The sequence below is a fragment of the Paenibacillus silagei genome, from assembly GCF_017874735.1.
In the GTDB taxonomy this organism is placed as follows: Bacteria; Bacillota; Bacilli; order Paenibacillales; family Paenibacillaceae; genus Paenibacillus_AQ; species Paenibacillus_AQ silagei.
Genome location: NZ_JAGGLV010000019.1, coordinates 57672 through 115342, shown reverse-complemented (window position 1 = coordinate 115342; position 57671 = coordinate 57672). Strand labels below are relative to the sequence as shown.

General features: G+C 55.1%; 47 protein-coding genes, 1 tRNA gene and 1 riboswitch (2 of these 49 cut by a window edge). Of the genes, 30 read left to right on the top strand and 18 right to left on the bottom strand.

From position 1 onward, the window contains the following. Positions 1-1282: the 3' portion of a heavy metal translocating P-type ATPase gene (locus J2Z70_RS24035; protein ID WP_209877371.1), read on the top strand. Its footprint begins 1046 nt before the window's first position; the window shows 1282 of its 2328 coding nt (coding positions 1047-2328); its start codon lies off the left edge, out of view; the stop codon is at positions 1280-1282. A gap of 217 nt (positions 1283-1499) precedes the next feature. Beyond that, positions 1500-3494, top strand: a complete 1995-nt coding sequence (locus J2Z70_RS24030) for a methyl-accepting chemotaxis protein (RefSeq protein WP_209877369.1) — start codon at positions 1500-1502, stop codon at positions 3492-3494. Positions 3495-3585: 91 nt separating this feature from the next. On the opposite strand, the gene J2Z70_RS24025 is transcribed toward J2Z70_RS24030, so the two are convergent. The 3 genes from J2Z70_RS24025 to J2Z70_RS24015 all read right to left on the bottom strand — a co-directional run bounded on the left by J2Z70_RS24025 (position 3586) and on the right by J2Z70_RS24015 (position 5788). Next, positions 3586-4548, bottom strand: coding sequence for an L-lactate dehydrogenase (locus J2Z70_RS24025; RefSeq protein ID WP_036732776.1), 963 nt, complete (start codon positions 4546-4548; stop codon positions 3586-3588). A 271-nt stretch (positions 4549-4819) separates the two neighbouring features. Next, a complete protein-coding gene (locus J2Z70_RS24020) occupies positions 4820-5326 on the bottom strand; it encodes a CcdC family protein (RefSeq protein ID WP_036732774.1) in 507 nt (168 codons plus the stop codon). A 201-nt stretch (positions 5327-5527) separates the two neighbouring features. Further along, a complete protein-coding gene (locus J2Z70_RS24015; protein ID WP_036732764.1) occupies positions 5528-5788 on the bottom strand; it encodes a GlsB/YeaQ/YmgE family stress response membrane protein in 261 nt (86 codons plus the stop codon). A gap of 257 nt (positions 5789-6045) precedes the next feature. On the opposite strand from J2Z70_RS24015, the gene J2Z70_RS24010 reads away from it, so the two are divergent. Next, positions 6046-7098: a lactonase family protein gene (locus tag J2Z70_RS24010; RefSeq protein ID WP_209877367.1), complete on the top strand. Its 1053-nt coding sequence runs from the start codon at positions 6046-6048 to the stop codon at positions 7096-7098. 116 nt (positions 7099-7214) lie between these two features. On the opposite strand, the gene J2Z70_RS24005 is transcribed toward J2Z70_RS24010, so the two are convergent. Continuing rightward, the gene (locus J2Z70_RS24005; protein ID WP_209877365.1) at positions 7215-9542 is read right to left on the bottom strand and encodes an alpha/beta hydrolase; all 2328 of its coding nucleotides are present in this window, start codon (positions 9540-9542) and stop codon (positions 7215-7217) included. A 407-nt stretch (positions 9543-9949) separates the two neighbouring features. Here J2Z70_RS24005 and J2Z70_RS24000 point away from each other — a divergent pair, with 407 nt between their 5' ends. The 4 genes from J2Z70_RS24000 (at position 9950) to J2Z70_RS23985 (ending at position 13329) form a co-directional block, all read left to right on the top strand. Further along, on the top strand, positions 9950-11071 hold the full coding sequence (locus tag J2Z70_RS24000; RefSeq protein WP_209877363.1) for a sulfate ABC transporter substrate-binding protein: 1122 nt from the start codon (positions 9950-9952) through the stop codon (positions 11069-11071). 111 nt (positions 11072-11182) lie between these two features. After that, entirely contained in the window at positions 11183-12034 is an 852-nt protein-coding gene (gene cysT, locus J2Z70_RS23995; RefSeq protein WP_209877361.1) for a sulfate ABC transporter permease subunit CysT, read from the top strand. Positions 12035-12143: 109 nt separating this feature from the next. Beyond that, the gene (gene cysW, locus J2Z70_RS23990) at positions 12144-13007 is read left to right on the top strand and encodes a sulfate ABC transporter permease subunit CysW (protein ID WP_076083413.1); all 864 of its coding nucleotides are present in this window, start codon (positions 12144-12146) and stop codon (positions 13005-13007) included. Positions 13008-13107: 100 nt separating this feature from the next. Then, positions 13108-13329: a YezD family protein gene (locus J2Z70_RS23985; protein ID WP_036732753.1), complete on the top strand. Its 222-nt coding sequence runs from the start codon at positions 13108-13110 to the stop codon at positions 13327-13329. 380 nt (positions 13330-13709) lie between these two features. On the opposite strand, the gene J2Z70_RS23980 is transcribed toward J2Z70_RS23985, so the two are convergent. Both J2Z70_RS23980 and J2Z70_RS23975 read right to left on the bottom strand, forming a co-directional pair. Next, a complete protein-coding gene (locus J2Z70_RS23980; RefSeq protein ID WP_209877359.1) occupies positions 13710-14177 on the bottom strand; it encodes a VOC family protein in 468 nt (155 codons plus the stop codon). 43 nt (positions 14178-14220) lie between these two features. Next, on the bottom strand, positions 14221-14577 hold the full coding sequence (locus tag J2Z70_RS23975; protein ID WP_342593051.1) for a hypothetical protein: 357 nt from the start codon (positions 14575-14577) through the stop codon (positions 14221-14223). A 201-nt stretch (positions 14578-14778) separates the two neighbouring features. Here J2Z70_RS23975 and J2Z70_RS23970 point away from each other — a divergent pair, with 201 nt between their 5' ends. The 3 genes from J2Z70_RS23970 to J2Z70_RS23960 all read left to right on the top strand — a co-directional run bounded on the left by J2Z70_RS23970 (position 14779) and on the right by J2Z70_RS23960 (position 18241). Further along, entirely contained in the window at positions 14779-15192 is a 414-nt protein-coding gene (locus J2Z70_RS23970; RefSeq protein ID WP_209877357.1) for a GNAT family N-acetyltransferase, read from the top strand. A gap of 60 nt (positions 15193-15252) precedes the next feature. After that, positions 15253-15885 carry an NAD(P)-dependent oxidoreductase gene (locus J2Z70_RS23965; protein WP_209877355.1) on the top strand — a complete coding sequence of 211 codons (633 nt, stop codon included), beginning with the start codon at positions 15253-15255 and terminating at the stop codon, positions 15883-15885. A 457-nt stretch (positions 15886-16342) separates the two neighbouring features. Beyond that, a complete protein-coding gene (locus J2Z70_RS23960; protein ID WP_209877352.1) occupies positions 16343-18241 on the top strand; it encodes an NAD(P)H-hydrate dehydratase in 1899 nt (632 codons plus the stop codon). A gap of 728 nt (positions 18242-18969) precedes the next feature. On the opposite strand, the gene J2Z70_RS23955 is transcribed toward J2Z70_RS23960, so the two are convergent. Further along, the gene (locus J2Z70_RS23955) at positions 18970-19425 is read right to left on the bottom strand and encodes a hypothetical protein (protein ID WP_209877350.1); all 456 of its coding nucleotides are present in this window, start codon (positions 19423-19425) and stop codon (positions 18970-18972) included. 370 nt (positions 19426-19795) lie between these two features. Here J2Z70_RS23955 and J2Z70_RS23950 point away from each other — a divergent pair, with 370 nt between their 5' ends. From J2Z70_RS23950 to sdaAA, 3 genes are all read left to right on the top strand, one after another. Then, positions 19796-20206 (top strand): GNAT family N-acetyltransferase, encoded by a 411-nt coding sequence (locus J2Z70_RS23950; RefSeq protein WP_209877349.1) that lies wholly within the window; start codon positions 19796-19798, stop codon positions 20204-20206. Between the two features lie 247 nt (positions 20207-20453). Further along, the gene (gene sdaAB / locus J2Z70_RS23945; RefSeq protein ID WP_209877348.1) at positions 20454-21146 is read left to right on the top strand and encodes an L-serine ammonia-lyase, iron-sulfur-dependent subunit beta; all 693 of its coding nucleotides are present in this window, start codon (positions 20454-20456) and stop codon (positions 21144-21146) included. Between the two features lie 20 nt (positions 21147-21166). Then, positions 21167-22045: an L-serine ammonia-lyase, iron-sulfur-dependent, subunit alpha gene (gene sdaAA, locus J2Z70_RS23940; protein WP_036732726.1), complete on the top strand. Its 879-nt coding sequence runs from the start codon at positions 21167-21169 to the stop codon at positions 22043-22045. A 37-nt stretch (positions 22046-22082) separates the two neighbouring features. On the opposite strand, the gene J2Z70_RS23935 is transcribed toward sdaAA, so the two are convergent. After that, on the bottom strand, positions 22083-22385 hold the full coding sequence (locus J2Z70_RS23935; RefSeq protein ID WP_209877347.1) for a hypothetical protein: 303 nt from the start codon (positions 22383-22385) through the stop codon (positions 22083-22085). A gap of 72 nt (positions 22386-22457) precedes the next feature. On the opposite strand from J2Z70_RS23935, the gene J2Z70_RS23930 reads away from it, so the two are divergent. Continuing rightward, positions 22458-22655: a YwbE family protein gene (locus J2Z70_RS23930; protein WP_209877346.1), complete on the top strand. Its 198-nt coding sequence runs from the start codon at positions 22458-22460 to the stop codon at positions 22653-22655. Here the strand turns inward: J2Z70_RS23930 and J2Z70_RS23925 are convergent. Continuing rightward, entirely contained in the window at positions 22642-23457 is an 816-nt protein-coding gene (locus J2Z70_RS23925) for an HNH endonuclease (protein WP_209877345.1), read from the bottom strand. The genes J2Z70_RS23930 and J2Z70_RS23925 overlap by 14 nt on opposite strands. Positions 23458-23764: 307 nt before the next feature. On the opposite strand from J2Z70_RS23925, the gene J2Z70_RS23920 reads away from it, so the two are divergent. From J2Z70_RS23920 to J2Z70_RS23865, 12 genes are all read left to right on the top strand, one after another. After that, positions 23765-24247: a hypothetical protein gene (locus J2Z70_RS23920; RefSeq protein ID WP_245368480.1), complete on the top strand. Its 483-nt coding sequence runs from the start codon at positions 23765-23767 to the stop codon at positions 24245-24247. Positions 24248-24299: 52 nt separating this feature from the next. Next, positions 24300-25313 (top strand): LacI family DNA-binding transcriptional regulator, encoded by a 1014-nt coding sequence (locus J2Z70_RS23915; RefSeq protein WP_209877344.1) that lies wholly within the window; start codon positions 24300-24302, stop codon positions 25311-25313. Between the two features lie 109 nt (positions 25314-25422). Beyond that, positions 25423-26766: a glycoside hydrolase family 30 protein gene (locus J2Z70_RS23910; protein WP_209877342.1), complete on the top strand. Its 1344-nt coding sequence runs from the start codon at positions 25423-25425 to the stop codon at positions 26764-26766. A gap of 43 nt (positions 26767-26809) precedes the next feature. After that, positions 26810-30037, top strand: coding sequence for a cellobiose phosphorylase (locus J2Z70_RS23905; protein ID WP_209877340.1), 3228 nt, complete (start codon positions 26810-26812; stop codon positions 30035-30037). Positions 30038-30723: 686 nt separating this feature from the next. Beyond that, the gene (locus tag J2Z70_RS23900) at positions 30724-31389 is read left to right on the top strand and encodes a hypothetical protein (RefSeq protein WP_209877338.1); all 666 of its coding nucleotides are present in this window, start codon (positions 30724-30726) and stop codon (positions 31387-31389) included. 197 nt (positions 31390-31586) lie between these two features. Further along, the gene (locus tag J2Z70_RS23895; RefSeq protein ID WP_425355126.1) at positions 31587-32540 is read left to right on the top strand and encodes an ABC transporter permease; all 954 of its coding nucleotides are present in this window, start codon (positions 31587-31589) and stop codon (positions 32538-32540) included. A gap of 18 nt (positions 32541-32558) precedes the next feature. Then, complete coding sequence (locus J2Z70_RS23890) at positions 32559-33449, top strand: carbohydrate ABC transporter permease (protein WP_036732706.1); 891 nt, start codon at positions 32559-32561, stop codon at positions 33447-33449. Between the two features lie 98 nt (positions 33450-33547). Further along, positions 33548-35248 (top strand): type 2 periplasmic-binding domain-containing protein, encoded by a 1701-nt coding sequence (locus J2Z70_RS23885; RefSeq protein ID WP_245368479.1) that lies wholly within the window; start codon positions 33548-33550, stop codon positions 35246-35248. A 69-nt stretch (positions 35249-35317) separates the two neighbouring features. After that, positions 35318-37216 (top strand): sensor histidine kinase, encoded by a 1899-nt coding sequence (locus J2Z70_RS23880; RefSeq protein WP_209877333.1) that lies wholly within the window; start codon positions 35318-35320, stop codon positions 37214-37216. Next, entirely contained in the window at positions 37209-38792 is a 1584-nt protein-coding gene (locus J2Z70_RS23875; RefSeq protein ID WP_209877331.1) for a response regulator, read from the top strand. The genes J2Z70_RS23880 and J2Z70_RS23875 overlap by 8 nt, the downstream gene beginning before the upstream one ends. A 202-nt stretch (positions 38793-38994) precedes the next feature. Further along, entirely contained in the window at positions 38995-39798 is an 804-nt protein-coding gene (locus tag J2Z70_RS23870) for an AAC(3) family N-acetyltransferase (RefSeq protein ID WP_209877329.1), read from the top strand. 93 nt (positions 39799-39891) lie between these two features. Beyond that, complete coding sequence (locus J2Z70_RS23865) at positions 39892-40527, top strand: histidine phosphatase family protein (protein ID WP_036732690.1); 636 nt, start codon at positions 39892-39894, stop codon at positions 40525-40527. Between the two features lie 402 nt (positions 40528-40929). On the opposite strand, the gene J2Z70_RS23860 is transcribed toward J2Z70_RS23865, so the two are convergent. The 4 genes from J2Z70_RS23860 to serS all read right to left on the bottom strand — a co-directional run bounded on the left by J2Z70_RS23860 (position 40930) and on the right by serS (position 50397). After that, on the bottom strand, positions 40930-42201 hold the full coding sequence (locus tag J2Z70_RS23860; RefSeq protein WP_209877327.1) for an MFS transporter: 1272 nt from the start codon (positions 42199-42201) through the stop codon (positions 40930-40932). A gap of 5 nt (positions 42202-42206) precedes the next feature. Beyond that, complete coding sequence (locus J2Z70_RS23855; RefSeq protein ID WP_209877325.1) at positions 42207-43112, bottom strand: ArsR/SmtB family transcription factor; 906 nt, start codon at positions 43110-43112, stop codon at positions 42207-42209. Between the two features lie 242 nt (positions 43113-43354). Further along, positions 43355-48487: an S-layer homology domain-containing protein gene (locus tag J2Z70_RS23850; protein ID WP_209877323.1), complete on the bottom strand. Its 5133-nt coding sequence runs from the start codon at positions 48485-48487 to the stop codon at positions 43355-43357. Positions 48488-49116: 629 nt separating this feature from the next. Further along, the gene (gene serS / locus J2Z70_RS23845; protein ID WP_209877320.1) at positions 49117-50397 is read right to left on the bottom strand and encodes a serine--tRNA ligase; all 1281 of its coding nucleotides are present in this window, start codon (positions 50395-50397) and stop codon (positions 49117-49119) included. Positions 50398-50804: 407 nt separating this feature from the next. Between serS and ssuE the strand changes: the two genes are divergently transcribed. After that, the gene (gene ssuE / locus J2Z70_RS23840) at positions 50805-51374 is read left to right on the top strand and encodes an NADPH-dependent FMN reductase (RefSeq protein WP_036732673.1); all 570 of its coding nucleotides are present in this window, start codon (positions 50805-50807) and stop codon (positions 51372-51374) included. Between the two features lie 92 nt (positions 51375-51466). On the opposite strand, the gene nrdG is transcribed toward ssuE, so the two are convergent. Both nrdG and J2Z70_RS23830 read right to left on the bottom strand, forming a co-directional pair. Further along, positions 51467-51994 carry an anaerobic ribonucleoside-triphosphate reductase activating protein gene (gene nrdG, locus J2Z70_RS23835; RefSeq protein ID WP_209877319.1) on the bottom strand — a complete coding sequence of 176 codons (528 nt, stop codon included), beginning with the start codon at positions 51992-51994 and terminating at the stop codon, positions 51467-51469. Next, positions 51991-53976 carry an anaerobic ribonucleoside triphosphate reductase gene (locus J2Z70_RS23830; RefSeq protein WP_209877317.1) on the bottom strand — a complete coding sequence of 662 codons (1986 nt, stop codon included), beginning with the start codon at positions 53974-53976 and terminating at the stop codon, positions 51991-51993. The genes nrdG and J2Z70_RS23830 overlap by 4 nt, the downstream gene beginning before the upstream one ends. A 309-nt stretch (positions 53977-54285) precedes the next feature. Beyond that, a riboswitch (cobalamin riboswitch) is annotated at positions 54286-54516 on the bottom strand. Positions 54517-54857: 341 nt separating this feature from the next. Between J2Z70_RS23830 and J2Z70_RS23825 the strand changes: the two genes are divergently transcribed. The 3 genes from J2Z70_RS23825 (at position 54858) to J2Z70_RS23815 (ending at position 56153) form a co-directional block, all read left to right on the top strand. Then, entirely contained in the window at positions 54858-55166 is a 309-nt protein-coding gene (locus J2Z70_RS23825) for an MTH1187 family thiamine-binding protein (protein ID WP_036732667.1), read from the top strand. 47 nt (positions 55167-55213) lie between these two features. After that, complete coding sequence (locus tag J2Z70_RS23820; RefSeq protein ID WP_209877315.1) at positions 55214-55993, top strand: sugar phosphate isomerase/epimerase family protein; 780 nt, start codon at positions 55214-55216, stop codon at positions 55991-55993. 88 nt (positions 55994-56081) lie between these two features. Then, positions 56082-56153 (top strand) — tRNA-Thr (locus J2Z70_RS23815). A gap of 220 nt (positions 56154-56373) precedes the next feature. Here J2Z70_RS23815 and J2Z70_RS23810 read toward each other — a convergent pair. From J2Z70_RS23810 to J2Z70_RS23800, 3 genes are all read right to left on the bottom strand, one after another. Then, the gene (locus J2Z70_RS23810; protein WP_209877313.1) at positions 56374-56928 is read right to left on the bottom strand and encodes a hypothetical protein; all 555 of its coding nucleotides are present in this window, start codon (positions 56926-56928) and stop codon (positions 56374-56376) included. A 15-nt stretch (positions 56929-56943) separates the two neighbouring features. Beyond that, entirely contained in the window at positions 56944-57489 is a 546-nt protein-coding gene (locus J2Z70_RS23805) for a matrixin family metalloprotease (RefSeq protein WP_209877312.1), read from the bottom strand. A gap of 138 nt (positions 57490-57627) precedes the next feature. Beyond that, on the bottom strand, positions 57628-57671 hold the end of the coding sequence (locus tag J2Z70_RS23800) for a hypothetical protein (RefSeq protein ID WP_209877310.1). It continues 313 nt past the right edge of the window; the window shows 44 of its 357 coding nt (coding positions 314-357); its start codon lies beyond the right edge, outside the window; it ends in the stop codon at positions 57628-57630.

The following is a 57671-nucleotide window of genomic DNA, read 5'->3' as shown; positions in this document are numbered from 1 at the left end:
TACCATTGAAGTGACCAAGGACTTCGGTGAATCGGCAGTCTCGCAGATTCTGGAGCTGGTCCAGAATGCTACGAATAACAAAGCAAAGACAGAGAATTTCATCACCAAATTCGCCCGTGCCTATACGCCGGTCGTAGTCATAACAGCGCTGCTGCTGGCCGTGGTTCCGCCGCTGATTCTGAGCGGAGCCACCTTCTCCGACTGGATCTACCGTGCACTGGTCTTCCTCGTTATCTCATGCCCTTGTGCGCTGGTCGTGTCGATTCCCCTCGGGTTCTTCGGCGGGATCGGTGCCGCGTCGAAGAACGGGATTCTGGTGAAGGGCAGCAACTATCTGGAAGCCTTGAATGATGTGAAGATCGTTGTGTTCGATAAGACAGGAACCTTGACCAAAGGCCAGTTCACGGTAACCGGCAATGTTCCGGCGGAAGGCTTCACAGAGCAGGAGCTGCTGCGGGTAGCGGCTTATGCGGAGAGCCACTCCGGCCATCCGATTGCGGAATCCATCCGTGCAGCCTATGGCGAAGCTATTCCGGGTGAAGCCATTACCGGCTATAACGAAATTTCCGGCCACGGCATCGCAGTTACCGTGGAGGGGAAGGCAGTGCTGGCCGGGAATGCGCGGCTGATGGAGCGTGAAGGGATTGCCAGCGTAACTCCGCAGGAGTACGGGACGATCGTTCATATTGCTGTAGATAAGCGCTACGCAGGCTATCTCGTCATTGCAGATGAAGTGAAGGACGATTCGCTTAAGGCCATTCAGGCTCTGAATGCACTGGGAATCCGCAAGACGGTTATGCTGACGGGTGACGCCGCTCCGGTAGCCGAGTCTGTCGGCAGACAGCTGGGCATTCAGGAGATTCATGCTGAGCTGCTGCCGGGAGATAAGGTCGCAGCGATTGAACAGCTGGAGCGGGAAAAGGGACCGAAGGAGAAGATCATTTTTGTCGGGGACGGGATTAATGATACTCCGGTGCTGGCCAGAGCGGATGTCGGGATTGCCATGGGCGGACTTGGCTCGGATGCGGCCATTGAAGCAGCGGATATTGTAATCATGACGGATGAGCCTTCCAAAATCGCTTCCGCCATCGGGATCGCCAAACGGACGCGGACCATTGTCTGGCAGAACATTGCTTTTGCGCTGGGAGTCAAAGCGGTCTTCCTGCTGCTGGGAGCGTTCGGAATTGCCACGATGTGGGAGGCCGTATTCTCAGATGTCGGAGTTACTGTACTCGCTGTACTGAACAGCATGCGCGCCTTACAGCCGCCGAAATCGGTATAATCGTGTAAGATGAATCGATAATGAAATAATTATGAAAAGTATAAGCCTTAATGATCCTAATTTTTGGGTCTTAAGGCTTATTTTTATTGTATGTATAATGTTTTTTGTCTATTTATGCCGATATATCAATATACATATTTACAGCATATGGAAGACCAGAATGGGTTTCTAGGGGGATTTTGCGGTGAATGAGGGAAGTGTACGGTCAAAATTGAAAATGAATGCAAAGAACGGAAAATCATTATCGCTGCAAAGCAAGTATTCGCTTGTTATTTTGGCAATTGCTATTGTACCTCTGCTCGGCGTCACGATTTTTTTCATGCAGTACTTCGGGGGTGTCACCAGAGACGATAGCGAGGAGCTCGCCCAGAATATTCTGGAGATGAACACTACACGCATCGTAGAGTGGCTGAATACGCGGACATCTGCGGTCCAGGAGCTGATTGCGCAGCATCCTGAATTCGATACCTCAAGACCGGATACTATTTTTCCTGTGGTCAAGGTACTCGAAGAGAGCGATACTCAGTCCGAAGGCTACAGCGTCATTAACAAGCAGGGCATTCTGGCCAATTCCCTTAAGCTTACGGCGGATGTGGGCCAATCGGCATATTTCCTGCAGGCCAAGGAGAGTCTTGCTCCGGCGGTAGCGGAGATGTCTTATCTGGAACAGCTCAGTAAATATATTATCCCGGTATTCGTTCCGGTCGTGGACAAGGACAAGCAGTTTGGCGGCGGTATCGCCTTCTCGGTGACACCGGACATTCTGATGGAGATGGGCAAAAACATCCACGTGGGCGATACAGGCTACGGATATGTGATCTCTGGCAAGGGTGATTATTACGCCTACTCCGAGACCGAGCGGATCGGCAAGAATATCGCGGATTACGCGAAGACCACAGAGATGAAGCAGGCCGTAGAGCATATTCTCGGCAAGGAAGCAGGCTCGGAAGTTTATAAGGGAGAGGACGGCAAGCAGGTGATTACCTATTTCCGTACCGTCCCGGGCACAGACTGGAAGCTGCTGATTACGGTTCCCAAAAGCGAGATTACCGCCAAAGTCACCTCAGCCCAGCGGATATCCACATTGTTCATTGCAATCATCATTCTGGCGGTCGTTGCCTTGGCCTTGTCTCTGACCCGTCTGATTGTGAAGCCGATTGTGGCGATCTCCGGGGTGATGAAGAAAGTAGCGGACGGCCATCTCAGCGAACGGGTGACCGTGCGCTCGGGTGATGAGATCGGCCAGATGAGCCAGAGCATTAATGATATGATCGGATCATTGTCCGGCATTGTCGGCAAAATCGATGCTACCGTGGCGCAGGTTGCTATCTCGGCAGAAAGCGTGCTGAAATACGCCAGTCAGACCTCGAATACATCGGCAGAGATTGAGACGGTCGTCCAGGAAGTCGCCCAGGGCATGGGCGAGCAGTTCAAGGGCTCGGAGCAGGCGGCCAGAGCTACGGAGGAGATGGCGATCGGGCTGCAGCGGATTGCGGAATCCTCCGTTAATGTGTCCGACCAGGCAGAGACAGTCAGCACTGAGGTCGAGAACGGATACGTGGAGATTCAATCCACACTTAAGCAGATGACTGTCATCAGCGGCGCTGCGGAGGAGACCTCGGCCCTGATAAGCAATCTGAGCGGGCAATCCGAACAAATTGGCCAGATTGTTGACGTAATCTCCGAAATCTCCAATCAGACGGGGCTGTTATCGCTCAATGCGTCGATTGAAGCGGCCAGAGCAGGCGAGCACGGGCGCGGGTTCGGCGTGGTGGCGAATGAAGTGAAAAAGCTGGCGGAGCGCACGAACAGCGCCATTGTGAATATTGTGGAGCTGATCCGTCAAATTCAGGAATCCACCAGAGCGGCCGAGGTCTCTATGGAGAAGAGCATTGCTGAGATCGGAGACGGGATGGGTAAAATGCAGAATGTAGGCACCTCCTTCGACCATATCCGCTCGTCCATCCGTGAGGTATCGGTTCAGATCCAGGACGTCTCTGCCGTCAATGAGCAGATGTCTGCCGGGACAGAGGAGATTACGGCCTCCATCTCCGATATGCTGATTATTGCCAGAGATTCTGCCGAGAGCGCCGAGATGGTGGCGGAGGCCTCCACCGAGCAGCGGAATCTGATGGGCCAGGTTGTCACCTCAGCCGAATCCCTCAACCAGCTGATGAGCGAATTGCGCAGTGAGATCGAGAAGTTTCAATAATATCAGGTAAAATCACCGCAAACACCCCTCTGCCCCACAGGTTACTGTGTGAAGCAGAGGGGTGTTTGCGGTATAGGCTGTGCTGTTAAGCTTAGTGCTGCTCCTCCAGCGTGAGGCTATCAATTCCCGCGCGGATGATATTGCAGGAGTCGGTGAATTTAGCCATCTCTGTATCGCTGAGGTTCAGCTCCAGCAATTCCTGAATACCGCTGCTGCCGATAATGGCCGGAACTCCGGCGCATACGCCGCTTTGTCCGTATTCCCCGTCCAGGATGGCGGAGACGGCGATGATTTTGTGCTCGTCGTTCAGAATGGAGCGGGTGATATAAGCGAGGGCACTGCCGATCCCGAAGTGAGTCGAGCCCTTGCGCGTAAAAATCTCCCAGCCTGCATCCTTCGTCTTGCGGGCGATATCCATAAGGTCCAGGCTGCTGAAGCGCTCGCGGTGCTGCTCCATAATCTGCAGAATCGGCTTGCCGCCGATTGTCACATGGGACCAGGCTACGAACTGCGACTCCCCGTGCTCGCCAAGGGCGTAGCCGTTAACGCTGCGCGGATCAATCGTGAACACCTCCGACAGCAGTGTTTTCAGCCGGGAAGAGTCGATGGAGGTGCCTGTGCCGATTACCCGGTGCCGCGGCAGGCCGGAGATCTGCCAGACCATATAAGTGACAATATCTACAGGGTTCGCAGCGACGACGAAGATCCCATCGAAGCCGCCCGCCATAATCTCGGTGATGATCTCCCGGGTAATTACAGCGGCGGCATCCAGTACATCCAGCCGGGTCTGCCCCGGCTTGGGATTGGCGCCTGCCGTCAGAATGACGACATCCATCCCCGCACAGTCACTGGCGGTGCCGGCATAGACCTTGGTGCGTGTTCCGGTGAAGTCCATGCAGTGCGAGAGATCAAGTGCTTGTGCCATGGCGCGGTCGTAGGTGCGGTCAATCATCATGATCTCATCGCATATGGCCTGATTCACCATGGAATAGGCAACGCTTGAGCCGACCATGCCGGAGCCGACGATTGCCACTTTTCTCGATTTACTTTTCAATTGCCCAGTCCCCACTCTCTACAAGTATGGTACTATTCTAACTGATCTCATCGCAAGTTACCTGACATCGCACCGAAAATGCCCGCTGCACCCGTCCGTTATTTGGCCATAATTCACATGAAAGGTTAGAGTATCAGGGTTCTTATGAATTATAATATGCAGCTGATGGGCATTTGGGAAGACAGAAGGAAAGGGTGTTCCCGGCAGTCCTCCCTAAGGCTGCCGGGGACACCCCCTTGTACATAATTATATAATCCATCCCGGCCTCACCCTAGACCCGGGGCTGCGGAATCTGCGGCTCGGCAGGCAGCATTCCGGTATAGTGCTTATACATGAACAGTCTCCAGTGGAGGATCATGCCGAAGGCCAGAATGAAGAATAATCCGCCGGACTGCGGAACAGAGACATACCGGTTGATGAACTCATGGAGCAGGGTGCGGACCAGCAGCAGTCCAAGCAGAATGAAGGCGAAGCTCTTGGAGCGCTGGGCATAGATCAGCCCTTCACGTTCTTCGAACCGCGTACTGCGGATTAGCGGGTAGGCAAAAATAAACCAGCCGACCAGGAAAGCCGCTACCGCCCACCACCAGGGGAAGCGCACTTCCGGTACGACGAACATGGCGAAGCCGGTGGACATGCCAAGCGGCGGAATCCATATTTTGCGGATGGTTACCGGGCGGGCGCTGGCCTTCATGCGGATAAAAATCACCATCAGCGCCATGAATACTGCTCCCAGCGTGGAGCCCACATGCAGAAGTGAGGGGTTGATGTTACCCATAATTCACGTTCCTCCTCTGTGATTTCGGTCACTATTTACTTCATTATAGCAGATAATGAACGGATTTCATTAATGATGCGCAGCCTGCCTCATGCGGGTGATCTGCCTGAAGCACACAGCAAACCCGCCAGAGTCTAACCCCGGCGGGTCTGCTTGCTAAGTATAGTACAGCAGCTTCGTTAAAGCATGCTGCCATAGAGCTTAAGAACGGCTACGTCCGCCAACCGAACGCAGAATCAGGCTTACAATAAAGATCAGAACCACAGCACCGATCAGTGAAGGGAAGACATAGTAGTCGCTGATCTTAGGTCCCCAGCTTCCCAGCAGCATGCCGCCGAGCCATGAACCGAGAATACCAGCGATAATGTTGCCGATAATTCCGCCTGGAATGTCTCTACCCATAATCAACCCGGCCAGCCAACCAATTACGCCACCAACAATCAACATCCATAGTAAACTCATTAACTCTCAGCTCCTTTTGTGTTTGTTGTCTTCGATGGTTACTATTAACCTTATGCACAGCGTTTAAACCAGTGTTAAATTTTGCCGGCACACATTTATTTAGTATTCCAGTCTGTCCAAATTTATGCTGTTTAACCCTGATAACGCAGTGGGTACATAAAGATGTTATAGTGAATTTATGGTTCACCCGCTGAGTGAGTATAGGGGTGTACAGGGTATATAAGCTTATATACTATACAAACAAAGGAGCCGCTGCCATGCACCAGCCTAATGAAGTATTATTCTATATTGGAACGTACAACAGAGAGGAGAAAGAGGCCATCCTGCTCGGTGCGCTGGATAAGGAGACCGGAGAAATGAGAGTTATGGGCGGTACCCGGGGGATCCTGAATCCTTCCTATCTGGCGGTTAATGCGGCGCAGACGGTATTATATGCAGTGAGTGAGCAGGATGAGGGTGAGGTTCATGCCTACTCCATTGATCCCGGCAGCAAAGCGCTTCATCCGCTGGGCAGCAGAGTGACCGGGGGCGGCGCGCCCTGCTATGTCTCGGTGGCTCCGAAGGGAGATTACATAGCCGTGTCTAACTATACGGGAGGGAATGTCAATGTGTTCCCGCTGAAAGAGGACGGGTCATTACAGGAGATGTCCTCCCAGGTGAAGCATGAGGGCTCGGGAATCCGCAGCGACCGTCAGGATGCCCCCCATCCCCATTCCGTGATTCCGGACAAGACGGGTGATCATGTACTGGTCTGTGATCTCGGTCTCGACCAGATCGTGTTCTATCGTGTGGAGGACGGGAAGCTGGTCACTCACCGGGAGGTAGAGCTTCCTCCAGGCTCAGGACCGCGCCATCTGGCGGTTCATCCTTCGCGGCAATGGATCTATTTGGTTAATGAACTGAACAATACGGTTACCGTGTTCGCCAATGATGAGCCTCAGGGCAATCTGAAGCTCCTGCAGAGTATCAGCAGTCTCCCGGAGCATTATACCGCCGGAAGTGATGATACGGCTGCAGATATCCATGTATCACCATGCGGACGCTACCTCTACGTATCCAACCGTGGGCATGACAGCATCGCACTGTTCCATATTGATAAGGCTACGGGTCTGCTGGAAGCGGAGGACTGGGTGACTTCCGGGGGACGGACACCGCGTAACTTCGCTCTGATCGGCGGCATGCTGCTCGCTGCTAACCAGAACAGCGGCAATATTGCCTCCTTCCGCATAGACAGTGAGACCGGACGGCTGATCCCTACCGGCAATGAGCTGGAAGTGCCGGCACCTGTCTGCCTTGTAGCCCTGGACTAACCTGGACAAGCATCTCTGTGCAGGAACAGCAAAGCCCCCTGTTAGCCGGAATAAGGCGACAGGGGGCAATTTGGGCTGTTGTTATTTTTTCTACAGATAAATAGAATGATGTCCGGTTAATTCACTCCTGTCAGCGGGTCCTCCCGCTCATAGAAGCCGATGTCATCCAGCATAATCTTGTCTTCTGTCCCTTGCAGATAAAAGGTGATGTCTGTCAGACTATCCGGATCAAGCTCGGGCTCTTCCTCAAGGAACAGCTCGAAGGGCAGCTTGTACGTCTGGTAGACGGCTTCCGAGAGGTTGCCGAATTTGCCGTCACTGATCCGCTCCTCCAGCCATGGACTAAGCGTAAACTCAGTCTGCGGCAGCGGCAGAATATCCATCACTTCGTCCAGGGGAATTCTTGCAGAGGTGTCTTTACTGTCGGTCAGCTCCACCTCTACCTCCGGGGAGAGCTCTGCCTCCGGCAGCGGCTTGGAATCTCCATCCTCGTTAGGACCGGAATTATGGTTCGCCAGGGAGAAGGTCAGTCCCTCTACGGCAGGGGATTCCGCAAGCGTCTGAGTCAGCGTGTCGCTAAGCCTAATGCTGTAAGCGGCCTCGGCATCCGTATGCTCCTGATCCGGGCTGCTGCTGCGCTCCAGCAGAATACCGTAAGAGGGCTTGTTGTTCCGTTCGCGGTCCTTCGCGGCCTCTTCGCTCCAGTGAAGCCCCGTAGTAGTAGAGACGGTCCCGCCTTGGACGGCGTCTCGGTTGCGGTCTTCATCATAGTCCGCCACCGTGATATAGGCCCCGCTCTGGAAGCGGTTATAGTAGGCGGTATCCGGCAGCCACCGGGCACCGCTGCGGTAATCGCGGAACAATTGCCGGTACTCGCTCCTCCCGTGCAGCGTGGTCTCCAGGAAGGCAGAGACATAGACCTTGGCGATTCTCCGCTGCTCCTCCCCGTCCATGATCCGGGAGCGCTTCAGGAACAGGCCGGTAGGCAGCGTCTGGTCATATAGCCCCCAGTCCGTATTGAACTGGCTGTGATTAGCGTCGGCAATATAGAGCGAACTTTTGAAGCCAGGGGTATTGCCGGTGTAGGAAGAGCGCATATATTGACGATCCCCGTAGAAATCATGTACATCGCCGTCACGGGCGCCCTGGAGTGTCAGATAGCTCACATCGGTTAGACGGGCCTGCTTGCTGTCGATCATTTTATCCGTAGGTGCCAGGGCAATGACCGAAGTAATATGGAACTGCTGAATAGCGTCCAGAACCGGATCACTGCCGAACCAGCGCGCCGCATCCGCAGCCATGGCTACGGCCTGCCCGCCGCGGCTGTGGCCAAGCAGTGCAACAGAGTCATAATCAACCTTCTGGTAAAAGGGGGTGCCGGGCTGCTCCGCGAAGCTGCCGATCTGCTGCAGATGCTTCAGAATCATCCAGGTCCGCGCCTTGAAGTCGTTGTCCGGAATACCCGACCAGGCCGAATAATTCAGGAAATTCTCATCCAGGGTGACCGCGATGAAGCCCCGGCTGGCCAGTAATTCACCAAGATAGGCATAGCCGTCCTCGGAGAAGTCCTCCATCATATGGTTGCCATGGACCATGAGCACCAGCGGATAAGGCCCGTCCCCATCCGGCATCCACACTCTGGCATTCAGCGGGAGGGAAGCGGGATCGAACCCCCAGAACAGGGTCCGCAGCACGGGCCAGGAAGAGATATATTCGGTAGCATCCACGGAAGCAGAGGCTAGCAGGACATCCTTGCCATATGCCTTGCGCTGCAGATCCTTGCCGCCGCCGTAGGTGAAGCTGTGGAACGTGTAGTCTCCCGGCTGGGCGGGATCATCCGCAGTTATGGGAAGCACCTGTCCGTCCGCCGCCAGACTCTGAAGCGAGGGTACAGGTACCGGGCTGCTTCCCGTCCCATAGCCATAGGCCAGTGCGAAGGGGGAGAGGAAGAGTGCCGCTGCCAGCAGACCACCGGTGAACATTCTCCGGGTCCGCAGCAGACCGGCCGCAAGTCCCCCTAACCCGCAGGCCAAGGCTGCGATACAGGCGACAACGGCTGCAGCTCCAAGCTCCAGATCGGAAAAATACAGGATCAGCAATATAGTCCCATAGCTGCTGAGCAAAGAGCCTGCGAACAGATGCGGACAGCGGAGTCCGGTTAGGGAGAGCAGCACAGCCAGCAGATTGCCGGCCAGCGCCATAACTAGCGTCCCCGCGCCGGCTGCCAGCATAATATCCGCTGCGCTTCCGAGTCCGGTAGGAATACCCATAATAACTATAGAAAAAGCCAGAATGCATAGCGTCCACGGGCCGCTGAGTGCAGTCCTCCATAAAGTAGTATCATACCTGTACGTCTCCAGGATACGTCTGCCCAGTTCTCTGAATACACGCCTGTGCAGCCGCGGTCCCTGCGGCGCGGGACCATACTCCAAATCCATTCCCATGATTATTTCCCCCGGTGTAAGCGGCAATAATAGAAACTGTGATGCCGTTTCTATTTATATGAATTCGCTCTATTTTCGCTCAATAAGATGTAGCAATGATATTACTTTGGGGCAACAATAACAAGTGGGTCTTACAGGAACGGGCGCCACTTCCTGCCCCGGGTCCAGCGATCGCCGTCTTTCATTCAAAGTGAAAAAAAGGTTTGACAGCGCGGGAAGCGTTCAGTATTATATCTGTATAACCTACTAAATGGGTAGGAATAATCGAATAAGTTCTTACCGTACAGACGGAGGAACGCCTGCTTCAGGCTCGCAGATACGTGTCTATAAGACCGGTTTGACTTGCCGCAAGCGGGCTTTCCTGCGTCTATTGCTTGTTACAAGACTATTATGGGGGAGTGGTTGGGATGACAAAAGGGATCAAGAAGGGGCTTCTCGCCGGGGTTGCATTGATATTGACGGCAGGGCTTACGGCTTGCGGGAACAGTAATGCAGGGAATAGTGCGGGTGCAGGAACAGCGGCCCCGGCAGCAACAGAAGCGGCTGCGAATGCATCTTCAGCACCGGAAGCCACCCAGACACAGGCCAAAGATCCGGTGGAGCTGCTGAATGTATCCTACGATCCGACGCGTGAGCTGTATGAGAACTATAACAAGGCCTTCGCCGCCTACTGGGAGAAGGAGACCGGCCAGAAGGTAACCGTTAAGCAATCGCATGGCGGATCGGGCAAGCAGAGCCGGGCTGTGCTGGATGGCCTGGAGGCGGATGTCGTTACGCTGGCGCTCGGGTATGACATTGATGCGCTTCAGGAGGCCGGCTTGATTGGCGCGGACTGGCAGAGTAAATATGAGCATAACAGCTCCCCATATACCTCCACCATCGTCTTCCTGGTCCGCAAAGGCAACCCGAAGGGCATCAAGGATTGGCCGGATCTGCTTAAGGAAGGCGTAGAGGTCATCACCCCTAACCCCAAGACCTCCGGCGGTGCCCGCTGGAACTACCTGGCTGCCTGGGGCTATGCGCTGGACCACAATAATAATGATGAAGCCAAGGCTCAGGAATTCGTGCAAAAGCTGTTCAAGAATGTACCGGTCCTGGACACCGGAGCACGCGGCTCAACCACTACCTTCGTGGAACGCGGCATCGGAGATGTGTTGATCGCCTGGGAGAATGAGGCTTATCTGTCCATCAAGGAGCTGGGTCCGGATAAATTCGAGATTGTGAATCCGTCAGAGAGTATTCTGGCTGAGCCGCCGGTTGCTGTGGTGGATAAGGTCGTCGATAAAAGAGGAACGCGTGAGGTAGCAGATGCCTATCTGAAATATCTCTACACCGAGGAAGGCCAGAAGATTGCTGCCGAGAACTATTACCGTCCGACACTGGATAGCGTAAAGGCCGAGTTCAAGGATCAATTCCCGGAGATCAAGCTGTTCACCCTGGCGGATAAATTCGGAACCTGGAAGGAGACGCAGGCGAAGCACTTCAATGACGGTGGGATTTTCGACAAAATCTACGTACCGGGCAGCTGACAGCGGAGTTCGTGAACGATGATGCAGAAGCGGCAAGACCATACTGACAGGCGGAATTCCGCCAGAGGCTGATCGGCCATATGCCGAAGGCAGGAAAGGATGAATGGGCAGATGAATGTCACGACCAAAGCTGCTGCAAGGACAGTGTCACGGCGCAAGCTGCTGCCGGGTTTCGGGATTACGATGGGATTCAGCGTGCTGTATCTGAGTCTTGTGGTCCTGCTGCCGCTGTCCGCGCTGCTCTTCAATTCAACGGGGCTGAGCTGGGCGAAATTCTGGGATGTGGCTACGGATGCCCGCGTCCTGGCCTCCTACCGTGTCAGTCTGAGTACGGCGGGCGCTGCGGCCCTGATCAATGTTTTTCTGGGACTGCTGCTGGCCTGGGTGCTGGTGCGGTATGAATTCCCCGGCAAAAGAATCTTCGATGCCCTGATCGACCTGCCGTTCGCGCTCCCTACAGCCGTGGCGGGCGTATCGCTGACCGCCCTCTATTCCCAGAACGGCTGGATCGGCTCCCTGCTGACGCCGCTGGGCTTCAAGGTTGCCTTCACGCCGCTGGGCATCACGCTGGCGCTGATGTTCATCGGCATTCCCTTTGTCGTCCGCACGGTGCAGCCGGTGCTGGAGGATCTGGACAGGGACATGGAGGAAGCCGCTGCTACGCTGGGGGCAGGCCGCGGACGCACCTTCCTGCGGATTGTCCTGCCCGAGCTGCTCCCGCCGCTGCTTACGGGCTTCGCCCTGGCGTTCGCCCGGGGTATCGGCGAGTACGGCTCTGTCGTGTTCATCTCCGGCAATATGCCGATGCGCACAGAGATCGCCCCACTGCTGATCATGTCCAAGCTGGAGCAGTTCGATTACGCCGGAGCCACCGCTGTGGCCCTGATTCTGCTGCTGCTCTCCTTCCTGATGCTGCTGGTCATCAACAGCCTTCAGCACTGGGCGCGGAGGAGCTCGCGATAAGAGAGAACGGGTATGCTTCATAAAACTTAAGCATATGCTTTCGAAGCGAGTTTTGTTAGGAGCGGATTCAAGTTGCTTATGCTAAACAAAACTTTTAGGAGGAATAAATATGGCCGGTACGGTTCCCCTGCATGTCCCCGGGCCGCGTACAGGTGCGTCATCGCCTTCTACGACGGAGTCACAAGCGGTGAAATGGGTGCTCATCTCCCTGGCGGGACTGGTCCTGCTCTGGCTGATTGCGCTGCCGCTGATTATTGTGCTGGTGGAGTCGCTGAAGCGGGGGCTGGATGTCTACTGGGCCGCATTGACCGACCCGGATGCCGCCTCGGCGCTGAAGCTGACGCTGCTGGTCGCCGCCATTACGGTTCCGCTGAATACGGTCTTTGGGGTAACGGCGGCGTGGGCGGTAACCAAGTTCCGTTTTCGCGGCAAGGGCTTTCTGGTGACGCTGATCGATCTGCCTTTTGCCGTATCACCGGTGATTGGCGGGCTGATCTTCATTCTGGTGTTCGGCTCGCATGGCTGGTTCGGCCCCTGGTTAAGCGACCATGATATCAAAATCGTCTTCGCCCTGCCGGGCATCGTGCTGGCTACGCTGTTTATCACGTTCCCGTTCGTAGCCCGTGAGCTGATTCCCCTGATGGAGGAGCAGGGCACACAGGAGGAGGAGGCTGCGATTACGCTCGGTGCGCACGGGTGGCAGATCTTCTGGCGCGTAACGCTGCCGAATATCAAGTGGGGCCTGCTCTATGGCATTATTCTCTGTAATGCACGGGCCATGGGTGAGTTCGGGGCCGTCTCGGTGGTGTCCGGGCATATTCGCGGAGAGACGAATACGTTGCCGCTGCATGTCGAAATTTTGTACAACGAATATCAGTTCTCGGCATCCTTCGCGGTGGCTTCTCTGCTGCTCCTGCTGGCACTGGTGACGATGGTTGTAAAAAGCCTGCTTGTACGCAAAAATGCTCATTGACAGCTATTGGGTGCCGTGCTAAGTTAATTCATAGTATACAAGTTGGTAATAACGGAATTTAGGTAGAGTTATTCCCTAACCGGGAAAGGGAGGCTTGCGAATGGCTAAACCACTGAAGGTGGATGAGGTATGGCTTGCGCGGATAACGGAACTGCTCGACGATATGGAATTCGGCTCCTTGCACATCGTAGTGCATGAAGGCCAAATCGTACAGATGGAGCGCACGGAGCGCAAACGTTTCGAGAACAGCACAGCAAATTCACGTGGTAGTGGAGAGACCGGAAGCCGGCGGACCGATACCCGTGCAGGGGGACGAGGATAATACAGAAAGACCTTCCATTGGGCAACCAAGGGAAGGTCTTTCTTGTGGTATAGGAAATTATGATTTTCTTCTGTTGTGAATAAGTGGCGCGCAGGCGTGTGGCCCGAATGTATGCGGAAAACAGCATACATTGTGCTCACATGCGGACGCTTGGCCCGAATGTATGCGGAAAACAGTATACATTATGCTCACATGCAGGCGTGTGGCTCAAATGTATGCGGAAAACAGCATACATTGTGCTCACATGCAGACTCGTGGCCCGAATGTATGCGGAAAACAGTATACATTATGCTCACATGCAGACGTGTGGCCCGAATGTATGCGGAAAACAGTATACATGTCGGTTTCCCTGTAGGTTCCTCTCAGCATGGCTGCTGGAACTAATCGCTGGACTTCCTGCACAGCTCCTCCCACTCCTCAAAAGACAGCTTGCTTGTGATCGTCTTCAACCCCTGAGGGACTTCGATATGACACAGCAGCTCCAGAGAGTTGCCGTCCGGATCATTGAAGTAAACCGAGGCATTGCCTTGATGGGGGCGGATAAAAGGCTCAACCGTGCTTCTGCTGCCGAAAGGAACCGGGTCAATCTGTAGGGAACGCAGCCAGGCGAGCGATTGCTTCAGGTCCTCATAAGTGACTTCGAAGGCAATATGCCTCAGGGAAGGGTGATAAGGGGTCTGAACCTCCGGCCCTTCCCATAATCCGATCCAGCTCCGCCCCTCTGTAATCCAGAAGAACGCGGTGTCCTCATCGCGCCAGGCGAATTTCAGCCCCAGCCTTTTATAGAATTCAATAGATGCTTCCAGATTAGAAACGGGTAAATGGGCTTCGTATAATCCTTTAATCATAATTAGTAAGGTACTTCTTGTTCATTGATTAATGTGCTTACTGTCAGTATCGTGGATTGCGCCGTGATCCGCTTAGCCCTTCTACGAGCAGAATAATAGCGGTAATGGCATGCATCACCCAGCCGACAAAAGGAATCAAGGCAACCACCGAGGTGACCACGCCCACTGCATTCCCGATAATCGGACCGCGCTCTCTCAGCAGAATGATTATGGCTACAGCATGCAGCAGAAAAGCGATTCCTAGCGGCGCCCAGGCATTTGCCACCACAAAGCTTCCCCCGATAATCGGCAGCGCCAGAAAAGCCTCATAAGCGAAAGTTCCCCATTTAAACAGTTTCCCTGTAGGAGACATAATTACTTCACCAACCTTCCAAAATAGTAGTGTTGCTTGTCTATCCACAGTTTACCCAAGGACACGGGGTAAGAATAACCTGCCCGTCTGCAGAGTGCAAGAGCTGTGTTTTGAGTTATTGTACGCCGGAGGAGGCGGGGCGTTTCAATTTTGAACAAATACATATATATTGGTATCAGTATAGCAGGCGGGTTATGCTTGCAGATTGCAGTAAATAGGATACTGGATAAAAGATACAGGAGGAACGATATGATAAATTCAGCACAGCCGGAGATCCGGCAGGAGCTTCCCTCGGTTGAGGATTATTTGGCGCTGCGGCAGGAAGCCGGGCTTAGTCCGATGAGCATAGAGGGGGCTTCCGCCGGACTGCCTAACTCTGCTTTTGCGGTGACGGTGTATGCGGGGGAGCTGCTGGTGGGCATGGGCAGGGTAATTGGGGACGGGGGATGTTTTTTTCAAGTGACGGATATAGCAGTGAAGCCTTCCTTCCAGGGACGGGGTCTCGGAAAAACCATCATGGGGGAAATCCGCGCATTCCTGGACAGTGTGCCGGAGAAGGCATATATCAGTCTCATTGCTGACGGGGAAGCGGCCAAGCTGTATGCCAAATTCGGGTTCGAGCCGGTAATGCCTGCTTCACAGGGAATGTTTCTGCGGCGATAAATCGTGTGAATTCGTGTAATGCTAAAGGATAGCAGATTAGGAAAGTGAGGCAGCGGGAGAATGGATATTGTAGTGTTTGGAGCATCGGGCAGGGTTGGAAGTGCCATCGTACAGGAAGCGTTAAAAAGAAAACATGAGGTCACGGCTGCGGTACGCAGACCTGAAGCTTTCAGCCTTCAGCATGAGCGGCTGCAGGTGACGGCTGCTGATCTGCTGGACCCGGCCTCGGTAAAGGCAGCCGTGCGCGGACATGAGGAGGTAATCAGTGCTTTCGGTCCGGCGGCAGGGCATGAGAATGATCTGCTGCGGGTAGCGGATTCACTGCTGGAGGGGCTGCGGGCGGCTGGGCTTGAGCGTCTGATCATTGTCGGCGGAGCAGGCAGCCTCAAGACGGAATCGGGAGAATGGCTGATGGACACCGCCGGATTCCCGGAGGACTACCGCGCGCTGGCTTCGGCTCATGCTAATGCCTATGAGATCTATAGAGGGTCGGAGCTGGACTATACGTATCTTAGTCCGCCTGCCGCTCTGGTAGAAGGACGCCGTACCGGCCAATTCCGCATCGGCCTCGACCGGCTGATTGTAGACGAAGACGGCCGGAGCAGCATCAGCATCCAGGATTTTGCCGTGGCGGTCATCGATGAGCTGGAGGAAGGTAATTTCAGCAGAGCCAGGTTTACTGTGGGATATTGATGGGAGGATACGCGGAGGCGGAAGGTGAAAAGGCAGAGGAAAGGAAGAGGTGGAGTCAGCGGCAGGTTTAAGCGCACTCTGTACAACTAAAACGCCTGATTTTCCACCGATTATCCGTTTAGTTGCAGTCTGTACATTTAAAAATGCCGCTGTGCCGGGATTCTCCCCAATTGGGCAGATTTAGTTGTACAAACTACAGTTAGAAGAGGAAGGCAGTGCTTTTGAGTGTTTTTAGGTGTATGGAATGCAACTATGGATCCAAGTATGCTTATCTGATCCTCAAGACTAAGCAGTTGGGATCATTACCTATCTAACAAAGAAGTCCTCTTCGTAGCGGGAGGGCTTTTTGCTGTTCTGGGGGCTTGTTGCTCGTTGGCTGCCATGAGCTACCTGGGTTATTTGCTTGCTGAAACGGGACTTAGTACAATCGAAGCAACTATGAAGGAGGTCTGGACCAATGGATGTGGTGACAGCGGAGGAGATGCGGGCATTCGACCGCGACACGATCGAGCGGCTGGGCATCCCGGCCATCGCCCTGATGGAAAATGCGGGACGGGCCATTGCCGAGGAGGTCATCGCCCTATGCCGCCGCCGGGCAAGTGAAGCTGGTGTGCCTGGTGGCGGGATGTGGGGGGCTGGAGCGGGAGCGGCTGGAGGTGTAGTGCGGAATAGTGAAGCGGGAGTGCCAGGTAGCGAATTGGGGAGGGATGGAGCAGGTGTAGTTGGTGGTGAAGCCCGGCATGTTGGGGCAGGCACGGCTCGAGGTGGAGTGTGGAGAAACGGAGCGGGAATATCAGGTGCTGAAGTGAAGTGGGAAGGAGCGGGAACGACAGGTGGCGGAATGATGCGGGACGGAGCGGAAGCAGCTGGTGACGTAGCGGGCGCCTTAAGCGGGCGCGGGGCGCCTGGCTTCGGCGCTGACGCTGCGGGCTTCTCCGTCGGCGGAGATGCAGCGCTGACGCTTGCCGGTGCCGGCGGAGAGCATTGGCTCGTCCTCGCCGGCAAGGGCAATAACGGCGGCGATGGTCTCGCCGCCGCCAGGCACCTGCGTGAGGCCGGCATCGCCGTCACGCTGGTGTACGCGGCCGCGCCGGAGTCGCTGGCCGGCGAAGCCGCGCTGCAGCGTGATGCCGCTGCAGCTATGGGCATTCCTGCCGTAGTCTACGGCAAGGACGCCCTGGACCTTGCCGCATGCAGCGGCATCGTGGATGCGCTGCTCGGCACAGGCAGCGCGGGAGCCCCGCGCGGTGCCTATGCGGAGCTGATTGCCGCTGCGAACGCCAGCGGCAGAGCCATTGTGTCCGCGGACATCCCCAGCGGGCTGGATGCGGACACGGGGGAGACGCATGAGCCCTGCATTCATGCGTCAGTGACCGTCTGCCTCGCGTTCCTGAAGCGGGGGCTGCTGCAATATCCCGGCGCTGGGGCCGCCGGGCGGGTCGTGGTCCGCTCCATCGGCATACCCGCTGCCCTTGCCCGGGAGGGCGGCGTCCAGGTCAGCCTCCTGACGCCGGAAGTACTGACGGCGCGCCTGAAGGTTGACCTGGCGCGCCGCCGTTCGCCCGAGGGCCACAAGGGCACCTACGGGCATGTCCTGCTTGCAGCAGGAAGCCTGCGCATGAGCGGCGCAGGCCTGTTGTCTGCCCGCGCTGCACTGCGCGCAGGCTGCGGGCTGGTAACCTGGGCGCTGCCGGAGAAGCTGCTGCCCTATGTGATCGGTTCTGTACCGGAGCTGATGCTGGCCCCGGTCACCGGAGGTGACGGGGAGTGGAACGCGGGTACGGCCGCTGAGGTGCTGCGGCTCAGTACCAGCCGCGATTGTACAGCCATCGGCCCCGGCCTGGGCCGGTTCGAAGGAGACACGGAGTGGCTCCGCAGACTATGGGAAGAGACGGAGGGTCCTATGGTTATTGATGCGGATGCGCTGAATATACTGGCGGATACCGATTACCGGAGCTGGAGCCGCCGCCATCCGGTTATTCTGACCCCTCATCCGGGGGAGATGGCCCGTCTGGCGGGGATATCTACAGCGGAGGTGCAGCGGGACCGGATCGGATTGGCATTGTCTTACGCAGTTCAGCATGGGGTAATCCTTGTGCTAAAAGGAGCCCATACCGTAATAGCAACGCCCGAAGGGCTGGCCTATATCAATATCACCGGGCATCCCGGTATGGGTACCGGCGGTGCGGGCGATGTGCTGACAGGCATCATCTCCGGTCTGCTGGCCCAGGGCCTGGAGGTGGATCAGGCCGCCGCGTTCGGAGTCTATCTACACGGGCTGGCCGGAGAACGTGCTGCCCGGAAGCGGGACCATCCTGCTGCCCTGATCGCCGGGGATATTATCGAGGCGCTGTAAATGTAAGCACCGGGTTTGATGTCTCCAACCAACAGCGCCAGCCCTCCGTCAACATTTGATTAACAAGTTCAAGCTCTTGCTCGCTCTGGCGCACGGGCTGCTTGGAGTTCAAAGTCTATGTTAGTCTGCTGTCTGCGTTAGCGGATAACAGGTGGATTTTGTCCACCTGCTGATGAGCAGATGAGTTCTGGCGGGACGTTAGGTGGATAAACGGCACTTAATTTAGCATATTTCACCCCAGGCGACAAAACTAACTTTATTAGTTGGAGCTTTTCCACTTGCCTGCCTGTAAACGGCAGAAACGGATGAAATAAGACACATTTCTCCAATTGTTTGCTTCGGGCATCCTACTTGAGCGCGATGCACCGGACGATAAGAGTTAACGCAATGTGCCAGCGCGAGGTCATCAGCCCCAATGTATGCGAAAACCGAACACAATGTGTGAGCGCGAGGTCATCGGGCCCAATGTAATCGAAAAACCGACCATATTGGGCGTGACGGAGACGTGTGGTCCAAATATAATCGAAAAACAGGCATGACAAGACAGAGGCCTTGTCACCCCCAGGAATGAAAATAAGTCGGGTGCATCAGTCGCATCCCGACTTTTATTTTCGTATTAAACCGAACACAATGTGCCGTGAGAAGGGTTTGCGGTTTCCGAATACTGATCCCATCCAGCCCGCCATCCCGGCCCTCCCCAGTGCTCCGCCCTGCCTGAACCCGCCAGGTCAGAACAAGACCAGACAGATCAGTGGAATGAACAGAGCGAAGAAGGGAAGCAGGATCGGGAAGCGTTCGCCCGCGATCTGGGCGATGCGGAACAGCAGCAGGACTGCGAGTCCGGTAAGGCCGGAGACAAGGGAGTCGCCGCCCTGCTCCGCAGTGAGCCACAGGCCGGCGCCATAGCCGGCAATGGCGTACAGGGCCAGCGCCGGGCTGAGCGAGGTGGAGCGGAAGATGCGCAGCAGCGCATCGGCCAGGATGGCAGCCGGCAGGCCGTAGGCGTAGATGGCATAAGGCACCGATACCGGCCAGCCGGACGGAATTCCGTTCTCATAGCCATGGATCAGCATGAACAGGGAGATCAGGATGAAGGTCAATCCGGCGGCCGACAGCTTGGTCAGAGCGTACATGCCCGCATTCAGGCGGACAGAAGGCAGGTTGAAATCCTTGTGTTGATTCATCGCTATACATCCTCTCGGGTTGGGAATGAACAAAGCCGGCGTGACCGGCTGAAGCCTGGACATGGATCAGCTGGTAACGGTCCTGGTGCTGAGGGGGAAAAGCAACAGGCTGCACATGGGAGACCGTCTTTTCAAAATATAAGAAACTTATAGGTTTCACACGATAACTTATCCTTCTATTTCTCGCTGAAACGGTACCGTCCTTTCAAAGGACGGCAAAGCTGTTTCCACTTGCCATAATAAGGATACATGGGGTTCATCGGCGGTTACTCCTCCTTGCCTGCTCAGCTCTTCCGTATATGGGTATGCATGCGCCCAGAAAAGCGTGCGGCGTGAAGTGGAGTCATAAGCATAGAAAAGGGGAGAATGCATGATATATAGAGCAATGACAGGGGACGATTACGAGGCGGCTTACCGGTTGTGGGAGAATACGGACGGAATGGGCCTCAGTGAAGCCGACTCGCGTGAAAATATCATCCGTTATCTGGAGCGGAATCCGGGCATCAGCCAGGTGTGCGTGAAGGAGGACGGCACCCTTATGGGCACAGCGATGTGCGGGCATGACGGACGCAGAGGCTACATGTATCATGTGGCTGTCGACAGCAGCAGCCGGGGAAGCGGTGCAGGCCGTGAGCTGGTGAGGCGTTGCCTTGCGGGACTGCGCGAAGCGGGCATAACGAAGTGCCATCTCATGGTGATCGAAGCTAATGTGCCGGGCCGCAGCTTCTGGACCCGTATCGGCTGGCAGGAGCGGGACGGCTTGGTGCTTTTCTCGAAATAGAATGTATAGACTTCACGCTATACATTCTCCTTCTATTTCTCGCTGAAACGGTACCGTCCTTTGTAAGGACGGCAAAGCCGTTTCCACTCACAGAGCAGCGAATAATAGGTCACAATTCATGTAATAGTGTAGCTTTGGTGCGGACGCAGTATAATATATAGGTGCTGTACAATGAACGGATGGACATCATTACATCATTCGCTATTCGCTGTACATGGCCGAATTCAGATAGCGGGAGACCAGAACTATGAGATTTAAAGATGTATTCTCAATTATAGGCCCGGCCATGGTCGGGCCTTCCAGTTCTCATACAGCGGGAGCCGCGCGGATCGGGCGGGCCGCAAGGCAGGTGCTTGGTGAGCTGCCGCGAGAGGCCGAGGTTACGTTCTTCGGTTCTTTTGCCGCGACTTATCAGGGACACGGGACAGACCGGGCGATCGCCGGAGGTCTGCTTGACTTCGCCACGGACGACCACCGGCTGCCGGATTCCATTGGGCTTGCGGCCGAAGCCGGGATGAGCATCTCCTTCGGTCAGGGAACGGGGCTGTTTCCCCATCCCAATACGGTCCGTCTGCGCCTTACAGGCAGAGAGAGCGGGACGGAGATGACCCTAACCGGCACATCCATCGGCGGCGGCAATATTGAGATTGTGGATATTGACGGCTTCAGTGTGAAGCTGACCGGCATGTACCCGACGGTGCTGATTCAGCATATGGATTATCTGGGTGTACTGGCCAGTGTCACAGATGTCATGCGGGAGGGACAGTTCAATATCGGACATATGTCACTGGACCGGAAGAACCGCAGCGGGGCGGCCTTGACGGTGCTGGAGCTGGATGAGCCAGCCACGGCGGAGCTGCTGGAGAAGCTGCGGGCGCTTCCGGCAGTGAAGAGCGTCAAGGTAGTCGATTTGAACGGCATTACACAAGAACAGACATAGAAGGGGAAGGACATCACAACATGAATTTTCAAACACTCAGCCAGCTGGCTGTACTATGCGGGGAGCGGGAGCTTGGGATCGGCGCTCTGATGCTTGAGGAGCAGAGCGCCGAATCCGGCCGTTCCCAGGAGCAGGAATTCGCCACCATGCGCGAGTATTACGGGGTAATGAAGGAAGCGGTGCAGCGCGGCATGACCGAAGACACCACCTCACGCAGCGGCCTGACAGGGCTGGATGCCCAGCGGGTGGCCGCCTATAATGCAGCGGATGAGCCTTGTCTCGGGGGACCGGCAGGCCAGGCGATGGCGTATGCCCTTGCCGTCTCCGAAGTGAACGCCTCTATGGGCCGGATTATTGCCACACCGACTGCCGGCTCCTGCGGGATTATCCCCGGTGTGTTCCTGAGCTGTCAGGAGCGCTTCGGCTGGGACGATGATTATATGGTCTCCGGTTTGTTCGCGGCTGGAGCGATAGGGTATGTTATTGCTAATAATTCTTTTGTATCGGGTGCGGAAGGCGGCTGTCAGGCCGAGGTGGGCTCAGCGATCGGTATGGCGGCCGGAGCCTTGACCGAGATGCGCGGCGGGACTCCGGCACAGGCTGTACATGCAGTAGGTCTTGCGCTCAAAAATACACTGGGGCTGATCTGTGATCCGGTAGGCGGACTTGTGGAGATTCCATGCATTGTCCGCAACGGCTTCGGTGCCGTTACGGCGCTTGCAGCGGCGGATATGGCCCTGGCTGGCGTCCGCAGCGTGATTCCGTCCGATGAAGTGATTAAGGTCATGCTGGAGGTCGGCTCTGCGATGCCTGAGAAGCACCGGGAGACGGCAGGGGGCGGGCTGGCCCAGACCCCGACCGGCCGCCGGATTATGAAGGATCTGCGGAACCCGAAATAACCTCCCGGTCACAGGCGCTCTTGCAGTCTGCCGTTCATCAGAGCATACGGAAGCGTTCCAGGTGCTCCCATAAGCCCTCCTGCCTGAGAATCTCCGCCTGCTTCGGGCCCATGAGGTCGAAGTGGGGGAACGGCTGGCGGTTATGGATATACCGCGCCGGGAGACCGTGCTTCCTGCACCACTCCCGCAGGCGGGGCAGATCGCTGCAGCCCACCTTGGTGACTGTTGTGATCTCTGGGTAGCGTTTATCGATCCAGTAATGGGTCAGGAACGCAATCTCCCCTGCGGAGACGGCCTGTTTCCAGCGGGTTAATTCCGCCCGGTTGATTCCAAAAGCCATGGCTGTTCATCCTTATCTGTAAGAGAAAGTAGACGATATATAACGCAAATATTAACGAAAGGAGAGTGTATTATGAACGGACAAGTAAGAGCGGATATCCGCCCCGGCATTCAGGTAGACATCGTACTGAAGCAGGATCAGGCGACCGGCAAGCTCACGCACGGCACAGTGAAAGACATCCTGACTAACTCGCCCCGCCATCCGCACGGGATCAAGGTGCGCCTGGCGGACGGTCAGGTTGGACGGGTCAAGAACATTACCGGCTCATGAATTGCTCCACCAACTGGTCAGCCTTCGTCTGATTGCATAAATTGCAGGCACAGACGCAGTTATCCGGCGTAGTATGCCCGCCTTTGGCGCGGGGGAGCAGATGATCGATGGTATCCCCGTATTGACCGCAGAAATAACAGGTATAGTTGTCCCTCGTCAAAATATAGGCGCGGAAGTCCTTATTGCTGTACAAGCGGCGGATCGTACGCCGGTTCACGACGATGGCCGCATGCTCCTTGACCAGTGTCACGGCAAGCTCAAGGTCGATCTCCTGATGCCAGCGGCGGCCCTTATCGCTGTGCCCGCGCATGAGAATCATGCCCTTGGCCGAAGGAATCAGGGCAGAGGCATCCTGCGGATCGGGCTTCGGCCCGCGCTGCTGCGGAAGGCTGCGCCCGGTCTCGGCGGCATGCCGGGGACGCGCCTTGCCCTTATGGCCGGCCGTGCCCGCGCTGCCTCTGGTGTCCCCGGCACGTTCCGGCCGGGAGGCTGGACGGGGCTGGGCCATGGGCGGCTTTGCCTTCTCGGGCGCAGCTGCCTTGGAGATAGAGACCGGCCCCTTGTCCCGCTTGAGGGGACCGGCCGGTCCGGCCTGGCGCTCCGGCAGGGCAGGGGCTACGCTTGCCCGCACTGGCGGCAAGGAAGCCTCGGCCTCGCGGAGCTTGCGGCATTCCCGGCACGCTCCGCGCCGGGACACGCCTTTGGCGCGCTTGCCTGTGCGCCGGCGGAATTCAGCGAGCGGCTTAAGCTGATGGCAGTACGCGCATTTTTTGGATGGAGGTAGAGTTGTAATCTCAGTCATAAGTGTACTTGGCAGAAGCAGCCTTAAGCCGCAACCGTCCAATCCCTTCTGTATTGTGAATGATAAATGCATCTGCTTGCATGCGTCCGCTTTAATGTCAGGAGTTGTCCTAATTGATACTAGTATAGCGTAAACCGCAGACATTCACACAGCAGGCACATCATGCAAATTTTCCAGAGTGTGATTTCTTTCCCGGCAATCTTGAGGAGAAATCTGTAAAATCTCAATAAAGCATAGGCGCTAACCAGAAATAGCCCTAATCCGTAGCCGGAAAATAGGTGCCTGAAATGGGGAATGAGGAATGAGGATGAACGCTGCTAAAAAAACGCCAGGTGCTGTTAGGGTGCTGCTGGTACTTCAAGGGTTTTTGGGCTTGGGGGCCATCGCAGGCGGGCTGGCGCTGCTAACTGATCCCAGCGGGGAATTGCTCGGCATGCCGGCCTCTGCAATGGTACGAATGCCCTTTCACAGCTTTGCCGTCCCTGGGCTGCTGCTGTTGTTCGTATTCGGCGTGCTCCCGCTGCTCGTGCTGTACGGTCTCTGGAAGCAGCCGCAGTGGGCTTGGAGCTACGCCTTGACACCGTTCAAGGAGCGGCATGCGGCCTGGAGCTTTTCGCTCTATATCGGCTTCGGCCAGATTATCTGGATTATGGTGCAGACCTACATGTGGAACATGGTCAGCTTGATTCATGTGTTCTATATGTCACTGGGAATGCTGATTCAGATCTTGACGCTGCTGCCTGAGGTCCAAAGATATTTTATACTGGACGGCCGTGCCGAAAGAAGTTAGAATGTCAGTGAACATAAAAGGGCTTTCATTGAGCTGCGGGAGTGAACCGGAAATGACCACGATATACGATATTGCCAAAAGGACCGGCTACTCACCAACCACAGTGTCCAAGGCGTTCAATAACTATTCCGATGTGCGGGAGAAGACGCGTGAGGAGATTCTGCGTACCGCCCGGGAGATGGGGTATCTTCCCAATGCGCATGCACGTACACTGACGACCAAGAAATCCTGGACCATCGGTGTGCTGTTTGTGGAGAATACGGGGGCGGGAATCCGCCATCCTTTTTTCAGCGCAGTGATTGAGAGCTTCAAGCAGGTTGCCGTAGCCAAGGGCTATGCCCTCATGTTCATCTCGAAGGATGTAGGCGGCAAGCAAAGCGGATATCTGGAGAACTGCCGGATTCGCGGCGTCGACGGGGTGGTAGTGTTCCTCTCTGATTATGATGACCCGTATTTCCGGGAGCTGCTGGAGAGTGATATTCCGACCGTGGTGCTCGATTTCGAGACGGAGCTGTCGCATACCGTCTGCTCGGATAACATGACGGGTGCGCTGCAGGCCGTGGAGTATCTGGTCAGTCTTGGACACCGCCGGATTGCCCATATCTCGGGAGGCGGGAACACCTATCCGGGACAGCAGCGGGAGCTGGGGTACAGAACAGCGATGGAGCAGCAGGGACTTGAGGTGCCGGATGAATATGTGGCCGAGGGAGCCTTCTACGCGCTGGAGAATGGTTATGGTGCAATGAAGCGTCTGCTGGCGTTGCCGCAGCGGCCGACGGCTGTTTTTGCTTCGGGTGACTTGCTGGCTCTGGGTGCGGTAATGGCGGCCAAGGATCAGGGGCTTGCGGTGCCGGAGGATGTCTCTGTGATGGGCTATGACGACATTGAGCTTGCCGGATACGTTACGCCTGCGCTGACCACTGTACGCCAGAATACTGAGATGTTGGGGACCCGGGCGGCGGAGCTGCTGCTGGCATGTATGAACGGTCCAGGTACGGCTCAGGAAGCACTTGTGCTGCCTGTGGAGATTATTGTGAGGGATTCCTGCGCACCGCCGCGCATGTGATGAAGATGCGTACATTCAGGAATACCTTTTTTTTCGGCAAAATCGAAACCGGTTTCGATTTCTTTCGTCCCTGGTTTCGCCTAGCAAAAATAATAAAGGAGTGATAGACATGACAACCGTTCAAACCGTAGTCACCGCCAAAGATACAGGAGATCGCCTGAGTCGCAAGGATGGCATTCAGTTCAGCGCAGAGGGCGCAGCGGCAAAAGCAGATATCGTGCTGCACCCGGAGCAGGCGTTCCAGACCATTATTGGTTTTGGCGGCGCATTCACAGAAGCAGCGGCGTATACCTTGTCCCGGATGAGTCCGGCGAAGCGTTCGGAGGTCATCCGGCGGTATTTTGACCCGGTAGACGGGCTGAATTACAGTATGGGCCGTGTGCATATCCATAGCTGTGACTTCGCACTCGGTAATTATACGTATGTGGAGGATGGGGATACGGAGCTTAAGACCTTCGATATCGCGCGTGACCATAAGTGGGTGCTGCCGCTGATTAAGGATGCCATGGAGGTCCGGGGCGGACCGTTCACCATGCTGGCCTCCCCGTGGAGCCCTCCCGCCTGGATGAAGACGAACGGGGAGATGAACAACGGCGGCTCGCTGAAGCCGGAGTATGCGCCGGTCTGGGCGCGGTATTATACCAAATTCATCGAGGCCTACCGCAAGGAAGGCGTTCCGGTCTGGGCTGTCTCAGTGCAGAATGAGCCGGCTGCGGTGCAGACTTGGGATTCCTGTGTGTACAGTGCTGAGGAAGAGCGTGATTTTGTCAAAAACCATCTCGGCCCCCTGATGCACGAAGCCGGAATGGGCGATGTGAACATCGTGATCTGGGATCATAACCGCGACATTATGGTCGAGCGCGTGACCCCGATTCTGTCGGACCCGGAAGCTGCACAGTATGTCTGGGGGACCGGTATCCACTGGTACGGCGGCGAGGAGTTCGGGAATGTGGAGCAGGTGCATGAGCTTTTCCCGGATAAGCATGTGCTGTTCACCGAGGGCTGTCAGGAGGGCGGCGTGCGTCTGGGCGAATGGTTCACGGGCGAGCGCTACGGCCGCAATATGATCGGCGATCTGAATGCCTGGACCGAAGGCTACCTGGACTGGAATCTGGTGCTGGATGAGACGGGCGGGCCGAACCATGTGGGCAATCTCTGCGATGCTCCGGTGATCGCGGATACGGCTACTGACGAGGTCCACTACAACAGCTCGTATTACTACATCGGGCATTTCAGCAAATTCATCGCCCCGGGTGCCGTGCGGATCGGGATTGAATCGGCAGCGGCAGATGTGCTGTCGGCTGCGTTCCGCAATCCGGACGGCAGTCTCGCTGTGGTGCTGATGAACGAAGGCGGGGAAGCACGTACGCTGACGCTGGGACTGGGCGCTGAGACTGCCGAATGCACGCTGCCTGCGCACTCTATTGCGACACATCTGATTACACAGGGGTAGGCCTGCACTGCAAGTATTCATTGATATTTTAGGAGGAGTAAATATGAGCCGTTATACTTTTGACTCAGGAAAATTTGTGATCGAGCAGTTCCATGAAGGCAAGCCGTTCGCCAGCTTCCTGCCGGGCCTTGCCGGACTGAAGGGGATACCGATGTGGACATTCTATGTGAACCGCGGCCAAGGGATTAGCAGCTTCGGCGTGCGGGACAAAAACTCGCCGATCATGGAGTTCTCGCCAGCGAATATTTCCTATAAGAATGTAACATCGACCGGCTTCCGCACCTTCATCAAGCTGAAGGGGACAGCGGAAATCTATGAACCGTTCCAGTCAGCCCGCCCCGACCCGGCAGCCAAGCGGATCATGACCATTCTGCCGAACGGACTGACCATTGAGGAATCGCATGCCGGACATGGCCTGAAGACCACAGTCCACTATTTCAACCTTCCGGGGGATGATTATGCCGCGCTGGTCCGTCAGGTGGAGATTCAGAATATCGGCGGGGCTGAGCTTGAGTTAGAATTGCTGGATGGTTTGCCGGAGGTGCTTCCGTTCGGGGTGGCGAACGGCAATTATAAGGAGATGGGGAACCTGCTCCGCAGCTGGATGGATGTGTTCAATCTGGAGAACGGAATTCCGTTCTACAAGCTGCGCTCCGGTACGAATGACGATGCCGAAATCGGCAAGATCGAGAGCGGGCATTTCTATCTCTCCTCTACGGCAGAAGGGGAGCTGCTCCGTCCGCTGGTAGACTATGAAGTGATCTTTGGCGGCAATACTTCACTGACCTATCCTGACCGCTTCGCGGCGCTTCCGCTGGCAGAGCTGCTGGCACAGGCGCAGTATCCGGTCAACAAGGTGCCGTGCGGATTTAGCGGCACTGCCCGGACGCTCGCCCCCGGGGCTTCGCTGAAGCTGAACACCATCATCGGGCATGTGAATGATATTGCCCGGATTAATGAACGGACGGCGGAGCTGTGCCGTGAGGAGTATTTTGCCGCCAAGTCCCTTGAAGCTGCCGCGCTTACCGAGGAGTTAACTGCGGATATCGCCACCCGGACGTCCTCGCCGATCTTTGACGCGTATTGCCGCCAGTCCTATCTCGACAATTTCCTGCGCGGGGGATATCCGTTTATCTTTGACAATGGGGAAGAGGGCTTCGTGGTCCATCTCTACTCCCGCAAGCATGGCGATATGGAACGGGATTATAACTTCTTCTCGCTGGCCCCCGAATATTATTCGCAGGGGAACGGGAATTTCCGCGATATGAACCAGAACCGCCGCAACGACGTCTTTTTCCATCCCAAGGTGGGCAGCTTCAATATCAAAATGTTCTATAGCCTGATTCAGGCAGACGGCTACAACCCGCTCAGTGTACAGGGCACCAGCTTCGAGATTCTGCCGGGTGCGGAGGAGCAGCTTAAGGCATGGCTAACCGGGGCGCTTGCAGAGCAGCATGCGGGACTTACTCAGCTCCTGGCCGGACGCTTCACCGCAGGCAGTCTGATTAACTATATTGCCGATCAGCAGATCGTGTTAACCCTAAGTGAGCAGGAATTCCTCAGCGGGGTGCTTGCGTTGTCGCAGCAGAACATTGAAGCCGCCTTCGGCGAGGGGTTCTGGTCTGATCACTGGACGTATAACCTGGACCTGGTGGAAGGCTATCTGGATATTTATCCTGAGCGCCTTGGAGAGCTGCTGTTCGGGGATGAGACGTATGCGTTCTACGACTCTCCGGCCTATGTCCTGCCGCGCAGCGAGAAGTACGTGATCAGCGGCGGCAAGGTGCGGCAGTTCGGAGCACTGCTGGAGGATGAGGAGAAGCTGCATAAGCTGAAGCGCAAGGCATCCGGTACCGAGTGGCTGCGCACACAAGGCGGGCACGGGGAGATCTACCGGACCAGTCTGTTTGTGAAAATGCTGTCGCTCGCCCTGAACAAATTCGCCACGCTTGATCCATACGGTATGGGTGTGGAGATGGAGGCGAACAAGCCGGGCTGGAACGATGCGATGAACGGACTGCCGGGCCTGATGGGCTCCGGCATGAGCGAGACACTGGAGCTGAAACGGATGCTGGTCTTCATGGCGGAAGCGCTGGAGAACAGTGCCGGGCTTCCTTCCACAGTGGCTCTTCCATCGGAGATTGCGGCGCTGCTCACACAAGTAGGCCAGGCTGTAACGGAAGTGCTGGACGGTTCGCTGGCTGAGTTCCCGTATTGGGACCGTGTGGCCGCAGCGCGTGAGGCATACCGGGCGTCCGTTCGGTTCGGGATCACGGGCGAGACCGGCGAAGTCTCCCTTGAAGTGATCCGCGGAATGCTGGAGCAGTGGCTGCACAAAGTGGATCAGGGGATTGCGCGTGCGGTAGACATGGGCGGCGGACTGGTGCCAACCTATTTCCGTTTCGAGGCTACGCGCTTCCGGCCGGTCACGGGTGCTGCCGGCGAGCCGGTCATCAGCGGCTATGGACTGCCGAAGGCAGTCGTAGAAGAATTCGAGGCTTCGGCGCTGCCGTATTTCCTGGAAGGCCCAACCCGCTGGCTGAAGACACTGGAGGATCAGCAGACCGCCAAGGCTATCTACAGCAAGGTGAAGCAGAGCGGGCTGTTCGATCCGGTCACCTCGATGTACCGGACTTCGGCATCACTGGAGGAAGAGGGGCATGAGATCGGACGCATCCGGGCGTTCACCGCAGGCTGGCAGGAGCGGGAATCGAACTTCCTGCACATGTCCTATAAATACTTGCTTGAGCTGCTGAAGGCGGGACTGTATGAAGAATTCTACAGTGAGCTGAGAACGTCGCTGATCCCGTTCCTTGATCCAGAGGTTTACGGACGCAGTACGCTGGAGAATTCGTCGTTCATCTCCACGGGCGGCAACCCTGACCCTGCCACACATGGCAGAGGGTTCGTGGCCCGGCTGAGCGGCTCTACGGCGGAGTTCCTGAGCATGTGGAGAACGATGATGGCAGGCAGCAGCCTGTTCACGATGGAAGACGGGGAGCTGACTGTGGCGCTTCACCCGGCGCTGCCCGGCTGGCTGTTCGATGAGCAGGGCGAGGTCTCCTTCAAGCTGCTGGGCAGCACAGAAGTGACGTATGTGAATCCGCGTCATGCGGATACCTTCGGCGACGGTAAGGCGGTTATTCAGACGCTGGCGCTGACCTTCCAGGACGGTGCGGAGCGCATAATTACCGGCGGCTTGCTGCGCGGCGCAGATGCCGAGGCGTTGCGGCGCGGGGAGATTGCCACGATCCGTGCGGTAATGGAATAACGGGCATAGATAGTGATGGAGAGGAGGTCCTTGCGGGGGCCTCCTTTCTGGTTTTATAAGGAAGCATGATTCCATCTATTGTGAATAAGACAGCACGGACTAAATGTAATCGAAAAACCGATTACAATGTGCGGGCGGAGGGTGTGCGGACCGAATGTAATCGAAAAACCGATTACAATGGGCGGGCGGAGGGTGTGCGGACCAAATGTAAGTGGAAAACCGATTACAATGTGCGGGCGGAGGGTGTGCGGACCGAATGTAAGTGGAAAACCGATTACAATGTGCGGGCGGAGGGTATGCGGGCCGAATGTAAGTGAAAAACCGACTACAATGCGCCGGCGGAGGGTGTGCGGACCGAATGTAATCGAAAAACCGATTACAATGGGCGGGGGGAGGGTGTGCGGGCCGAATGTAAGTGGAAAACCGATTACAATGGGCGGGACGAGGGTGTGCGGACCAAATGTAAGTGAAAAACCGATTACAATCGCAATAGGCTGACGCAGACTCCAACTTAGACGCAAATTCACCAGTCCAAAAGTTAGTTTATAATACTAAGGTATACATCTGCTAACAGGATACAGCCGGAGGTGATATATCAGATTGGGTTAATCTAGCTTGGGTTGGAGTAGCTCGGTTTGAATGACCTTAGAGCAGAGCGACCAAACAGGAGAGGAGCTACATTAAGAATGAGCGAGCTTAAGATCGGACTGATTGAGAAATACTCCATGATTATTCCCGCTACTGAAAGGGAGACGTGGGAGGCTAAAGGCTGGACGGAAGAAAGTTCGTTCAGGGACTTCCACTATGAGGCGGAAGAAGGGGAGGCGATGATGACCGCCAGACCGATGACTATGAAAGAGGTGGACACGGACTCGCTGATGGGCAGCCGGGTTGCCGGATTTCACCGCCATCTGGGAACCTATGGCATGGGAGGCCCCGGCTTCTTCGGACTGCTGCTGGAGAAGGAGGGCGTTAGACAGTATCTTGTGTATGCCGTCTGGGCATCGGGCCAATATATTCTGCTGGACGGCAGAGTGATTGAATGCCACCTGAATTACAACAAGAGCCACCGGCCGTGGATATCCAGCTGGGCAGGGGAGCCTGAGGAAGAGCAATGGGATGAGCTGACGGCAAAAGTAACGGGGAGCGTGGTGTCCGCTGCTTGTCTGACCGATGAGGAGCTGCGGCTTGAGCTGACGCAGGAGGGTGCGCGATCCCAGCTTGTTTTCTACAAGTACCATCAGGATCTGCCCCCGCTGGGAAACGGCCAGCCCCGCAAGCCTGCTTTTGAGGACGGCGTGATCGGTGACTATCTTGTTTTGTCGGAGGAGCATGCGGTTCTGCATGTGTAAGAGGCTCGGCTTGGGGAGCCCAGAAGAATACTCCAAGCCGAAATATGAGCCCCTAAATACGAAATATGAGGCCTTTTACCGTATATCTAAAACGCATACAATACTTACATAGAGATGAAAACGCTTCACATAAACAGATAGGTATCCTGGAGGTCCACACGATGGAGAACAAACGAAATACCAAGCAGGACCCGGTCATGGGTCCGCTCATTCCGGCGTCAATCGAAACCGGTTCAGGTCGAAAACATTCACTCTGGAGGAAATTTGTAGCCCAGCGGCATTTGCAGACGATGGCCCTGCTCGGCGTAGCCTGGATGATTGTATTCAACTACATTCCAATCTATGGCCTGATTATTTCCTTCAAGGAGTACAACATCGTCAAATCGATTGCCGAAGCCCCCTGGGTGGGCCTGCAGCACTTCAGGGAATTATTCGACGACGACGAGCTGCCCAATGTTATACGCAATACGCTGGGAATCAGTCTGATCAAGCTGATTATCGGATTCCCGCTGCCGATTATCTTCGCTTTATTTCTTAATGAGGTCCGTTCCCTCCGGTATAAGAAGGCGATTCAGACGATCTCCTATCTGCCGCATTTCCTCTCCTGGGTCGTACTAGGCGGAATTCTGGCCACCTGGCTGGCCGATGTGGGGATTATCAATAGTATCCTGATGGCGCTGCACCTCATTGACCAGCCGATTACGTATCTGGCCGAGCCAAGCTACTTCTGGACCATTATCATTAGCTCCGACATCTGGAAAGAGCTGGGATGGTCAGCCATTATCTATCTGGCGGCGATCGCCGGTGTCTCTCCGGAGATGTATGAGGCAGCGACGATTGACGGAGCCGGGCGGTTCCAGAAAATGTGGTTCGTTACACTGCCGTCTGTCCGGGGCACGATCAGCATTCTGTTCATTCTCGCGGTCAGCGGAGTGCTTAGCTCCAACTTCGACCAGATTCTGGTGCTGCGCAACTCGCTGAATGACAGTGCTTCTAACGTCATTGACTATTATATTTATCAGACAGGTATTGTCTCTAACCGCTTCTCCTACTCTGCGGCGGTCACTCTGGTTAAGGCGGTCATTGCACTGATTCTGCTGCTGATTGCTAACCAGGTATCCAAAAAAATCAACGACACGTCGCTGTTCTAGAACAAGGAGGATCTATCTATGTTTGCACTCAAACGCAGAACCAAAGGCGAAGTCATCTTCGACATCATCAATAATCTGGTCATGCTCTGCGTCTGCTTCCTGACGCTCTATCCAATCTGGTATGTGCTGGTCAACGCCTTCAATGACGGCAATGACGCCATGCTGGGCGGAATCTACTGGTGGCCGCGCATCATCACATTGAAGAACTTCGAGGCGGTCTTCGCAAGTCCGGGCATTATGCTGGCGATGGCCATTACCGTAGCCAAGACAGTAGTCGGTGTTGCCGTGCATGTATTCTTCACAGCAATGGTCGCGTATGCTCTATCCCGCAGGGATCTGGTGGGCGGCAAAATCTACATTCTGATCGGTACGGTCACCCTGTTCTTCAACGGCGGGCTAATCCCGACCTTCCTGCTGAACCGCGACCTGCATCTGCTGGATAACTTCCTGGTCTATATCATCCCGGTGATGTTCAGCTTCTTCGACCTCATTATCTTCATGACCTTCTTCCGGGAAATTCCGGATGGTCTGGATGAAGCGGCGCGGATTGACGGGGCCAACGACTGGTCGATTCTGCTGCGGATTGTGCTGCCGGTCTCCATGCCGGTCATTGCCACCATCGCGCTGTTCCACGGTGTTTATCAGTGGAATGATTATTTTACCGGCATTATCTACATCAACAACGTGGATCTGCAGCCGATTCAGACCTATCTGTTCCGGGTCGTGGCCCAGTCCAGCTCCAATACGATGATGACTGCTGTCCAGGGCAGCGCGGCCACAAGAACGGTCACCTCACAGTCGATTAAGCTGGCTACCATGGTCGTGACCACACTGCCGATCGTGTTCGTCTATCCGTTCCTGCAGCGTTATTTTGTCAAAGGCATGATGATTGGTTCGATCAAGGGCTAAGCATCTGCAAGCCACAGGTAACTCCTCCAACGCCCGGGTGTCATAAGGGCTACGGGGTTGAGCTTATAATTTATATTATCTAGAAAAGGGGTAAACAAATGGGCATGAAACATAAGCCGAAGAAAACGGTCCTGCTGCTCTTGGGACTCATGATGGCCTTCTCTGTTACAGGCTGTGGCAGCAAGGATAACGCCGCGGGCGGAAACACGGGGAATAATAAGCCGGCGAACACGGAGGCTACAACGGCACCTGCAACAGATGCTGCAACACCGACACCTGCGGCTTCGGCCGATGAACCGGGCTGGAAGAGCGATACTTCACCGATTACTTTTGACTGGTATCTGAACTTTGCCTGGTTCCCGAATAAATGGGGCGTAGACCCAACCTCTCAATATGTGACCAAGAAGACCGGCGTTAACCTTAACTTCATCGTGCCTGCAGGTAATGAGAACGAGAAGCTGAACACGCTGATGGCTTCCGGCAAGCTGCCGGACTTCATTACGCTCGGCTACTGGGAAGATGCAATCAAAAAAATGGTAGAAGGAGATCTTGTGCTTCCGCTGAACAAGCTGGCAGATGAATATGACCCTTACTTCTACAAGGTATCGGATAAGGATAAGCTGGGCTGGTATACTCAGCCGGACGGCAATGTCTACGGCTATCCGAACTCCTCGTCCTCCCCGGCCGATTATAAGCAATACGGCGATACCTACGTATCCAACCAGACCTTTGCGGTCCGCAAGGATATCTATGAAGCCATCGGCAGCCCGGATATGCGTACGCCTGAAGGTTTCCTCGCCGCGCTGAAGGCAGCGCAGGAGAAATTCCCTCAGGTGAACGGCCAGCCGCTGATTCCGCTCGGTTTGCATGAGTTCACCGAGAACGGCAACGACTCGCTGGAAGGCTACATTCAGAATTTCCTGAACATCCCTTGGGAGAAGGACGGCAAGGTCTATGACCGTGAGACAGATCCTGAGTATGTCCGCTGGATGAAGACTCTCCGCCAGGCGAACCAGGACGGACTCTTGGCAAAGGATATCTTCATTGACAAGCGTGCGCAAATGGAAGAAAAAATCGTACAGGGACGCTATTTCGCAATGCTCTATCAGCGTACAGACTTTGCTTCGCAGCTCGGTACAATTTTCCAGAAAAACCCTGATCAAGTGTACATTGCAGTAGACGGACCGGCCAACACCAAGATGGACCCGCCTGCACTGAACGGCCCTGGGATCTCCGGCTGGACGGTGACCCTGATCTCCAAGAATGTGAAGGATAAAGCGCGTGCGATTAAATTCCTCAGCTACCTGAACAGTGAAGAAGGTCAAAAGGATCTTTTCCTGGGTGAAAAAGGGGTCAGCTATGATACAATTGACGGCAAGGACCAATTCCTGCCTGAGGCGCTGAAGCTGATGAACACCGACCGCGGAGCCTTCGATAAGCAGTACGGTTCATCATTCACCTTCTGGATGATGCAGAACACCAATATTACCGATCAATGGAAGCCGGAATCGGTAGAGCCTTACAAGCAACTGGAAGACTGGACGAAGGGCAAATCGGTCAACACCTCCGAATTCCAATTGATTGACCCTACCGGCAACTCGCCGGAAGGCATTATCGCGACCAAGCTGAAACAGCTTCGCGGCAAAACCTTGCCGAAGCTGCTGATGGCGGATTCCGATGCAGACTTCGATAAGATCTGGAGCGATTATCTCGCCAAGAAAGAAAAGGACGGCCAGGCGACCTTCGATGCCTACCGCCAGACGAAATATGAAGAGAACAAAAAGAAGCTTGGAATGTAAGCTTAACGAATATGGCCCAATTGCCCGCGACCTGCGGGCTTTTGGGTTTTCAACTTGTGCGAGGTGAACATGCGCGAACGAACAGGGGCCTTATGGAATTCCTTCCGCTACTGGTGGGGGCGGAGATCGCTGCAGAGCCGGCTGATTGCCGCTTATATCTTCATTATTCTGGGACCCAGCCTGCTGGTGTCCCTCTATTCGTACAGAGCGATCAATAATACTTATAAGCGTGATTCTATTGAGAAGAACAGCTATCTCCTCCAGATGGAGAAGCTGTATGTGCTCAACCAGATTGAAGCGATGGAACGTGTCGCCCAGATGGCTTCCTCGGATAAAGGGGTGGAGAGCTATCTGGTCAGCGAGGATGAGCCTTCGCTTGGAGAACTGATCGATTTCAATACAACTACCTTTGTGAGCTTGAGCCAGATGCAATTCAATAATCCGAATATTGAGCATCTGCGGCTGTTCTCCAGCAATAAGAATGTGCATGAGCTGTGGCCGGTTATTTTCAGTGAGGACCGGGTATCGATGGAACCGTGGTTTCAAAAAGCGCTGCAGATGGAGGGACAGCATTACTGGTCCTTTCAGAAGCGGGATCCCGACCTCATGAAGCGCTACGCAGGGGAAGTGGAGGCTGGTCCGGCCAAGGTGTCGCTGCTCAAAGAGAAAAGCATTCCTGCCGGGCATCATGTCGGGATGGTGCAGGTCGATATGCAGCTGAGCAAGTTCGCACCTAAGGCGTTCACCTCTGTGCAGGACAATGAATCGCAGATGATGATCGCAGATGAGGAGCTGAACCTGTTCACCCGGACGGACCATTCCTTCTTGGAGGAGAATCCGGGACTCTCTGCGGCCGTTAAAGAACGGCTGGATGTCTACCGTAAGATGGGCGGATGGGAGATGGATTACGAGGAGAACGGGAATTCATTCCTGCTGATTCAAGCGCCGCTGGAGCAGATTAATGCTTCCCTGGTCACGGTGGTCTCCATGAAGGGATTAATGAAGGATATTTCGCGTACCCGCAACCTGATTATTGGGGCGAATATCGTTTTTATTTTCCTGGTAACGGTCATTGCCTATATCATGAACGCATTTATTCTGAAGAATCTCCGCCGCCTGACCGAGACGATGAAGAAGGTCCGCAGAGGTGAGCCTTACGGCAGCATCCGGGTCAACGGCGGCGGTGAGGTCGGGGAGCTGGCCCATCATTTCTCGAAGCTGCTGAATACGATCAATACGCTGGTGGCCCAGGCGGTCCATAAGCAGGCGCTCTCCAAGGAAGCGGAGCTGCGCACCCTGCATAATCAGATCGATGCCCACTTCCTCTATAATACGCTGGAGAATATCAAGATGCTGGCCGAAATCGAGAACCAGCGGACCATCTCGGATGCATTGACCCGGCTGGGCGGCATGATGCGTTATAATTTCAAGTGGAGCGGAGAATACGTCAAGCTGAGGGACGAGATCCGCCATATTGAGAATTATGTGGAGGTTATGAACATCAGGTTCGAGCATACCATCCGGTTAGAGCTGGATATTGACAGCGCTTATCTGGAAGTGGAGGTGCTTAAAATGTCGCTGCAGCCGATTGTCGAGAACAGTGTGAAGCATGCCTGGAACGCGGACGGAGTCGAGCTTACGGACCGCGTGGTGCGGATTAATCTGACGGAGGTCGGGACGGAGATTCTAGTTGTCGTGCGCGACAATGGTCTGGGACTGACGCCGGAGCGGCTGCTGGCGCTGCATGAGGCGATCTATGCGAAAGAGGAGCCTGGAGCGGACGCTTCCGGGATCAGCAGCGGAGGATATAAGGCGGGCGGCGTCGGACTGCGCAATGTGCATCAGCGGCTGCAGCTATTCTACGGTGAAGCCTACGGGCTGGAGGTACAGAGCGAAGCGGGAAAATGGACGGCCGTGTACATGTCACTGCCCAAAGTTCTATTGACGGGGGATAACAGCTATGACTAATCTGCTGATTGTGGATGATGAAAAAATGATCCGTTTAGGCCTGAAGGCGATGATTGAACGGGAATATCCGGCTGTCTACAGCATATCGATGGCGGGCAACGGCGCGGAAGCACTGGAGCTGTACAAGCAGGAGCGGCAGGATGTGATTATCACCGATATCCGGATGCCGATCATGGACGGAATTACACTGCTGGCGCGGCTGTCTGCGGAAGCAGCGGCGGATGGGGCTCCGGCTGTCATTATACTCAGCGGCCATGATGATTTCGAATATGCCAAAAGCGCGATCCGCTACCGCGTCAAGGATTATCTGCTGAAGCCGATCCGCCGTGAGGAGCTGTTCGAGATTCTGGAGCGGATAGCCAAGGAAGGGGAAGAGCGGGAATCCAGCAGCCACAAGCAGCTGCAGGAAGCAGAGGGCTACCGCCGCGAGCTGCGGGCGGCCCGTCTGCGCAGCCTCCTGATGCAGCAGGAGAGCGAGGTATCATCTGCGCAGCAGGAGGAGCTTGCGGGGCTTGCGCTGCCTTTTACAGTAGGGGTGCTGAACTATTATCACAGTGACGGTACACGGATGAAGCCTGGAGAGGTGCAGGGGCTGCTGGAGCAGCTCAGCGGACCGCTGGAGCACAAATTCAAGGAGATCCTGACGGACGGGGATGGGAAGCTGGTGCTTGTCGGAGAGGGGGAGAGCTTCCTGGAGCTGGCAAGGAAGGCCGAATCCAAGGAGCTTACGCGGCTGCTGCTCGGAATCAGCAGCGAGAGCCGCAGTGCCGGGCAGTTCCGCGCCTGTTATCTGGAGGCTTGCCGGGCGCTGCAGTACACCTTCCTGTCGCCGCAGGCCAGCTTCGTGGACTATGCGGATATTCAGGCCGGACGGCTGAGCTTCCCGCTCCCGGAGGAGGAGCTGCGGAAGCTGCTCAATATGCTCGGAACCGGGCGGGAGAAGGAGATTAAGGCGTTGCTTGGGGTTATTTTTCAGACGGAGCATCTGCTGAGGCTGGATCTGAGCTACCTGGAGCATGTCGGGCGGAGTATGAATGAACGCGTACTGGATGAGGTGTTCCGTACACATGGCGAAGCTTCGGTGGAGGTGCTGAAGCTCTACCGCCAAGTGGGCAACCTGCATAATTTCCGCCATTTCCACGACTATTACCGTGCGCTGGAGCATCTGCTCCTGAGCGTTAACGATTATATTATAGGCATCAAATCCGCCCATACCGAGCATGCCGATATGGAGGAAGCGCTGGCGTATATCGAAGCGAATTATGCGCGTCCGCTGAACATGGCGATGGTCAGTAATTACGTGTCCCTGAACTATTCTTATTTCAGTGAGGCATTCAAGGCCTATACCGGGGAGAGCTTCGTGCTGTATCTCAAAAAAGTCCGCATCCGCCACGCCAAGGAGCTGCTGGCCGATAACCGGGTCAAGCTGGCCTCCGTCTCCGAGTCCGTCGGCTTCGAGAACAGCAAGCAGTTCGCACGGGTATTCAAGGAGCTGGAGGGCATCTCCCCCGGAGAGTACCGGGCGAAGCTGCTGATGGGGCGTTATCCCGGCCAGGCTGAGGATAAGGAGTCTTAGGGCTAGGGCAGATGCTGGAACGATAATGAGCGGGAGTTAAGGGCCGGGTGGCAAGACTTGAGGTTCAAATATAAGAATTCATATGTTTCACATGAGGAATTATCCTTCTATTTCTCGCTGAAACGATACCGTCCTTAAAAGGACGGTATCGTTTCCACTTGTGATCTATGATAGGATAGATGGAAGGTCTGGAGGTATTGGTATGGAAGAGATCCAAGGAACACTGATTACGGCAGACAGACTTGCCGCCGATTTCCGGCAGCTGGGTGTGCAGGAGGGGATGACGCTGCTGCTGCACTCCTCCTTGAAGTCACTCGGGCAGTGGGTGGCAGGCGGACCTGTTGCCGTGATCCTCGCGCTGGAGCAGGTGCTGGGCGAGGAAGGAACGCTGGTGATGCCGACGCAATCCTCGGATCTGACCGATCCGTCAGGCTGGAGCAGACCGCCGGTGCCGGAGGCCTGGTGGCCGGAGATCCGGGAGCATATGCCGGCGTACGACCCGGACCTGACGCCTATTCGCGGTATGGGGATTATCCCGGACTGCTTCCGCAAGCAGCGGGGTGTGCGGCGCAGCAGCCATCCGATTGATTCTTTTGCCGCCTGGGGGAAGCACCGGGATGTCATTATTGACAGCCATGGCCTGGAATATGCCTTCGGAGAGCGGTCGCCGCTGGCCCGGATCTATGAGCTGGGGGGAAGCGTGCTGCTGCTTGGCGTGGACCATGGGAACAATACCTCGCTGCATCTCGCGGAGCACCGGGCCGATTATGCAGGGAAGCAGGAGGTTATCGCAGGTGCTCCGATGCTGGTGGATGGCGTCCGGCAATGGGTGGAGTTCAGTGATTACAACTGGAATTCGGATGATTTCGCTCAGCTTGGCGCGGACTTTGACAAGGAGACCGGGCGGATTGCCAAGGGCTTCATTGCAGCATCTGCGGCGCAGCTGGTCCCGCAGCGGGAGATTGTCGATTATGGGGTGAAGTGGCTGGAGCGCCGCCGCAGGTAGACCCTGAATGAGACGATTGGCACATGCTGGTGTCATAGCGGCCGAAATGGTCCAATCATCGATACATAATTGGGTAAAGGGGAATCGGAATTCATGACTACAACGGTGTATATTACAAGACACGGGCAGACGGAATGGAATGTGCAGAAGCGGATGCAGGGTCATCAGGATTCGCCGCTTACGCCGCTGGGCGTCCAGCAGGCGGAGTGGCTGGGCAAGGCTATGAAGGATGTCCATCTGGACGCGGTCTATGCCAGCTCCAGCCCCCGGGCGCTGCGGACGGCAGAGATTATCCGGGGCGGGCGGGAGATCCCGCTTACCGCTTATGATGAGTTCAAAGAGATTAACCTTGGCGTCTGGGAAGGCCGGGAGGCCGGTGAGCTGGAGGAGCAGTACCCGGAGCAGCACCAGCTATTCTGGGGGGACCCGGCGCTGTTCAGCATCCAGGGCGGCGAGACCTTCGCAGCAGTGCAGGAGCGTGCGCTCGGCAAGCTGCGTGAGCTCATAGACCTGCACGAAGGCGGCACGATCCTTATTGCCACCCATACGGTAGTAGTGAAGGTGTTGATGGCTTATTTTGAAGACCGGGCCATGGACAAGCTATGGGATCTGCCCTACATTCACCCTACCTGCCTATGCAGAATTGATATTACTGACGGCGTGCCGGAGATTGTGCTGCACGGGGACACCAGTCATTATGTGACCAGTGAGGGCGGGCTGGAGTCCTGAGTAGCAGTTACTGGATAGCAGCACAGCAGGTAGAGTTACGATAAACAGGCGATGCGCATGTGGCATCGCCTGTTTGGCGTGGGGCGGCGTAAGGCGTGCGCGGGAATTTTGCACATTGTGCAACACTGGGGCTCGCTAGGGGGCAGTGTGTAGGAATCCTGCATGAAATGCAACAATGGGGCTCGATAAGAACGGCCTGTGCGGAGATCCTGCACGAAATGCAACAATCCAGCTCCCGTTAGCCCCGAATCGCCCGAAATCCTGCAAAAGCTGCAACAATGTGCCATAACCAGTAACAAATTAAGAAAAATCATGCATAAAGTGCAACACTGGAGCTTGATAGGGGCGATCTACGCAGAGATTTTGCACGAAATGCAACACTGTCAGCTCCTTAAGGTCCATCTACATAGATGCATTGCCTGTCAGCGCAGCCTCCTGGCGCTGGCGGTCCCGCTGCTCCAGCACAGACAGGTCGCCGTCCAGCGCTTTCAGGCCGGGCAGGCGCAGGGCCACTCCGGCGTACAGCACCGGAAGAAGGCCTGCGGCAATCAAAAGCACAGGAACCCCGTACAGCTCAGCGACCGTACCGGCTGCCAAGGCGCCAATCGGCGACAGGCTCCCGCCAATCAGGAAGCGGACCGAATTCACCCGGCCCTGAAGCTGACCGGGTACGAGCCGCCCGTGCAGGGAGGAGCTTAGGGAACTGAAGAACGGCCCCATCAGCCCGGCGGCGGATACGGCGAACAAGGCGAAGGCATAGCTGGGAATGAAGCCCCACAGCATGGTGACGATACCTGACAAGCCCAGGCTGCCCAGCATGACAGCGCGCCGCTGCTTAATCTCGCCCATGATGGAGATGACCCCGAGTCCGGCGAGGTACCCAAGCGCAGAAGCTGTAGACAGCGTACCTACAGCCGCCGCATTGCGGTGCAGCACCTCGCGGACATAAGGGACCATCATCGTCCATATGGCTGTGGAGCTAAGATTGCTGACGGCAGCCATCATCATGATCGTCAGCATGGCCGGGAACCGCCGATAGAACGAGAAGCCTTCGGCTACCTCCCGCAGATAGCCGGATACGGAAACGGCAGCAGCAGGCGGCCCGGCGGGCTTGCCCATCCGGGGCAGCCACAGCAGCATGGCAATCGCAGCCATATAGCAGACGGCGTTGACCCCGAGCGCTGGCAAGGCGCCGCTGGCCGCGGTCAGGATACCGGCAAGCGCTGGACCGAGCAGCACGGCAGCGCCCTTGCAGCCGTCAATGATGGCGAAGGCACGCATCAGCTTGCCGGTTCCGGCGATTTCCGGGATGACGGCCATGGCCGTCGGCAGGAACAGCGCGGAGCAGGCGCCGCTCAGGCTGGCGGCCGCGAACAGCTGCGAGAGCTGGAGATGGCCGGCGAGGCCCATGCCGAGCGGAAGCAGGAGCGCCAGCAGCCGCAGCACGGCAAGGCAGGCCATGAACCGCACGCGGGGCAGCCGGTCGGATAGCGGCGAGCCGAGCAGGCGCAGCACTTGCTCGGGAATCATGGAGCTGAGCGCAAGCGCCCCCATCGCTACCTTGGAGCCAGTCAGGTCATAGACCAGCCACTCCATGGCCAGCAGCCCAAAGGCATCGCCGAAGGCGCTGAGTGAAACCGTAGATAACAATCCGTAATAGCTGCGTTTCTGCATAAAGCTCAACCCTCCAGATATTCTCCGATTTGTCCTGGCAAGCCGTTCAGTGCCTCAAGGCGCAGGCTGTAGGATGTGTTTTTACCCGCAGTATGAACAATGACCAGACCGGCAGCCCGCAGCGCGATCAGATGGTAATGGATCGTGCTTTTGGACAGGCCGACCTCCTTCACAATCTCGGTGAAATTCATCTGCTTGCCGGTAAGCAGGCGGAGAATGTACAGCCGGGTCTCATCCGACAGCGCCCGGGTAAGCCGCAGCAGAGCAGGTGCGGGCCGCCCTTCTTCCGGAGGAAGAACATCGCAGGAGTAGCTGGTGAACACAAATTCATCGAAGAACGAGGTGGTTACCAAAGGGCGGGCATGGTATTGCGGAGTGATGATTACCTGCTTCAGGGTCTCCGAAGGGTATAGCCGCATGCCTGCTGTGGCCGCCTCGTAAATCTCCATATCGTTCGCGCCGTTCAGTAGCGCGGCTCTTGCAGCAGCCTCCTGCTGAAGCCCTTCCAGAATGGCCGGATTAATGCTGCTGAAATACCCCGCGTCCCATGCTCTGATGACTTCAGCGGCAGAGCTGCGCAGTTCGGTCAGGTTAGAGGGGACGGTCTGTCCGAAGCGGCCGGCGATTTCATACAGCTCACCGGGAGACAGAGCCTCGAACCAGTCCAGAAAACCCGCTACCGTCCGCTCTTCCGGACAGCTCCAGATGTAAGGGGACAGACTGAAATTGTCGGTAAGCTTCATGACTTCTTTCATTCTCTGTAGCATCACAGGGGCAAATCGGGTTTGTACCTCACGCACCCAGGAAGCTCCTGCGTCCATTGCATTGTGGTTCTGCTTGCCGATAAAAGCATTTAAGCTGGCGATGCACTCATAGACGGGTGCGAAATCAAGGGTTACTTTATAATCCATAAGGAATTCCTGCTTTCTGGTGTAGTGGAGTTAGATATAACAGAGATAATAGATAGTGAAGGATAACTGAGCTTGGAATCAAAAAAGTTCTATAAACATAGAACTAATATTTGTTTTATCATAAACGAACTTTTCTCGTTTGACAAATCTTATTATTCAAAAAAAGGCGGTTCCCGCAGCGCATCATGCGCCTTGGGAACCGCCTTTACTGATTTAAACCTCGTATAACGCTGTAGCGTGCGTTAGTTAATGAATTGAAGCGACTTCAAGGTCTTCTCCAGCATCGTAGCCGCTTCCGCACGGGTAGCCAGCTTCGCCGGAGCGAACGCACCATCAGGGGTACCCTGGATGATGCCTGCGGCGGCGATCTCTGCTACCGCTGCTCTGGACCAGGCCGGGATGCTTGAGGCATCGCGGAATTTAGCCAGTACAGCCGAATCGGCCGTCAGGGTCTTGCCGGTGTATTTCATAGCTTTGGACAGGACGGCTGCCATCTCCTGCCGGGTAATCGGACTGCCTGGCTTGAAGCTGCCATCGGTATAACCGGTAATCAGACCTGCGGCAGCGGCTGTCTGTACAGCATCCGTGTACCATGCGCCAGCACGGACATCACTGAAGGATGTTCCTGTTGCTGCCGGTGCAAGCCCCAGCGAGCGGGTGATCAAGGCTGCGAACTCTGCCCGTGTAATAGATTGCGCAGGTGAGAAGGCGGTATTGCTGGTGCCGTTAATCACCAGCTTGGAGGCCAGCAGCTCAATGGCCGATTGTGCCCAGTGTCCGGTAGTATCGCCGAAGGTCTTGGACGACTTCACCACAGTGTAATAGCTGTTGCTGTTGCGCTTGATCGTTACCTCTGTATGTCCGTCTGCCGGGCTTGCGAAGATAGAAGGCACGAAGGAAAGCTTGCCCGTGGCCGGGTCAAAGGCGACACCGGTCGCACCCTTGGCATCAAGTGCACCTGTGGCCGTGATTGTCCGCTTCACATAGGTACTGCCGAAGCTGTTCAGCGGTACATTGGTGGTGCCTGCCTGGGCAGTGACACTGAATTCAATGACGGGGCCGGCTAGTGTGACCGCATTGCCCTGTGCGGCAATGGCCTTGTTCAGACCGTCAAGTGCAGCAGGTCCGGCCTGAAGCAGCGAGACAGTGACCGTGAACTCCCCGGTGCCAAGTCTTGCAGCCAGTGCTGATCCGTTCACAACGCTCAGCGGCAGGGAGTAGGAGGCTCCGCCTGATGAGGTGAAGGTAAGCACGGTATCAGGGCGGGCAGCCGCCTGCTGAACCAGCACACTGCCTGGCAGGACAACCTGTGCGCCTCCTGCCGACGCTGTAAGCGGGATGATCAGCTCACTAGAACCGGCTGGCAGTGCGGCCAGCTTCGCTGTAAGCTCTGCTGCTGTAAGCGTGGTAACCTGCGGTGCTGCCGCGCTTGGAGTAGAGGTTACTGATGGCGTTGCCGTAGGAGTCACTCCTCCGGTGCCCCCTGGGCTTCCGCCTTCCGGTGCCGTGGTTGGAGCCGGAGTAGGCGTTACAGTCGGACTTGGGTTTGGAACGGCACCCTTCAGATCGGTGATCCGTCCTTCAACGCTTGAAGTTACCGGATTATGCTTCTTCAGATAGGCCAGCAGGACTTCGAAGTCGGGAAGACCCAGTTCATAATAACGTCCATCCGCCTTGGCTGAAGCCAGTGCGCGGTAGAAGTCCCCGCCGCCAGCCATGAAGGAGTTCGTGGACAGAATATAATAGCCTGCCGGATCAATCGGCTTGTAGGATCCGTCCGTCTGCTTGATCTCAACGGAGATGATGCGTTCCCCTGCTTGCGTGACCTTGCCGGTTAATGAATCGATAATCTCCGGTTTCTTGGTGGAATCATACGAATATTTCATCCCTGAGACATGGGCGAACCGACCCTGGTCGGAAGCCAGGCCGCTGACCGCGTTCTCCAGGGAGGAGATGATCTCTGCACCGGTAACTTTCAGGGCTGCAAGTCCGTTGCCGAACGGCAGCGTCGTCAGCACTTCACCCATGGTGATATCTCCTGCATTGATGGCTTCGCGGATACCTCCGCCATTCTGAATAGCAACTACGCCCTTGATGGAGGCGAGGTCAGAGGCAGACACGAAGCTTGGCATAAGCTCCGTAACCTTCTCTGCAATACTGTCGGCGATCATATTCCCGATGGGTGTCTCTTCCTTACGCACCACACGGACAGACTTTCCGTCGATGATGCGGTGAGTGTAGAGATCTACATCAGAGTAGCCTACAACCTGATTCCGGACCGTTGCCAGCTCGGCATCGATCGGGGCAAGGATTTTTTTGGCAGCAGCATCTTCACCGAACAGATTGACATCCAGCAATTTGCCTTGATAAGCCTTGACCTCGCCATTCTTATCAAAGGTAACATCCAGCTCACCGAGGAACTGGCTGTATTCGCCGGTCTGCACAATCAGGACCTTCTTGTCCGTCCCTGCAATCACCACAGGAGTTGGCGGGTTATCGATCTTCGTGTGGGAATGTCCGCCAACGATAATGTCGATCCCCGGAACGGCCTTGGCCAACTCCTGATCCACGGTGTACCCCAGATGGGTGACGGCGATAATCTTGTTGATGCCCTGGGCTTCAAGCGCCTGGACGGTCCGCTTCGCGCTTTCTACATGATCCTTGAAAATAATCTTGTCGCCGGGAGACGCGAGGCCTACAGTATCCTCAGTCGTCAAGCCGAAGATTCCGATCTTCTCTCCATATACGTCCTTGATGACGGAAGGATAGATATGACCGTCTTTGGCGGTGCTTTTGGACTCATCCGTCTCAAGAATACCAGTCATCTCGTGATAGAGATCGGCAAGCTCACTGTTCTTCGTAGTGAAATCAATATTGGAGCTGGCAAAAGGGAACTTGGCCGCCGTCACGAAATTCCGCAGGATTTCCGGATTCTCCTTATTCATATCAAACTCATGATTGCCGAAGGTCATCGCATCATAGCCGATATTATTCATGAACTTGATGTCTGCCTGACCCTTGAACTGGTTGAAATACAGGGTTCCGGAGAAGACGTCACCCGCATCCAGCAGCACCGTATTGCCTGTCCGCTCGCTGCTGATGGCTGAGGTCCGCTTGGTGATATTCTCCAGATGGCTATGGGTATCGTTCGTATGCAGGACACGCAGATTGAAATCTGTAGTACCGAAGTTAATCTGTGCGAGCAGCGGATCATGGTCACTGATCCGGATGCCGTCGGCATCAGATACAGTGCCTTTCGGATAATCTCCCGGATCTGCAAAATCGGCATTAATATGCACGATATCAAGCTTGCTGGCAGAAGCAAGCCGGTTATTGACGAGGATATGATCCAGCGTCTGGGAGTTGCCCTGGAAGTTGTAGGAATACCGTTCATTCAGCGGCAGGGTATTTACAAGGTTCGTAAGTGCACTGCCCTTGAGGATATTAAGCGTGTCTGAGAACTGGAAGTCATTCAGATCGCCGAGCACGACAAGATTGGCCTCGGGGTTCTTCTGAAGCACATCCTCAGCGAAGCTGCCTACCACCTTGGCGATCTTGGCCCGCTGCACTTCAGTCGAGAAGACCGGAGGCTGAACCGAACCGAACAGGTAGTTGTCGCTGCTCTTGGAGTTGAAGTGATTAGCAATCACGATGATTTCTTTGCCCCCGAAAAGGAACTCGGCAGCCAGCGGCTTGCGCGACTCCTTGAAGGCCTCATTGCCCGGATCAATGCGGCCCGGATTCAGGCTGAGGCCGGAACCGGCGGTATAGCTTACAGCGTCAGTAGCATTACCAGGTGTACCCGGCTTCAGCGAGACGCGGTTCATATTGTATAGGAAGCCGGAGCGGATATTGCCGTCCGGAACGCCGCCATCCTGGTTGTTCAGCGGTGCGATATCCGTGTAGCGGTAGTCAGATGCACCGCTGTCAATAGCTTTAATGGCGGCAATCAGCGCTGTGTAGCTCTCGCTGGCATCCGTTCCGCCTTTGCCGGTTCCATCATTATCCTGCACTTCTGTCAGCCCGATAATATCGGGTGTTTTCAGATTGACCACGATATCTTTGGCGACATTGGCGATTTTGGCAGGATCATTATGCTGGGAGAAGTTCTCAATGTTAAAAGAAGCGATGTTCAGCTTATCCGTATCTCCCGGGGAGAGCGAGGTCACTTCTCTCTTCAGCTTGCTTGGGGAGACATCCGGCAGGCCGTCTGTTTCCGTAGAAATCAGGAATTTGCCGTAATCATAGGTCAGAATACCGGTGACATTGCCTAAAAATTGTTGTCCTGTAGTGAGTACCGGAGCGGTCTTCACCGAGAGAATCAGGCGCTGCGGGTTAAAGTCGGCACCCGTCAGTACCAGCCCACCCGCGGGGGAAGTCACTTCAGTCGTGTTGCCCGTACCGTTGACGGTCACCACTGGGATTTCAAAAGTACTGCTGGAAGCATAGTAGACTGCCGGGCCAACAGTGGTCGGCTTGGCAATCTCCAGCCGCATGCCTTCCAGACTCTCATAGAAGTCTATGGCATCTGTGGCTGGCTCGAACTTGGCCGGATCCAGGCCATCATCGTCGATTACAGCCGTTGGGATGAGGCGTCCGCCAGTGCCCAGCAGGGTTGGGGCCGGAAGCGGATTATCGCTGCTGACAACCGTGGTCTGGCTGGCGGTAATCTGTGTGGTAGATAATTGTCCGGTGCGGCCAAATTCCTTGACAATTCCGTCTACCGTGACAGCATCGCCTGGTTTAACAGCACTGCTTTTTCCCTTCTGATAGATTTGAATGGCTTCCGAGGTCTTGATATCAGTATCCATATCAGTGGCTGCTGATTGGATGTAGAAGCTGTCCGCATCCTTGATGTAGGTAACAATTCCTTTGATGTCAGTGACCATCTTGTCCGCGTAAGGGGAGCTATGTCCTGCACCTTGAATCTGGTTAATCTTCAGACCTGCCAGTGCAGGCGCGACGCTGTATTCAAAAGTGGATGTTGAACCTTTCTCAGAATCGGGTAATAAGGCATAAGCTGTAATCTTAAGCGAGGTAATATCGGAGTGAACGGTGATTGGGGCAGTATACAACTGGTCTGCCACTTCTGCTGTAGTACTCTTGTTGGCGTAGACGCTGTAGTACACGCTTGCTGTTACAGAGGTGTTTAAAGTAATCTTTGACCCTGTAGCGATCTTAGTACCCGAAGCAGGAGATGCAGTAACCGGGGGAGCTTGGGTGGCCGTAGTAGCCGCAACCCTATCGGCTGCTATAATCGGCTCTGCCGAGGCCGTCCCGGAGCCTGTGGACAATCCCGGGAAGATCCCGGTTAATAGCAATGCTACCGCCAGGAATAGACTAAGCGGCTTCCTGCATTGTGAAGAAAGTTTCATGTGAGTATACCTCCCCATAAAATATCATTCGTACTCTATTATAATAGAGATAATATGAATCTAGCGCAATTTTTCGGCAATATTTGTTAAAGTTGCATAAATTCAAGGTTGGAAATACTGAAATATATAAAAATTTAATGTGATTTATATGAAATAAGCTATGTTTTCTGAAAATCATGTAAACTATATGTTATTTATATGCTAATAAACGGCGTCTCCCTCTTTAGTGAGGGAAGCGCCGTTTATTGTTGTTTTTGTTGTGCCGTTTATTGTTGTTTTTGTTGTTAAAGAAAATATGGTCATCGATCCACTTCCCCTTCAACTCTTCTATGCGCACCTTATCCAACACAAACGGAGAGTGCGCGGGCTGGATGTAGGCGAAAAACCGAATACAATGTGTTAGCGGGAGGGTGCGCGGGTGAATGTAGGCGAAAAACCGAATACAATATGCTGGCGGGAGGGTGCGTGGGCGAATGTAGGCGAAAAACCGAATACAATATGCTGGCGGGAGGGTGCGGAAGTAGGGTGAAGCTCAAAGAGGGGAAAATCAGGGGCACTGCTGCCCCTGATTTTGCCGGATGCCCTCAGAAGTGGGCGGATGGGGAGTCGATGAAAAAGGGTAGGTTACTTTACTTGGCTTCAATCCGCTCCGCCCCGCCCATATAAGGCCGAAGCGCCTGCGGGATATAGATCGATCCGTCCTCCTGCTGGTGGTTCTCCAGCAGCGGAATCAGAATGCGCGGCGTGGCGACCGCTGTGTTGTTCAAGGTATGGCAGTATTGCAGCCGCCCGTCTTCATCACGGTAGCGGATGCCCGAGCGGCGGGCCTGGAAGTCGAGCAGATTGGAAGCCGAGTGGGTCTCCCCGTAAGCTTCTCTGCCCGGCATCCAGGTCTCGATGTCATACTGCTTATGGGTCTTCATCGCCATGTCTCCGCTACAGACGGCGACTACCCGGTAAGGCAGCTCCAGCAGCTGAAGAATATGCTCGGCATTGCCGAGAATCTCCTGGAGCATCTGCTCCGATTCTGCGGGATCGTTCTTGCACATGACCACCTGCTCGATCTTCGAGAACTGGTGGACCCGGTACAGCCCGCGCACATCGCGGCCGGCCGAACCCACCTCACGGCGGAAGCAGGCCGACATCCCGGCCAGCCGCAGCGGCTGATCCAGCTCCAGAATCTCATCGCTGTACAGAGAGACCAGCGACACCTCCGAGGTCCCGGCCAGCCAGCGCTTTTCGCCTGTCAGCTCGTAGGTCTGGTCCCGGCCGCCGGGGAAGAACCCGGTCCGCTCCAGCGCTTCCGGCCGGACGATCACGGGCACATCCATCGGGGTGAAGCCGCGCTGCATCAGCACATCGAGGGCCAGCCGCTGCACGGCAAGATGCAGCAGCAGCCCGGCCCCCTTCAGCACATAGCTGCGGGGCCCTCCGGCTTTGACACCGCGCGGAAGGTCGATGATGTCGTGCAGCTCTCCGAGCTCGACATGGTCCCGCGCGCGGAACCCGAAAACCGGCGGCGCGCCATGCCGCCGCAGCTCCACATTCGCGCGCTCATCCGGCCCGATCGGCGTATCCGCCGACACGGGATTCGGCGCGAGCAGCAGCAGCTCGCCGCAGCGCTGCTCCGCATCCAGAAGCTCCGCCTCCAGCAGAGTCAGCTGGCCGTTGATCACCCGCACCTGCTCCTTGGCCAGCTCGCCACCCGAAACGTCGCCCCCGCGCAGCAGGCGCTCGACCTCCTTCGTCAGCGCGTTGCGCTCCGCGCGCCGCTGCTCGGTGGCCCGGCGTACCTCCCGCCGCCGGTCATCCCACTCCAGAAGTTCCTCCAGGGGGAACTTCAATCTTTTCCATTCGGCCGTCTTCCGTACAAGGTCCTCATTCTCCCTGATCCAATTCATATCCAACATCTGCATCCGCTCCTTAAGTGTGGGTAAAAAAACGCAAAAAACGCCCTCATCCATGGGACGAGGAGCGTCAGCTCGCGGTGCCACCCAGGTTGACCTCATTCGCGTATAGCAGCTAAGCAGCGCGGAATCAGGCCCTCTTTGGTCTTCGCGGTAACGGGCGAAACCCGGTAAACTTAGGGAACAGGAAGCTGCTCCGGTCGCAGACGCCTCGCGGTTGGATGCCGGTCGTTGGCCTGGTCGGGATATAGGTTTGCCGTTTATTATAACCAGAGCGGCAGCGGTTTGCAAGCATAAGAGGGGTTTGACAATATTCCTTGTACTCTGCTAGGATTATTACTAATTTAAAGTATTGATGCCCGGCGAAGCAGCCCGGTTTATCCTATTATGCGGACGGAAGAGGTGCGGAAATGGCCAAAATAGTCGTAATTAACGGAACACCCTCGCTGGTCTCACGGATCAATGCCGTGATTGAGTATGCAGAGAATGCCCTGCGGGAGCGCGGGTATGAAGTGGAGCGGATCAATGTGGCGGAGCTGCCTGCGGAGGATCTGATCCATACCAAATTCGAGAGCGAAGCCATCGTCAAGGCGAATGGGCTCGTAGCGGAAGCTGATGCGGTAATCGTAGTCAGTCCGGTATATAAGGCTTCTTACACGGGAGTACTGAAGACCTTCCTGGATCTGGTGCCGCAAAAAGGGCTGGCCGGCAAAATCGTCCTGCCGCTCTTCATGGGCGGAAGTCTTGCACATCTGCTGGCGATCGACTATGCACTGAAGCCGGTACTGTCCGTGCTTGGCGCCCGCTACATTCTTGGCGGCGTCTACGCCGTAGACTCCCAGGCGGTGCGTAATGACCAGGGCGTAGTTGAGCTGGCTGAAGAGCTGCGTTTACGCCTGAACAGCGTTCTGGAAGAGCTGGCGGAGGAGACGGAGCATAAGGTGGGGCGCAAGGCAGGACAGACAGGAGCCGCGGAATAAGGTTACGCTGCCGGTCCGATCATCCCCCGGTACAATCAAAAGGCACTAAACCACCCGGATGCGGGAGTTTAGTGCCTTTGTCTATTTAGGAGTTATACTCCTTGAAAGCTCAGCTCCGGCTCCCACAGTACCACCGTATCTCCCGCCAGACTCGCCGGAATATCGATGATCCGCTGGTTGCTGCTTCCCCGGTAGGAGAGGGTAAGGTCTTTGAGCTCTTCGACGAACCGTCCGTCGATCACGACCTGGCACAAGGCCAGCAGCTTCCATTCCGCAGAGCCCGGGGAAGCCGTAAGCTCCTCGTACGTATAGCCGGTATAGATCCAGACCGGGAAGCCCGGCAGCTCGGCGCGCAGCTCGTGTATGAAGTCTGCAGCCTCCTCAGCCGAGAAAAAAGGGTCCCCGCCCGCCAGCGTCAAGCCGTCCAGCAGCGGATTGCCTGCAATCTCCTCTATAATCTCCCGCCGGCGCTCCGGGGTAAAGGCCTCCCCGTAGTTAAAGTTCCAGGTCTTCGGGTTGAAGCAGCCCGGGCAGCGGTGGCGGCAGCCGCTGATGAAGAGGACAGCCCGCAGGCCTTCCCCTTCATTGATCGACTCCGGGTAATATCCGCAGATGTTCATAGATGCTTAACACGGTCCCGGACCTCGGCTTGCTTGGCCGCATTGAAGCGGGTCTGGTAGTCACCGGTCAGATACCCGGTAACCCGGCGCAGACGGCGGATATGCGTGGTATCCTCATGGGCATTGCAGGTCGGGCAATTCGTGCCGATGACCCCTTCATAGCCGCAGCCGGAGCAGCGGTCAATCGGATGGTTGATGCTGAAGTAGCTGATATCCTGCTCCAGCGCGTATTTGATGATTTTGACGAAGGCTGCAGGGTTGCTCCGGGCATTGCCGTTCAGCTCGACATAGGAGATCGCTCCGGCGTTGCAATATTCATGGAACGGGGCTTCCAGGCTGATCTTCTTGGCTGCGCTCAGTTCATGGTAGACCGGAATGTGAAACGAGTTCGTATAGTATTCACGGTCGGTTACCCCAGGGATAGAACCGAGCACCTTGCGGTCGATCTTGGTGAACTTGCCGGAGAGACCTTCGGCCGGTGTTGCGAACAAGGTGATGTTGAGGTTAAGCTCCTCGCTCTTGCGGTCGCAATATTCACGCATGTGGCGGACAATGGCTACAGCCTTGGCGTGAATCTCCATATCTTCGCCGTGGTGCTTGCCGTACATGGCCTTCATGCACTCTGCCATCCCGATGAAGCCCAGCGACAGGCTGCCGTGCTTCAGCAGTTCGCCTACGCTGTCATCAGGGGCAAGCTGCTCGCCGCCCTCCCAGACGCCTTCACGCATCATGAAATCGGAGGCTTTGGCCTTCTGGGAAGCCTGGATACGGAAGCGGTGCAGCAGACCGTCCAGCGCAATATCCATATAGTGATTCAGGTCGTCGAAGAACCCTTCTTCATCAGCAGCCAGGCGGCGGCCGGTTATCGTGCCGTGGGCCAGTCCAAGACGCACCAGGTTGAGCGTATTGAAGGACAAGTTGCCTTTGCCGGAGCAATGGTTGCGTCCGAAGCGGTCGCCGAGCACACGGGTCCGGCAGCCCATCGTAGCGAACTCGGTATCCGGGTCAGTAGGATCGTAATACTGCATGTTCAGCGGAGCGTCCAGGTTGGCGAAGTTCGGATACAATCTGCGCGCCGAGCACTCCGCTGCCTTCAGGAACAGCTCATAGTTAGGGTCACCCGGCTGCTGGTTGATGCCTTGCTTGCATTTGAAGATCTGAATCGGGAACACCGGCGTCTCCCCGCTGCCCAGTCCGTTCATCGTGGCTGTCAGCAGCGAGCTGATCACAAGCTGGCCCTCCGGGGAGGTGCAGGTGCCGTAGTTGATGCTGGTAAAAGGAATCTGGCCGCCGGAGCGGCTGGACATCGTATTCAGGTTATGTACCATACTCTCTGCGGCCTGCAGGGTCTCGCTCTGCGTCTCCTTCAGGGCAAAACGGAAGGCGCGCGGATATTGCTCAGCCAGATCGCTGCGGCTCATCGTAATCTCCCCAAGTTCTGAAACCTCTGCATTCTCCTCGAAATACTCCAGACCTTTGCGGAAGAGCTTGGAGAAGGACTTGGTCACATAAGGAGCCAGATCATAATCCAGCTTGTTGGCGGACACACCGCCGTACTGCGCATTCTGCTGCGACTGGAAAATAATCGCCACCAGCGACATCGCCGTCATAATCGAGTTGGGAGGCCGTACGCTGCCGTTGCCGGTGTTGAAGCCTTCACGGAGAAGCCGTTCGAACGGGATGAAGATGCAGTTGGTGGTTCCGATGGCGTATTGATCCAGGTCATGCACATAGACGACATTATCCAGGGTAGCCTGTACCAGCTGCGGCGGCATGGTGAAGTTGCGGGCATACCATTTGGAGTATTCACTGCCGAATTTGCTCATTTTGCCGGAGAAGCTCTCCCCGTTCAGGTTGGCGTTCTCGCGCAGCAGATCCAGATCCCGGCTGTCGATAATATCCCGTCCCAGATGAATGACCTCTTCCAAAAGATCCTCCTGTGCAGCTTGTCCTTCGTTATAACGTTTCTCCAGCAGCGTCATTATATAACTCTCTCCTCTCGGGTATTGTAAGCGTTAAAAAAGCACCTCCGGCCGGGAAGGCCGGAAATGCCCGAATGCATGATGCAAAGATCCGGGAAGCGGAAGTTTGCCTGTGGTCTGGGTGGAATATACGAGCAGACACTGGGCAAATAGCTTACGCCCGTTCTTGTACATTCCGCAGAGCCGATACCTGAAGATAATCCACGATCGTCCTCAGGTATCGGCAGCCTCTGGCCCGATTGACGGAAGGCTAACTCTGCTATGGCAGGCCGCATACGGACACCTCCCCTGTTCCTCGCAGGAGTCTAAGCGGTGCCACCGAAACAGGCAGGTCTCCTGGCTTCCGGCAACTCCTCCGGCGCCTTCCCGGGGGGCTTATTCCGCCCCTTAGTGGCATTTAGCCGGAGAATGCGGCCCTGGGCATCGCACCCTGGGAGCATCCGGTTACAGTGGCGGGACCGCAGCGGTTTTGCACCGCGCTTCCCTATTAAGTCGCACCTCTATTACAAGGGGTGAAACACCCGTTTCTACTATATTTTGTTGTTATCTATTAAAGCTACCGCAATATATTGTGTTTGTAAATGTTTTTTTGCAATCCCGCACGGGGAGCGGGTTCGGCGCTTTTACTCACAGCTGATCCACAGTTAGTCCACAGGTAATCCACAACTTTCCTATGAATCTGCCGTGAATTTTTCATAAAATCTCCGAAAATACGCCACAAAGAATCCATAAATAGAGTGCGTCTAATCCTGGTAATCATTTTGACGGATATTAATAGAATGGAGAGGGTGCAGGTGATTTGTAGCAAGCCTGGCGAAGCGTTACAATAAGAGGATAAATCAGAGACTCAGGCACACCAGATCATTAGGAGGGAGATCACAATGGCAATTGGCGAAGTGACCGTTATTCCGATCGGGACAGGCAGCACCAGTCTCAGCAGCTATGTGGCCGAGATGCAGCGCGTGCTGCAGACGGTGGAGGGCATTACCTATGAGCTAACTTCTATGGGTACAATTATTGAGGGGCCGGTAGCGCGGATTCTGGCTGCGGTAGAAGCGCTGCATGAGTCGCCGTTTACCGCCGGGGCACAGAGAGTCTCCACCTCGCTCAAGATCGATGACCGGCGCGACAAGACCTCGACCAGCCGCAGCAAGCTGGAATCTGTGGAGCGCAAGCTGCAGGGGGAGTAACCACAATAGTATCTAATCAGAATCAACCGATAAGGAGCGGATTCTTAATGACAGAAGCAGCACAGCAGATCGGAATTCAAATGTATACACTGCGTGACCAGACGGAACGCGATTTCCTCGGCACACTGGCCAAGGTGGCAGAGATGGGGTACCGGGCAGTGGAATTCGCCGGTTATTTCGGTGTATCTGCAGGGGAACTGCGCCGTAAGCTGGATGAACTTGGCCTGGCGGCCCCTTCGGCGCATGTAGGCCTGGACTTCAGCAGTCTGGATAAGATGGAACAGGCATTAGCCAAAGAGATTGAATACGGTGTAGAGCTCGGACTGCAATATATGATCACCCCGTCGGCACCGCTTCCGCCGAACCCTTCCATAGAGGATGTAACGAGAATCATTCCATTCCTGGAGAAGGCTTCCGCGATGGTCCGGGCGGCGGGGATGCAGTACGGCTACCACAACCATGATTATGAATTCAAAGAGGTTGACGGCAAGGCGGTCATCGATATCTGGCTGGAGCAGATTCCTGCCGAGCATATGCTGGCTGAGTTTGATCTGGGATGGGTATACAGGGGTGGAGCCCGGCCCGTTGATTATGTGTCACGGTACGCCGGCCGTGTTCCGCTGGTTCACATTAAGGACTTCGGAGCAGACAATGAGGAGACCGATCTCGGAAAGGGAGAGGTCGATTTCCGGAGCGTCTTCGAGATCGCGGAGCAGAGCGGAATTCTCTATTATATTGTGGAGCAAGAGGCATATGAGGTATCTTCTCTTGAGAGCGCTAAGCTCGCACTGGATTATTTCCGCGGGCTAGGGCTGATGCAGGGCTGATGACACAGTATCCAGCGGAAAAAAGGGTTGCGTTTTCCGCTGGAAGAGTTATAATATTTTGTGTTTGGCAGGACAGCAAAGTCTGTTCGCTGGTGTAGCTCAGGGGTAGAGCAACGCACTCGTAATGCGTAGGCCGGGGGTTCAATTCCCTTCACCAGCATTCTTACAAAGTCGATAGTGGCGCGGGTTTCCGGTTTTTTGGAACTGCGCCTTTTTTCTATGCAAGCATCAACATCTACCATTCTTCTAACCTTTACTCGAGTAAAGTGGTTGTTTTGCCCTCTTCCACAAAAAACAAAAAAGAACGATTCTCTAATAACGAGAATTGCTCCTTTTTTAACATTTGAAACTTTAGAGAAATTTGAGAATCGTTGATATTATTATAGGTTCAAATCGCTAATAGAAGTCACCTGTTCTAAATTTCCTCGCGACTCTTCTGGTGGTATTATGCGCTCTCCCTCAAGACGGAATTTCCCTTCATAAACTCCTTTAATTACATAAGCATCCTCTGCAACTGGACCCACATACTTTTCGAGATAAACAATAGCTTCGTCACCTTTAGAAAATACAGCATTGCCTTCAACCGAATAATTTAATCCATCCTCGCCAGTACCACCAGTTTCTAAAATATTGATTGCTGTGTTGTTAGTAAGGTTTCCTTTATATATTTTTTGGATTTCTGCATCAGATAAGGTGAATACTATATTCCCATAATCAAAACTTTTTGCCGTATTTACCTTAACTTTTGCGATAACAGGAGCACTTTTCTCAAGGCTATCGGCAGAATCGAAACTTTCGGTTAAGTCAAAATGCATTGTTACATTCTTAGTAGATTTAGATGCTTCAGAATGGTAAAAAGTATAACCCAATCCTCCAATTAAAATTAAAGAGGAAATGGCTAGCATTAGTGTCTTTGAAAATCTTTTATTTATCATAGATATCACCCTTTCTCATATCGCATAAATAGCAAATATACCATTTTTGTCATCTGCACCTGGAACTATAGCAGTTCTGCCGCCACCCCAAGTACACATAATTTGAGTTGTATCTGATACATGATCTAATCCAAGAGCATGTCCTATCTCGTGAGCAGAGACTCCTTGTCTTTGACTGTTAGTCATGTCATCCATAGTACTTGTATTAAAGTCAATAAATGATCTAGTGTAAATGCCTGAAGTATGGACTGGTTTATTTGCACATCGGGCATTCCAACCGATATTTTTACCGTAATTGTCTTGACTGAAAATCATTACATTTGTCCCGCCTGGACTTCCTCCACTAAAGACTACACCAGCACCTGAGTCTCTCCATGCTGCAACACCTGAAGCTGTAGCTAAATTATATGTTGCTGAAGTTCCTTGATATACGAAACCAACTCTTGAACCGGGGTACTTACCACCAAGTGCATTCCAAGCATAGGTAGAAGAATTAATCATTAGCATTGAAGAAAACAATAAGGCGGAAAACGCTAACATAAATATTCTTTTGAATTTCATCCTTACTCCTCCTTATTATAAAATTTTCTAAATATGTATTTTATTTTAAATCTAAATATTTAAAATTGTCAATATTTATGAAGTGATAAAACAAAAAACAGGCCAATGGGACTATAATTGATTCCATTGGCCTGTTGATTATGATCCATATTTACCTGCATTATTCCCCTTATAGTACTTAC

Excerpts from the sequence above, each read along its gene's own strand:
- J2Z70_RS24030 (WP_209877369.1), top strand. The coding sequence starts at position 1,500 with ATGAATGCAAAGAACGGAAAATCATTATCGCTGCAAAGCAAGTATTCG.
- J2Z70_RS24020 (WP_036732774.1), bottom strand. The coding sequence starts at position 5,326 with ATGGGTAACATCAACCCCTCACTTCTGCATGTGGGCTCCACGCTGGGA.
- J2Z70_RS24015 (WP_036732764.1), bottom strand. The coding sequence starts at position 5,788 with ATGAGTTTACTATGGATGTTGATTGTTGGTGGCGTAATTGGTTGGCTG.
- J2Z70_RS24010 (WP_209877367.1), top strand. The coding sequence starts at position 6,046 with ATGCACCAGCCTAATGAAGTATTATTCTATATTGGAACGTACAACAGA.
- J2Z70_RS24005 (WP_209877365.1), bottom strand. The coding sequence starts at position 9,542 with ATGGGAATGGATTTGGAGTATGGTCCCGCGCCGCAGGGACCGCGGCTG.
- J2Z70_RS24000 (WP_209877363.1), top strand. The coding sequence starts at position 9,950 with ATGACAAAAGGGATCAAGAAGGGGCTTCTCGCCGGGGTTGCATTGATA.
- cysT (WP_209877361.1), top strand. The coding sequence starts at position 11,183 with ATGAATGTCACGACCAAAGCTGCTGCAAGGACAGTGTCACGGCGCAAG.
- cysW (WP_076083413.1), top strand. The coding sequence starts at position 12,144 with ATGGCCGGTACGGTTCCCCTGCATGTCCCCGGGCCGCGTACAGGTGCG.
- J2Z70_RS23985 (WP_036732753.1), top strand. The coding sequence starts at position 13,108 with ATGGCTAAACCACTGAAGGTGGATGAGGTATGGCTTGCGCGGATAACG.
- J2Z70_RS23980 (WP_209877359.1), bottom strand. The coding sequence starts at position 14,177 with ATGATTAAAGGATTATACGAAGCCCATTTACCCGTTTCTAATCTGGAA.
- J2Z70_RS23970 (WP_209877357.1), top strand. The coding sequence starts at position 14,779 with ATGATAAATTCAGCACAGCCGGAGATCCGGCAGGAGCTTCCCTCGGTT.
- J2Z70_RS23965 (WP_209877355.1), top strand. The coding sequence starts at position 15,253 with ATGGATATTGTAGTGTTTGGAGCATCGGGCAGGGTTGGAAGTGCCATC.
- J2Z70_RS23960 (WP_209877352.1), top strand. The coding sequence starts at position 16,343 with ATGGATGTGGTGACAGCGGAGGAGATGCGGGCATTCGACCGCGACACG.
- J2Z70_RS23955 (WP_209877350.1), bottom strand. The coding sequence starts at position 19,425 with ATGAATCAACACAAGGATTTCAACCTGCCTTCTGTCCGCCTGAATGCG.
- J2Z70_RS23950 (WP_209877349.1), top strand. The coding sequence starts at position 19,796 with ATGATATATAGAGCAATGACAGGGGACGATTACGAGGCGGCTTACCGG.
- sdaAB (WP_209877348.1), top strand. The coding sequence starts at position 20,454 with ATGAGATTTAAAGATGTATTCTCAATTATAGGCCCGGCCATGGTCGGG.
- sdaAA (WP_036732726.1), top strand. The coding sequence starts at position 21,167 with ATGAATTTTCAAACACTCAGCCAGCTGGCTGTACTATGCGGGGAGCGG.
- J2Z70_RS23935 (WP_209877347.1), bottom strand. The coding sequence starts at position 22,385 with ATGGCTTTTGGAATCAACCGGGCGGAATTAACCCGCTGGAAACAGGCC.
- J2Z70_RS23930 (WP_209877346.1), top strand. The coding sequence starts at position 22,458 with ATGAACGGACAAGTAAGAGCGGATATCCGCCCCGGCATTCAGGTAGAC.
- J2Z70_RS23925 (WP_209877345.1), bottom strand. The coding sequence starts at position 23,457 with ATGACTGAGATTACAACTCTACCTCCATCCAAAAAATGCGCGTACTGC.
- J2Z70_RS23920 (WP_245368480.1), top strand. The coding sequence starts at position 23,765 with ATGAACGCTGCTAAAAAAACGCCAGGTGCTGTTAGGGTGCTGCTGGTA.
- J2Z70_RS23915 (WP_209877344.1), top strand. The coding sequence starts at position 24,300 with ATGACCACGATATACGATATTGCCAAAAGGACCGGCTACTCACCAACC.
- J2Z70_RS23910 (WP_209877342.1), top strand. The coding sequence starts at position 25,423 with ATGACAACCGTTCAAACCGTAGTCACCGCCAAAGATACAGGAGATCGC.
- J2Z70_RS23905 (WP_209877340.1), top strand. The coding sequence starts at position 26,810 with ATGAGCCGTTATACTTTTGACTCAGGAAAATTTGTGATCGAGCAGTTC.
- J2Z70_RS23900 (WP_209877338.1), top strand. The coding sequence starts at position 30,724 with ATGAGCGAGCTTAAGATCGGACTGATTGAGAAATACTCCATGATTATT.
- J2Z70_RS23895 (WP_425355126.1), top strand. The coding sequence starts at position 31,587 with ATGGGTCCGCTCATTCCGGCGTCAATCGAAACCGGTTCAGGTCGAAAA.
- J2Z70_RS23890 (WP_036732706.1), top strand. The coding sequence starts at position 32,559 with ATGTTTGCACTCAAACGCAGAACCAAAGGCGAAGTCATCTTCGACATC.
- J2Z70_RS23885 (WP_245368479.1), top strand. The coding sequence starts at position 33,548 with ATGGGCATGAAACATAAGCCGAAGAAAACGGTCCTGCTGCTCTTGGGA.
- J2Z70_RS23880 (WP_209877333.1), top strand. The coding sequence starts at position 35,318 with ATGCGCGAACGAACAGGGGCCTTATGGAATTCCTTCCGCTACTGGTGG.
- J2Z70_RS23875 (WP_209877331.1), top strand. The coding sequence starts at position 37,209 with ATGACTAATCTGCTGATTGTGGATGATGAAAAAATGATCCGTTTAGGC.
- J2Z70_RS23870 (WP_209877329.1), top strand. The coding sequence starts at position 38,995 with ATGGAAGAGATCCAAGGAACACTGATTACGGCAGACAGACTTGCCGCC.
- J2Z70_RS23865 (WP_036732690.1), top strand. The coding sequence starts at position 39,892 with ATGACTACAACGGTGTATATTACAAGACACGGGCAGACGGAATGGAAT.
- J2Z70_RS23860 (WP_209877327.1), bottom strand. The coding sequence starts at position 42,201 with ATGCAGAAACGCAGCTATTACGGATTGTTATCTACGGTTTCACTCAGC.
- J2Z70_RS23855 (WP_209877325.1), bottom strand. The coding sequence starts at position 43,112 with ATGGATTATAAAGTAACCCTTGATTTCGCACCCGTCTATGAGTGCATC.
- J2Z70_RS23850 (WP_209877323.1), bottom strand. The coding sequence starts at position 48,487 with ATGAAACTTTCTTCACAATGCAGGAAGCCGCTTAGTCTATTCCTGGCG.
- serS (WP_209877320.1), bottom strand. The coding sequence starts at position 50,397 with ATGTTGGATATGAATTGGATCAGGGAGAATGAGGACCTTGTACGGAAG.
- ssuE (WP_036732673.1), top strand. The coding sequence starts at position 50,805 with ATGGCCAAAATAGTCGTAATTAACGGAACACCCTCGCTGGTCTCACGG.
- nrdG (WP_209877319.1), bottom strand. The coding sequence starts at position 51,994 with ATGAACATCTGCGGATATTACCCGGAGTCGATCAATGAAGGGGAAGGC.
- J2Z70_RS23830 (WP_209877317.1), bottom strand. The coding sequence starts at position 53,976 with ATGACGCTGCTGGAGAAACGTTATAACGAAGGACAAGCTGCACAGGAG.
- J2Z70_RS23825 (WP_036732667.1), top strand. The coding sequence starts at position 54,858 with ATGGCAATTGGCGAAGTGACCGTTATTCCGATCGGGACAGGCAGCACC.
- J2Z70_RS23820 (WP_209877315.1), top strand. The coding sequence starts at position 55,214 with ATGACAGAAGCAGCACAGCAGATCGGAATTCAAATGTATACACTGCGT.
- J2Z70_RS23810 (WP_209877313.1), bottom strand. The coding sequence starts at position 56,928 with ATGATAAATAAAAGATTTTCAAAGACACTAATGCTAGCCATTTCCTCT.
- J2Z70_RS23805 (WP_209877312.1), bottom strand. The coding sequence starts at position 57,489 with ATGAAATTCAAAAGAATATTTATGTTAGCGTTTTCCGCCTTATTGTTT.